Annotated in this window: 41 protein-coding genes and 1 pseudogene (1 of these 42 only partly in view); 19 read left to right on the top strand and 23 right to left on the bottom strand. The window is 70.0% G+C overall.

Translation table 11 applies throughout. The features are described 5' to 3' along the window. Together purB and AB0230_RS15280 are read left to right on the top strand one after the other, a co-directional pair. Positions 1 to 398, top strand: partial view of an adenylosuccinate lyase gene (gene purB, locus AB0230_RS15275; RefSeq protein ID WP_366376643.1) — the 3' end only. 982 nt of this gene lie to the left of the window's left edge; 398 of the gene's 1,380 nt are visible here — the last part of the coding sequence; its start codon lies beyond the left edge, outside the window; it ends in the stop codon at positions 396 to 398. 103 nt (positions 399 to 501) lie between these two features. Further along, the gene (locus tag AB0230_RS15280; protein ID WP_366376645.1) at positions 502 to 1,542 is read left to right on the top strand and encodes a zinc-dependent alcohol dehydrogenase family protein; all 1,041 of its coding nucleotides are present in this window, start codon (positions 502 to 504) and stop codon (positions 1,540 to 1,542) included. 237 nt (positions 1,543 to 1,779) lie between these two features. Here the strand turns inward: AB0230_RS15280 and AB0230_RS15285 are convergent, their stop codons facing one another. The 5 genes from AB0230_RS15285 to AB0230_RS15305 all read right to left on the bottom strand — a co-directional run bounded on the left by AB0230_RS15285 (position 1,780) and on the right by AB0230_RS15305 (position 7,363). Beyond that, complete coding sequence (locus AB0230_RS15285) at positions 1,780 to 2,199, bottom strand: amino acid transporter (protein ID WP_315994206.1); 420 nt, start codon at positions 2,197 to 2,199, stop codon at positions 1,780 to 1,782. Next, on the bottom strand, positions 2,196 to 2,828 hold the full coding sequence (locus AB0230_RS15290) for an acyl-CoA synthetase (protein WP_366376647.1): 633 nt from the start codon (positions 2,826 to 2,828) through the stop codon (positions 2,196 to 2,198). Before AB0230_RS15290 ends, AB0230_RS15285 begins: the two co-directional genes overlap by 4 nt. A gap of 94 nt (positions 2,829 to 2,922) precedes the next feature. Beyond that, positions 2,923 to 3,981: a DUF916 domain-containing protein gene (locus AB0230_RS15295; protein WP_366376649.1), complete on the bottom strand. Its 1,059-nt coding sequence runs from the start codon at positions 3,979 to 3,981 to the stop codon at positions 2,923 to 2,925. Between the two features lie 59 nt (positions 3,982 to 4,040). Beyond that, complete coding sequence (locus tag AB0230_RS15300) at positions 4,041 to 6,032, bottom strand: metallophosphoesterase family protein (protein ID WP_366376651.1); 1,992 nt, start codon at positions 6,030 to 6,032, stop codon at positions 4,041 to 4,043. 119 nt (positions 6,033 to 6,151) lie between these two features. After that, positions 6,152 to 7,363 carry a HupE/UreJ family protein gene (locus AB0230_RS15305; RefSeq protein ID WP_366376653.1) on the bottom strand — a complete coding sequence of 404 codons (1,212 nt, stop codon included), beginning with the start codon at positions 7,361 to 7,363 and terminating at the stop codon, positions 6,152 to 6,154. A gap of 124 nt (positions 7,364 to 7,487) precedes the next feature. On the opposite strand from AB0230_RS15305, the gene AB0230_RS15310 reads away from it, so the two are divergent. Then, on the top strand, positions 7,488 to 8,141 hold the full coding sequence (locus AB0230_RS15310; protein WP_366376655.1) for a hypothetical protein: 654 nt from the start codon (positions 7,488 to 7,490) through the stop codon (positions 8,139 to 8,141). 179 nt (positions 8,142 to 8,320) lie between these two features. Here the strand turns inward: AB0230_RS15310 and AB0230_RS15315 are convergent, their stop codons facing one another. After that, positions 8,321 to 8,638 carry an LPXTG cell wall anchor domain-containing protein gene (locus AB0230_RS15315; protein WP_366376657.1) on the bottom strand — a complete coding sequence of 106 codons (318 nt, stop codon included), beginning with the start codon at positions 8,636 to 8,638 and terminating at the stop codon, positions 8,321 to 8,323. 208 nt (positions 8,639 to 8,846) lie between these two features. On the opposite strand from AB0230_RS15315, the gene AB0230_RS15320 reads away from it, so the two are divergent. From AB0230_RS15320 to AB0230_RS15335, 4 genes are all read left to right on the top strand, one after another. Continuing rightward, the gene (locus tag AB0230_RS15320) at positions 8,847 to 9,779 is read left to right on the top strand and encodes a pyruvate, water dikinase regulatory protein (protein ID WP_366376659.1); all 933 of its coding nucleotides are present in this window, start codon (positions 8,847 to 8,849) and stop codon (positions 9,777 to 9,779) included. Continuing rightward, positions 9,776 to 12,193, top strand: a complete 2,418-nt coding sequence (ppsA, locus tag AB0230_RS15325; RefSeq protein WP_366376661.1) for a phosphoenolpyruvate synthase — start codon at positions 9,776 to 9,778, stop codon at positions 12,191 to 12,193. Before AB0230_RS15320 ends, ppsA begins: the two co-directional genes overlap by 4 nt. A 114-nt stretch (positions 12,194 to 12,307) precedes the next feature. Further along, positions 12,308 to 13,027: an ABC transporter ATP-binding protein gene (locus AB0230_RS15330; RefSeq protein WP_366376663.1), complete on the top strand. Its 720-nt coding sequence runs from the start codon at positions 12,308 to 12,310 to the stop codon at positions 13,025 to 13,027. After that, entirely contained in the window at positions 13,024 to 14,358 is a 1,335-nt protein-coding gene (locus AB0230_RS15335; RefSeq protein ID WP_366376665.1) for an FtsX-like permease family protein, read from the top strand. Before AB0230_RS15330 ends, AB0230_RS15335 begins: the two co-directional genes overlap by 4 nt. Positions 14,359 to 14,450: 92 nt before the next feature. Here AB0230_RS15335 and AB0230_RS15340 read toward each other — a convergent pair whose 3' ends face one another. Next, positions 14,451 to 16,595: an MMPL family transporter gene (locus AB0230_RS15340; RefSeq protein ID WP_366376667.1), complete on the bottom strand. Its 2,145-nt coding sequence runs from the start codon at positions 16,593 to 16,595 to the stop codon at positions 14,451 to 14,453. An 81-nt stretch (positions 16,596 to 16,676) separates the two neighbouring features. Here AB0230_RS15340 and AB0230_RS15345 point away from each other — a divergent pair, with 81 nt between their 5' ends. Both AB0230_RS15345 and AB0230_RS15350 read left to right on the top strand, forming a co-directional pair. Further along, positions 16,677 to 17,198, top strand: a complete 522-nt coding sequence (locus AB0230_RS15345) for a MarR family transcriptional regulator (RefSeq protein ID WP_315994194.1) — start codon at positions 16,677 to 16,679, stop codon at positions 17,196 to 17,198. A 259-nt stretch (positions 17,199 to 17,457) separates the two neighbouring features. Beyond that, positions 17,458 to 17,865, top strand: a complete 408-nt coding sequence (locus tag AB0230_RS15350; protein WP_366376670.1) for an NUDIX domain-containing protein — start codon at positions 17,458 to 17,460, stop codon at positions 17,863 to 17,865. Positions 17,866 to 17,981: 116 nt separating this feature from the next. Here AB0230_RS15350 and AB0230_RS15355 read toward each other — a convergent pair whose 3' ends face one another. The 3 genes from AB0230_RS15355 to AB0230_RS15365 form a co-directional block, all read right to left on the bottom strand. After that, positions 17,982 to 19,469: an SDR family NAD(P)-dependent oxidoreductase gene (locus AB0230_RS15355; RefSeq protein WP_366376672.1), complete on the bottom strand. Its 1,488-nt coding sequence runs from the start codon at positions 19,467 to 19,469 to the stop codon at positions 17,982 to 17,984. A 175-nt stretch (positions 19,470 to 19,644) separates the two neighbouring features. Further along, positions 19,645 to 19,803 carry a hypothetical protein gene (locus AB0230_RS15360; protein ID WP_366376674.1) on the bottom strand — a complete coding sequence of 53 codons (159 nt, stop codon included), beginning with the start codon at positions 19,801 to 19,803 and terminating at the stop codon, positions 19,645 to 19,647. A 9-nt stretch (positions 19,804 to 19,812) separates the two neighbouring features. Further along, complete coding sequence (locus tag AB0230_RS15365; RefSeq protein WP_366376676.1) at positions 19,813 to 20,982, bottom strand: acyltransferase; 1,170 nt, start codon at positions 20,980 to 20,982, stop codon at positions 19,813 to 19,815. Between the two features lie 353 nt (positions 20,983 to 21,335). Between AB0230_RS15365 and AB0230_RS15370 the strand changes: the two genes are divergently transcribed. After that, entirely contained in the window at positions 21,336 to 21,731 is a 396-nt protein-coding gene (locus AB0230_RS15370) for a hypothetical protein (RefSeq protein ID WP_366376678.1), read from the top strand. 6 nt (positions 21,732 to 21,737) lie between these two features. Here AB0230_RS15370 and AB0230_RS15375 read toward each other — a convergent pair whose 3' ends face one another. The 5 genes from AB0230_RS15375 to AB0230_RS15395 form a co-directional block, all read right to left on the bottom strand. Further along, on the bottom strand, positions 21,738 to 22,397 hold the full coding sequence (locus AB0230_RS15375) for a HEAT repeat domain-containing protein (RefSeq protein ID WP_366376680.1): 660 nt from the start codon (positions 22,395 to 22,397) through the stop codon (positions 21,738 to 21,740). 129 nt (positions 22,398 to 22,526) lie between these two features. Continuing rightward, positions 22,527 to 23,684: a GTPase gene (locus tag AB0230_RS15380; RefSeq protein WP_366376682.1), complete on the bottom strand. Its 1,158-nt coding sequence runs from the start codon at positions 23,682 to 23,684 to the stop codon at positions 22,527 to 22,529. A 222-nt stretch (positions 23,685 to 23,906) separates the two neighbouring features. Continuing rightward, on the bottom strand, positions 23,907 to 24,518 hold the full coding sequence (locus AB0230_RS15385) for a hypothetical protein (RefSeq protein WP_366376684.1): 612 nt from the start codon (positions 24,516 to 24,518) through the stop codon (positions 23,907 to 23,909). A gap of 53 nt (positions 24,519 to 24,571) precedes the next feature. After that, complete coding sequence (gene pdxH, locus AB0230_RS15390) at positions 24,572 to 25,213, bottom strand: pyridoxamine 5'-phosphate oxidase (protein ID WP_366376686.1); 642 nt, start codon at positions 25,211 to 25,213, stop codon at positions 24,572 to 24,574. A gap of 143 nt (positions 25,214 to 25,356) precedes the next feature. After that, on the bottom strand, positions 25,357 to 25,509 hold the full coding sequence (locus AB0230_RS15395; RefSeq protein ID WP_315994184.1) for a hypothetical protein: 153 nt from the start codon (positions 25,507 to 25,509) through the stop codon (positions 25,357 to 25,359). Positions 25,510 to 25,734: 225 nt separating this feature from the next. Here AB0230_RS15395 and AB0230_RS15400 point away from each other — a divergent pair, with 225 nt between their 5' ends. Next, on the top strand, positions 25,735 to 26,811 hold the full coding sequence (locus AB0230_RS15400; RefSeq protein ID WP_366376689.1) for an alkene reductase: 1,077 nt from the start codon (positions 25,735 to 25,737) through the stop codon (positions 26,809 to 26,811). 48 nt (positions 26,812 to 26,859) lie between these two features. Here AB0230_RS15400 and AB0230_RS15405 read toward each other — a convergent pair whose 3' ends face one another. From AB0230_RS15405 to AB0230_RS15415, 3 genes are all read right to left on the bottom strand, one after another. Next, positions 26,860 to 27,417, bottom strand: a complete 558-nt coding sequence (locus AB0230_RS15405; protein ID WP_366376691.1) for a dihydrofolate reductase family protein — start codon at positions 27,415 to 27,417, stop codon at positions 26,860 to 26,862. A 99-nt stretch (positions 27,418 to 27,516) separates the two neighbouring features. Beyond that, the gene (locus tag AB0230_RS15410; RefSeq protein WP_366376693.1) at positions 27,517 to 28,704 is read right to left on the bottom strand and encodes a hypothetical protein; all 1,188 of its coding nucleotides are present in this window, start codon (positions 28,702 to 28,704) and stop codon (positions 27,517 to 27,519) included. Continuing rightward, on the bottom strand, positions 28,701 to 30,863 hold the full coding sequence (locus tag AB0230_RS15415) for an AAA family ATPase (protein ID WP_363577264.1): 2,163 nt from the start codon (positions 30,861 to 30,863) through the stop codon (positions 28,701 to 28,703). The genes AB0230_RS15410 and AB0230_RS15415 overlap by 4 nt, the downstream gene beginning before the upstream one ends. A 298-nt stretch (positions 30,864 to 31,161) precedes the next feature. On the opposite strand from AB0230_RS15415, the gene AB0230_RS15420 reads away from it, so the two are divergent. From AB0230_RS15420 to AB0230_RS15430, 3 genes and pseudogenes are all read left to right on the top strand, one after another. After that, complete coding sequence (locus AB0230_RS15420) at positions 31,162 to 31,284, top strand: hypothetical protein (RefSeq protein WP_366376695.1); 123 nt, start codon at positions 31,162 to 31,164, stop codon at positions 31,282 to 31,284. A 5-nt stretch (positions 31,285 to 31,289) separates the two neighbouring features. Further along, positions 31,290 to 31,388 (top strand): annotated as a pseudogene (locus AB0230_RS15425) (VOC family protein); the annotation flags it as partial. 142 nt (positions 31,389 to 31,530) lie between these two features. Beyond that, positions 31,531 to 32,109: a hypothetical protein gene (locus AB0230_RS15430; protein ID WP_366376697.1), complete on the top strand. Its 579-nt coding sequence runs from the start codon at positions 31,531 to 31,533 to the stop codon at positions 32,107 to 32,109. Positions 32,110 to 32,128: 19 nt separating this feature from the next. Here the strand turns inward: AB0230_RS15430 and AB0230_RS15435 are convergent, their stop codons facing one another. From AB0230_RS15435 to AB0230_RS15445, 3 genes are all read right to left on the bottom strand, one after another. After that, positions 32,129 to 32,839 (bottom strand): hypothetical protein, encoded by a 711-nt coding sequence (locus AB0230_RS15435; RefSeq protein ID WP_366376699.1) that lies wholly within the window; start codon positions 32,837 to 32,839, stop codon positions 32,129 to 32,131. A gap of 83 nt (positions 32,840 to 32,922) precedes the next feature. Then, a complete protein-coding gene (locus tag AB0230_RS15440; RefSeq protein ID WP_366376701.1) occupies positions 32,923 to 33,075 on the bottom strand; it encodes a hypothetical protein in 153 nt (50 codons plus the stop codon). Between the two features lie 34 nt (positions 33,076 to 33,109). Continuing rightward, complete coding sequence (locus AB0230_RS15445) at positions 33,110 to 34,441, bottom strand: aspartate aminotransferase family protein (protein WP_366376703.1); 1,332 nt, start codon at positions 34,439 to 34,441, stop codon at positions 33,110 to 33,112. 137 nt (positions 34,442 to 34,578) lie between these two features. Between AB0230_RS15445 and AB0230_RS15450 the strand changes: the two genes are divergently transcribed. Continuing rightward, complete coding sequence (locus AB0230_RS15450) at positions 34,579 to 36,099, top strand: PucR family transcriptional regulator ligand-binding domain-containing protein (protein WP_366376705.1); 1,521 nt, start codon at positions 34,579 to 34,581, stop codon at positions 36,097 to 36,099. 112 nt (positions 36,100 to 36,211) lie between these two features. Here AB0230_RS15450 and AB0230_RS15455 read toward each other — a convergent pair whose 3' ends face one another. After that, positions 36,212 to 37,741, bottom strand: coding sequence for a CoA-acylating methylmalonate-semialdehyde dehydrogenase (locus tag AB0230_RS15455; RefSeq protein WP_363577288.1), 1,530 nt, complete (start codon positions 37,739 to 37,741; stop codon positions 36,212 to 36,214). A 336-nt stretch (positions 37,742 to 38,077) separates the two neighbouring features. On the opposite strand from AB0230_RS15455, the gene AB0230_RS15460 reads away from it, so the two are divergent. Together AB0230_RS15460 and AB0230_RS15465 are read left to right on the top strand one after the other, a co-directional pair. Next, positions 38,078 to 39,049, top strand: coding sequence for a DUF2599 domain-containing protein (locus AB0230_RS15460; protein ID WP_315994177.1), 972 nt, complete (start codon positions 38,078 to 38,080; stop codon positions 39,047 to 39,049). Positions 39,050 to 39,063: 14 nt separating this feature from the next. Next, the gene (locus tag AB0230_RS15465; protein ID WP_366376707.1) at positions 39,064 to 39,342 is read left to right on the top strand and encodes a hypothetical protein; all 279 of its coding nucleotides are present in this window, start codon (positions 39,064 to 39,066) and stop codon (positions 39,340 to 39,342) included. Positions 39,343 to 39,609: 267 nt separating this feature from the next. Here the strand turns inward: AB0230_RS15465 and dnaB are convergent, their stop codons facing one another. After that, positions 39,610 to 40,905: a replicative DNA helicase gene (gene dnaB, locus AB0230_RS15470; RefSeq protein ID WP_315994599.1), complete on the bottom strand. Its 1,296-nt coding sequence runs from the start codon at positions 40,903 to 40,905 to the stop codon at positions 39,610 to 39,612. Positions 40,906 to 41,568: 663 nt separating this feature from the next. Between dnaB and AB0230_RS15475 the strand changes: the two genes are divergently transcribed. Together AB0230_RS15475 and AB0230_RS15480 are read left to right on the top strand one after the other, a co-directional pair. After that, on the top strand, positions 41,569 to 42,669 hold the full coding sequence (locus tag AB0230_RS15475; protein ID WP_366376709.1) for a hypothetical protein: 1,101 nt from the start codon (positions 41,569 to 41,571) through the stop codon (positions 42,667 to 42,669). 78 nt (positions 42,670 to 42,747) lie between these two features. Further along, positions 42,748 to 43,363, top strand: a 616-nt coding sequence (locus AB0230_RS15480) for a chaplin family protein (protein WP_366376711.1), incomplete at its 3' end; no start/stop codon positions are given.

The raw sequence follows: 43,363 nt of genomic DNA on the forward strand, positions 1-43,363 counted from the left end.
CGAGCCGCATGCAGCGCGACCTCACCGACTCCACCACCCAGCGCAACATCGGCGTCGCCTTCGGGCACTCGCTGCTCGCGCTCGACAACCTGCAGCGCGGCCTCACCGAGATCTCGCTCGCGGAGGACGTGCTGCTCGCCGACCTCGACACGAACTGGGAAGTGCTCGCCGAGGCGATCCAGACGGTCGTGCGCGCCGAGATCGCCGCGGGTCGCTCGCAGATCACCGACCCCTACGCGCTGCTCAAGGACCTCACGCGCGGACGCCGCGTCGGCGGTCCCGAGCTCGCGGAGTTCGTCCGCGGACTCGACATCGGCGACGCCGCGAAGGAGCGCCTGCTCGCGCTCACCCCCGCCGCCTACGCGGGTCTCGCGTCGCAGGTGGTCGACTCGCTGTAAGCCGCACGGCGATTGCCCCGGGACCGTTCGACGGCGCCCGGGGCGATCGCGTGCCCGGCGTCGTCACGGGCCGCACCCGCGGTCGCTTGAGAAGATGGATGCCATGCGCGCGATGATCATGGACGCCCTGGCCGAACCCCTCGAGGTGCGCGAGGTGGCCGCGCCGTCGGCCCCCGCCGGGGGCGTGGTGGTCGAGGTGCACGCGACCGGTCTGTGCAAGAGCGACTGGCACGCCTGGGTGGGTCATGACGACGTCACCCTTCCCCACGTACCGGGACACGAGCTGGCCGGCGTCATCGTGGAGGTGGGCGAGGGCGTGCAGCGCTGGACCATCGGCGATCGCGTCACGGTGCCCTTCGTCATGGGCTGCGGCGCGTGCGAGTGGTGCCTCGGCGGGAACGCGCAGGTGTGCCCCGCCCAGCAGCAGCCGGGCTTCACGCAGTGGGGCAGCTTCGCCGAGCGCGTGGTGCTGCGCGCCGCCGACACCAACGTGGTGCGCATTCCCGACGGCGTCTCGTTCGAGGCGGCGGCGGCCCTCGGATGCCGCTTCGCCACCGCCTATCGCTCCCTCACCGGCCGCGCCCGCGTGCAGGCGGGCGAGTGGGTCACGGTCGTCGGCGCCGGCGGGGTGGGGCTGAGCGCCGTGATGATCGGCGTCGCCCTGGGGGCGCGCGTGATCGTCGTCGACCGCACGCCCGCCGCGCTCGACGCCGCCCGCCGGCTCGGCGCGGAGCACACGCTCGCCGCGGGAGACACCGACATCGCCGCGGCGGTGCACGAGATCACCGGCGGGGGCAGTCACGTGTCGGTCGACGCCGTGGGCAGCGCCCAGACCGCGCGCGACGCGGTGCTGAGCCTCCGACGCCGCGGCCGACACGTGCAGATCGGCCTGCTGCCCACCGACGACGGCATGACCGCCATGCCGATGGCCCGCGCGATCGCGTGGGAGCTCGACCTGCTCGGCAGCCACGGCATGGCCGCGGTCGACTACCCCGAGATGCTCTCGCTCATCGACAGCGGCGCCCTGCGTCCTCAGGAGCTCATCGAGCGCGTGATCGGCCTCGGCGAGGCGGCGACGCTGCTACCGGGGATGGATGCCGCCTCCCCGGCCGGCATGACGATGATCGACCCGCGGCGCGCCTGAGCGCGGCGAGACACCCCGGGACCTGACATCCATGTCCCACTTATGGCCGGTGGACGCCGCTCGAACCCACCACGAGTGGGACACGCACCGCCAGAAGTGGGACGAGGATGCGAGGGGGCAGCGACGTGCCCGCCGAGCGCAGCGGCGTCGCAGCGCCCACGCGCTGAGACGGCCCCGGCGGCAGCGCGATGAGACGGCGCCGCGTCAGCGCGAATGCCCGGGGGCGCCGCGAGAGCGTCAGGCGCGCGGAGCGGCGCCGTCGTCGTCGGGACGCGGGGGAACCGCACCCTCCGACCGTGTGGCACTGCCGGGCGCGGCGCCCTCGGCCCGCGTGGCCGGACGCTCGGCGGAGGCGCCCGGGGTGGCATCCGGAGCGTCCTTGGGGAGGAGCAGCGGACGGTCCACCGTCGCGGTGACCTTCGACGGGTCGACGGCGAGCAGCATGAGCGCGACGCTCACGAGCACGATGATGAAGGTCGCTCCGGCCGCCACGAGGGCCACGATGAGAGCCCGCTGGATCTGGTCGGCGGGGCGCGTCTGGAAGAACCCCATCGACATGAGCGTGACGAAGCCGGCGAAGAGGGCGGCGACGAACGCCAGCCCGAGCAGCTGAACGGGCTTCATGAGGTCTTTGCGGGTGGTGGGCTTGTCGGTCATGACGCGGCCTCCTCGGAGGGTACGGCCGGAACGGGCTCGGTGCGGCGGGGCGAGAAGCCCGCGATCGCGAGGAACACGGCGACGACCGCCGCGTATCCACCGAAGAGGCCCACGGCGATGGTGATCCCGGTGAGGGTGAACGACCCCGCGCCGGTGATGCTGTAGTCGAGCGCGTACTGCATCGGGGTGAGCAGCAGGACGGCTCCCAGGACGATGCCCAGGATGCCGATGAGCATGCCGTCGCGCACGCCGGCGGTGCGACCCGCCGAGCGGTCGCGGAGCGCGCCGACGAGCTCGATGACGCCCGACACGATCGCCCACGTGATGACCAGGCCGAAGAACATGCCGGTGGTGCGCCACACCCCGACGCTCGCGACGAGACCCGCGGCGAACGACACGGCCGCGAGCGTCACCGGGACGGCGCGCTGCCCGGCCGGGAAGACGAGCCACGCCGACAGCGCCAGCGTGAGTCCGCTCGCCAGCACGAAGCCGCTGAAGACGCTCAGGCCGAGCACAGCGGAGTGGTCCGACGAGAACGTGATCATCGCGGCAGCGAGGGCGGCGAAGAGGGCGCGCGCGAGCTGCAGATGGCGCAGGTCGAAGGCGCGTTCAGCAGGAGGAGTGGTCACGGAGGGTTCCCGACGGGCGAAAGACGTTGGCATCCAGTCTATTCCTCGGGGGCTGAGCGGCCTCCGTGTGCGCCGACGTCGAGATATCGACCGCTCACCCCGCGTGCGACAGGGCGTCGTCCTTCTCCGCCAGCGAGCGTGCGACGGCCTCGGCGACACGGGCGTCCTCGGCCTCCTGGCGGCGCCGACGACGCGCGCGCAGCCAGCGCGGCGCGAAGACCGCCGCCAGCACGACCAGCGCCAGCAGGACGAGCAGAGGCCAGGGCACGGCCACGCCGACCGCGGAGGCCTCGACGGGATCGAGGGCGGTGATCGAGCCCGACGCGTCGGTGACCGTGGGCGTCGCCGTCACCGAGGCCCACAGCAGGCCCATGGCCGCCACGCCGGACACGCGGACGTCGCGCGGCCACGTCTCCCCGGGCAGGATCACCGGGGCTGCGGCATCCGGTGCCGCCTCGATGCGTCCGAGGTCGAAGGGCCCCGCGACGGCGGCGCCGTCGTCGGCGGTGAGCGACACGTTGCCGGTGTTGTGCAGGCCGTAATGCACCGTGGCGTCGCCGAACAGGAACGGGACGACGCCGCCGTCCCAGTCCACGCGCACGTCGTCGACCGAGAGCGCGGGCACGAGGTCGCCGCCCACCCGGATGCCGGCACGGATGCCGAGACGACGGTCGACGTTGACGTTCGCGGAGTGGTCGGTCACGGTCAGCGAGGTCACGACACCGCCGGCGTAGTCGCCCGGGGTCGCGTCGGCGGGCACGTCGACGGTGAAGGGCACCTCGACGGTCTGTCCGGCGGGCACGGTCACGTGCCGTTGGGGGACGACGATCCACTTGCCCACCCCGGTGGGCTGCTCCGCGGCGAGCCGGAGATCGACCGCTCCCGTCGACGTGGTGTATCCGTCGGCGGCGGAGACGTCGAGCTCGACCGCTTCGGTGCCGCGATTGGCGACCACGAGACCGTCGTCGAGGTGCGCGCCGGGGTTGAGCGCGTACGAGAAGTTCGTGCGATCGGCGCCCAGGGCGTTCGAGGCGGTGCGCACGGTCCAGCTGACGTCGTCGGTCGCGGCCGAGGCGGGAGACGCCCCGAGCAGCGCGGACGCGGTCGTCAGCGCTGCGAGGGTCAGGGCGAGCAGACGGGGGGACAGGTTCATGAGGGTCCTTCGGGAGAGGCCGGCGGGGAGGAGTGCTCCCCGCCGGCCCGGATCGCTGGTCAGCCGGCCAACGCGGTGAGGGTCAGGGTCGCGCGGTAGCTTCCCTTGTCGATGGTGTTCGGGATCTTCAGGTCGAGGTCGGCGCCCACGACGCCGGCGCCGCGGTCGTGACCCATCGGCGCGGAGCTGAGCACCTGCGAGGTCGACAGGCCGGCACCGCCGTCGTAGCCCGAGCCGACGGCCGCACCCGCGACCGCGCCCGCACCCGGGGTGACGACCTTCGGCGTCCATCCGAGGTACGTGCCCTGGAAGGTCTTGTCACCGTCGACGAAGTCACCCACGGACGCCGAGACCGACCACGCGGCCTTGCTCGCGCGGGTGTCGGTGACGGAGATCGGATTGATCTGACCGGTCGCCTCGAAGTACTGGAGGTTCTTCTCCTCGGCGGTGCCGAGGTCGACCAGTCCGTTGTGCCCGTTGATCGTCCAGCCGAACTCGCCGGGGGCGCCCGAGGGCACGTCGACCTGGATGTCCTGACCGTCGCCGTGGTTGGGGTGGATGGTCACCTCGTCCTGGATCGACCCCACGGCCTCGGCCGGCTTGGTGCCGTTCTCAGGACCGCACCACAGCACCTTGTTCAGCTCCACGGCCGCGTTCGGGGCCGAGCAGTCGCCGGAGCGGATGTTCTGCACGACGAGCTGGTCCTTCTTGACCTGGACCTTGACGTAGGTGCGGACGTGCTCCTGGTTCTGCACGGAGTTGTACCAGTAGTTCGCCGGGTTCAGCGGGTCGGCGCCGTTCCCGGCTCCGCTCGTGCCGCTGCTGTCGGGAGCGGTGATGTCGTAGTACTTCGATCCGGATGCCGAGTTCGCGGTGACGTAGACGACACCGCCGGGGCCCTCGAAGACCTCGTCCTGACCGGGCTTCTCGTCGGCGTTCGCCTTCGCACCGTTCTTGATCTCGTACGAGCGCGAGTAGCTGTGGTCATGACCCTGGAGCACGAGGTCGACGCCGAGCTTGGAGAAGGTGGTCGGGAAGTCCACGCGGCGCACCTTGTTGTCGGCATCCTTCGCGTGATCGGCCGGCGAGTAGATCGCGTGGTGGTAGACGAGCACGGTGTACTTCGCCTCGGCGCCGTGCTTGTTCACGACGTCGGTGACGTACGCCACGTGCGCGTCGTCGCCGCCGCCGCCCTGGGAGGTGGCGTAGCTGTTGCTGTTGAGGTCGATGAACAGCGTGTCCTTGTAGATGAACCAGTAGTCGCCGCCCGACTCGGTGCCGATGCTCGCGGCTCCCTTGCGGTAGTACGCGCCGGTGCGGTCGGTGTTGGGCGTGTAGAGGTGCTGCTCGTAGGCCTTGCCGCCCACGTCGTGGTTTCCGATCGTCGCGACCCACGGGATCTGTCGCAGCTGGTCGGGTGCAAGGAACGCGCTCCACTGGTCCTCGCGGTTGGCGGCGTCGACCTGGTCGCCGCCCGAGACGAGCATCTCGGCCTTCGGGTTGGCGTTGACGGCGACGTTCATCGTGTCCTGCCAGCCCGCTTGGTCCTTCGCGATGTCGCCCGACGAGCCGATCTGCGGGTCGCCGAAGAACAGGAAGTCGTAGTCCCCGTCGAACGACTGCGTCGAAAAGGCGGCGGTCGGCGACCAGTTGCCGTCCGAGCCGACACGGTACGAATACGCGGTGTTCTCGGCGAGACCCGTGATCGTCGCGTGGCGGTTGTAGCCGCCGCTGCCGGCGATGTTGGCGGTACCGGATGCCGAGAAGGTCGTGGCCGACGCCGGGAACCGGCCGTTCACCAGCGACGAGGTCGGCGCGACCTGCACCGACTGCGCGGTGTCGGCCGAGGAGTACCAGGTGACGATGCGCTGCGCTTCGTCGGCCCCGACGCCCAGGATGACGCCGGAGAGCGTCGCCGTGGTGTCGGCGAGGGCGGCCGGTGCCGTCGTCGCGCCCGAGAGCACGAGCGAGACGCCGACGGCGGCCGTTGCGATCCACGCGGCGCGGCGACGCGTGCGCGTCCCGTGCGACGTCGATGCGGAAAGGAGCATGATGATCCGTTTCTCTCTGTGGGGACCCGCGATCGGGCGGGTGTTCCCACGCTCCGCCCGCTCGGTGACGAGCGCGTGAATGGCGGACGCAGCACAGCCATCGAGTCGAGCAACGCCCATCACTCGACGCCGAGGATGCGTTGGACGAACCACACGAGACCGGCGACGGTGACGACCACCGCGAGAAGGCCGCTCGCCCACATCCCGACGCGGGGGAACCGCCGGCGCAGCAGCACGAGCACCGGGAAGACGACGACGATGAGGCCGATCTGCACCGCCTCGATGCCGATGTTGAACACCAGCAGCGACCACAGCAGCGTCCACGACCACGGTTCGTCGATCCCGAGCGCCGACGCGAAGCCGAGTCCGTGCACGAGTCCGAACAGGAAGACCACGCCGACGCGCAGCCACCCCGCGCGATCGAGACGCAGGAAGCCGTGGGCGCGCGACAGATCCTGATCGACCTCACCCCGGCGCCAGAGGCGCCAGAGGTACCAGGCGCCGACCACCGCGATCGACAGGGCGATCGTGGGCTCCACGATCGCAGGAGGAGCGGCGACGACGCCCGTCGCCGCGAGGATGAACGTGACCGAGTGCGCCACGGTGAAGGTGGTCGCGGCGACGACCACCTCGCGCAGACGTCGTGACCCGACGATGAGCGCGAGCAGGAACAGGATGTGGTCGATCCCCGTCAGCAGATGCTCGGCGCCGAGGCGGAAGAACTCCCAGAAGCGCTCGAGCGGCGACTGCGCCGTCGAGAACGACGGATGCTCGGCATCCAGCACCGTGCTGCCCTCGTGCAGGTCGAGCGCGTAGGTGAGGATCGTCTTCGTGTCGGTGACGAAGCCCTCGTCGTCGGGGAAGAGCGACGAGACGACCTCGTGCCCGTTCTCGGACGGCGGGCAGGCGTAGTCGACCTCGAGCACGGCGTAGGGCACGCCCTCCTGCTGCGTCATGGCGATGTCGTCGGCAATGGTCGGGGTGCACGCCGCCGCTCCGGCGACGCGGAACCTCCCGTCCACGTACGACGACACGTCATCGCGGTGCGCCTGGAGGGCGGCGACCTGCGCGTCGGCATCCCGGGCGTCGAAGGCGTCGGTCCCCGCCCGGAACAGGGCGTCGTCCTTCGCGGCATCGGCCGCGGACACGACGAGCAGGTCGTACTCGACCTGCAGCTGGGCGTGCACGACGCCCGGTCCGCCGCTCGACAGGTCGGCGTAGACCACCGACCGGATGCCGTGCGCCGATGCCGGAGCAGCGACGGCGAGGAGGGCGACGGCGGTCGCTGCGACGAACAGGGGGCGGAGCACGCGGCGGATCGTTTCTGACATGGGGTCCCTTCCGTCGCCGAGGATGTCCCGCCGGCGTGAACGGTCGGACGCGGCGGGGCGAACGGAAACGGAACGTGCGCCCGGTGTTCGCCCGCGGGTCACCCGCGTCACGCAGGGTGTCACCGTGAAGCGAAGGATGACGGCCGCGGCGGCGCTCGTGCTGCTGGCGATACTGACCGGCTGCAGCTCGGAGCCCGGGTGGAGCGAGATGCGAGCGGCACCCGCGCCGATCGGCACCCCCGCGGAGGGCTTCTTCCCCCTCACCCCTCCGGCGCCCGAATCGACGCTGAACCCCGAGCCCGGGTCGTGGGACGGCGTGCGCTCGCCCGCGGGGTACCGCGTCGTGCTGCTGACCGTCGGCGACGACGCCCCCACCGCCGTCCTGGTCGACGCGGTGAGGGAGTGGGCCGACGAGACCCGCGCCGACCTGGAGATCGTGCACGCCGACGACGACATGATCGACGGGGCGGTGGCGGCCATGCGGATGAACCCCGATCTCATCATCAGCGCGGGCGATGCCCTGGTCGACCCGCTGGCCACGGTGACGGCGAACCATCTCGACCGGCAGTTCCTCATCGTCGGCGCGGAGCTCGCCGAACCCACCGAGAACGTCACCGCGGCCGACTGGACCGGAGCCGCGTATCGCGGAGAAGGCCTGGGCACGGCGGCGGCCTACGATCCCGCGTCGTTCACCCCGGAGCGCGCGGCCGCGGCGGTGCGCGCCGGGGTGGCGTCGGTGCTCACGGGGCAGCGCGGCATCGTGCTCTGGATGCAGTGACGGCCCGGGCGCTCCCCCGCACGAGACGCGGGTCGGGCGCGAGGCGCGGGCGCGGCTAGGGCGCGAGGCAGCAGCGCGAGGCGAGGGCGCGAGGCGGCGGCGCGACGCCCGGGGGCGCGACGCCCGGGGGCGAGGCCCCGGCGCGAGGCTCGGGCGGCGCGCAGCTCCCGCTCGACACCTCAGCGCGCGCGACGACGCGAACGGGAGATCAGGATGCCGGCGGCCAGCGCCCCGGAGCCGATGACGGCCGCGGCGGCGAGACCCGCGGCATCCCATCCGGTCGCGGGAAGGGACCCGTCGGGCGTCGCGGAAGGCGACGGGCGCCCGGGAGGGGGCGAGGTCGGCGCATCGGTCGGCCCGCCCGTCGGTGTCGCGCGGGCGGCGTCGGGGACCTCGACGACGATGATCTGGGAGTCCCCCGGCGCGCCGCTCTCGGGGGCCGGGGTGGGCGCGCCGGCGCCGGCGAGGGTCAGCGCGATCGCGAACGTGACGACCATGGTGGTGTCCTTTCCGTCTGTCACGGTGGCGGGTCGACGTGGACGCCGGTCCCTTCCCGACCGACCGGCCGGAGAACGCCGGGCGAAAAGGGTTCCAGGCCGAAAGGTGGTCAGCCCACAACCGGTCCCTTAGCGCAGCAGCAAGAAAGCGTCTTCTTTCGTTCATAACGGTCGCAAAAGTGCGCGCGGCCACCCCTAGCGTCATCGCATGGTCCCCCCTTTCGACGCGACGGCCGCGCCCTCCGCCGCGATGACGCCGCCCGCGACTTCACCCGGCGAGCGCACCGAGCCCGGCCTCGTCGCCGGCACGCGCGCCGTGTTCTTCGTGTCGGACAGCACGGGTATCACCGCCGAGACGCTCGGCAGCGCCCTGCTCGCGAACTTCCCGGGGGCGCGCTTCGAGAGGCACACCATCCCCTTCCTCGGCAGCGTCACCGCCGTCGACGCGGTCGTCGCGCGGCTCGTTCGCTCCGCGGCGCAGGGGACGGGCGATGCGCCGATCGTCTTCGCGACGGTGAAGGATGCCGGCATCCGGGGACGTCTCGCCGATGCGGGCGCCGTGGTCATCGACCTGCTGGCCGGGCACCTCAGCGAGCTCGAGGCGGAGCTCGGTGCGACCGCTGAGACCCGCGCGGGGCAGTATCACGGCCTGGGAGATCTCGAGCAGTATTTCCGCCGCATGCGGGCCGTGGAGTTCGCGATCGAGCACGACGACGGACAGAGCGGGCGCGACCTCGCGAGCGCCGACGTGATCATCGTCGCCCCCTCGCGGTGCGGGAAGACCCCCACCACGATGTACCTCGCCCTGCACTACGGGCTGCTCGTGGCGAACTACCCGCTGACCGACGACGACTTCCCGACCGACGGGCTGCCCCGCATCGTCGCGCCCCACGCCGAGCGCTGCTTCGGGCTGACCACGACCGCCCTGCGCCTCAGCCAGGTGCGGCACGAACGCCGCCCGCACTCGACCTACGCCAGCCTCGCCCAGTGCACCCTCGAGATCCGCCGCGCCGAAGACCTCTACCGCCGCACCCACATCCCGTTCCTCAGCTCCGCGACCCGGAGCGTCGAGGAGATGTCCGCCGTGATCCTGCAGTCCATGAACCTGCGGGACCGACCCCGAGAAAGGCCCACCCCATGACCAACATCCTGCGCTTCGACGAGATCGGCATGAGCGACCTCGCCCAGGTCGGCGGCAAGAACGCCTCGCTCGGCGAGATGGTGTCGCACCTGGCATCCGCCGGCATCCGTGTTCCCCCGGGGTTCGCGACCACCTCCGACGCCTTCGCACGGTTCCTCGCGGAGGGCGGGCTCGACGCCCGCATCCGCGCCGCCGTCGAGGGCATCGATGTCGACGATGTAGCAGCCCTCGCCCAACTCGGCGCCCGCGTGCGCGCGTGGATCGAGGAGCAGCCCTTCCCCGACGACCTCGACGCCGACATCCGCGCCGCCTACGCCGCTCTCATCGCGAACGAGACCGACCCGGATGCCGTGACCTGGGCGGTCCGCTCCAGCGCCACCGCGGAGGATCTGCCCGACGCGTCGTTCGCGGGGCAGCAGGAGACCTTCCTCAACATCGGCGGGATCGAGAACATGCTTCAGGCGATCCGCCGGGTCTTCGCCTCGCTCTACAACGACCGCGCGATCGCGTACCGCGCGCACCACGGCTTCGACCACCACGAGGTCGCCCTCTCGGCCGGGGTGCAGCGCATGGTGCGCTCCGATGTCGGCGCCTCGGGCGTGATGTTCACCCTCGACACCGAGTCGGGCTTCGACGACGCGGTCTTCGTGACCAGCTCCTACGGCCTCGGCGAAGCGGTCGTGCAGGGCGCGGTGAACCCCGACGAGTTCTACGTCTACAAGCCGGGCCTGGCCGCCGGCCGCCCCGCGATCCTCAAGCGCAGCGTGGGGGAGAAGGCGATCGCGATGCGGTACTCCGACGGACAGCACGTCGACGGCAGCACGGCCTTCGTCGAGGTGGATGCCGATGACCGCACGCGCTTCTCGATCACCGACGCGGAGGTCGAGGAGCTCGGCCGCATCGCCCTCGTCATCGAGGAGCACTACGGCCGCCCGATGGACATCGAGTGGGGCAGGGACGGAATCGACGGACAGGTGTACGTGCTGCAGGCCCGACCGGAGACCGTGGTGTCGCGGCGGTCGGCGAACGTCCTGAGCCGTTTCGTGCTGGCCGAGCGCAGCGCGGTGCTCGTCGAGGGTCGCGCGATCGGCCAGCGCATCGGCGCAGGCCGCGTGCGTGTGCTCAGCTCGATCGATCAGATGGCCGACTTCGCGCACGGCGACGTGCTCGTGGCCGACATGACCGACCCGGACTGGGAGCCGATCATGAAGCGCGCCTCGGCGATCGTCACCGACCGCGGCGGACGCACCTGCCACGCGGCGATCATCGCGCGTGAGCTCGGCATCCCCGCCGTCGTCGGCACGGGCGTCGCCACGCACGCACTGACGGACGGCCAGGAGGTCACCGTCTCGTGCGCCGAGGGCGACGACGGCCTCGTGTACGACGGCATCCTGGACTTCGCCGAGGAGCAGACCGAGCTCGATCGGATGCCGGCCGCCCCCGTGAAGATGATGATGAACGTCGGCACCCCCGACCAGGCCTTCGCGTTCTCGCGGCTGCCGCACGCGGGCGTCGGGCTCGCGCGGCTCGAGTTCATCATCAACCGTCAGATCGGGATCCACCCGCGGGCGCTGCTCGAGCTCGACCGCCTCGACGGGGCCCTCGCCGACGAGATCCGCGCGCGCATCGCTGCCTACCCCTCGCCCGAGGAGTACTTCATCCGGCGGGTCGCCGAGGGCGTCTCGATGATCGCCGCGGCCTTCGCTCCCGAGCCCGTGATCGTGCGTCTGTCGGACTTCAAGTCGAACGAGTACGCCAACCTGCTCGGCGGCACGCTGTACGAACCCGACGAGGAGAACCCCATGCTCGGCTACCGCGGGGCGGCGCGGTACGTCTCGCCGGAGTTCCGGGCGTGCTTCGACATGGAGTGCGAGGCGCTGCGACGCGTGCGCGACGAGATGGGCCTGACCAATGTGCAGATCATGGTGCCTTTCGTCCGCACGGTCGGCGAAGCGAAGGCCGTCGTCGACCTCCTCGCGCAGAACGGTCTGCGCCGCGGCGAGAACGGCCTGAAGGTCGTCATGATGTGCGAGCTGCCGGCCAACGCGATCCTCGCGGAGCGCTTCCTCGAGCACTTCGACGGCTTCTCGATCGGCTCGAACGACATGACCCAGCTGACCCTGGGCCTCGACCGCGACTCGGCGCTCATGGCATCCGCCTTCGACGAGCGCGACCCGGCGGTGCTGCACCTGCTGGGACTGGCGATCGACGCGTGTCGGCGGCAGGGCAAGTACGTCGGCATCTGCGGGCAGGGACCGAGCGACCACCCCGACTTCGCGCAGTGGCTCGTGGCGCGCGGCATCCAGTCGCTGTCGCTGAACCCCGACACGGTCGTCGAGACCTGGCTCGCCCTCGCGGCGAACGAGCGGCCCAAGGCCGAGATCCTGGCGCAGGCGCACCTGTCGCGGTTGTGAGGGAGGCGGGCCGGGGCGCGTGGGACGTCCCGGCCCGGGGAATCGTCCGCTCGGACGACGGGGATACCTCCCCCGGCCGACGACGCGCGGGGCGCCGCTCGCTGTGATGGAGGTATGACTTCTTCTGCTGTGCTCACCGCCCACGGGCTCGTCAAGAGCTACGGAGACCTGCGTGCCCTCGACGACGTCTCGCTGACCATCCACGCCGGTGAGTCCGTCGCCGTGATGGGTCCGTCGGGATCGGGCAAGACGACGCTGTTGCACTGTCTCGCGGCGGTCATCGCCCCCGACTCCGGCTCGATCGTGCTGTCCGCCCCCGGCGCGGCTTCGCGCGAGCTGGTCGGGCTGTCGGAGGGCGAGCGCGCCCGCGTGCGCCGCGAGGCCCTGGGCTTCGTGTTCCAGCAGCACCTGCTGCTGCCCGAACTGACCGCGGTCGAGAACGCGGCCCTGCCGCTGCTGCTGACGGGCTCGAAACGACAGGATGCCGAACGACACGCCGCCGTGTGGCTGGCCGCGCTCGGACTGGCCGGGCTCGAGGAGCGCCGTATCGGCCAGCTGTCGGGCGGTCAGGCGCAGCGCGTCGCGATCGCCCGCGCCCAGGTGACGGGAGCGCCGGTCGTCTTCGCCGACGAACCGACCGGGGCTCTCGACTCGGCGACCTCGGCCGAGGTTCTCGATGCCCTGCTGCACGCCACGACGGGTCAGGGGCGCACGCTCGTCGTCGTCACGCACGACGCCGACGTCGCCCGCCGGTGCTCGCGCACGGTGCGGGTGAGCGACGGGCGCGTCGTCAGCGACACCGGCGCGGTCGCCTCGGCCGGGGGCGCGCGATGAGCGTCGTCCTGCCCCTGGCACGGCAGCTCACGCGTCCCGCGCGGCAGGGTCGAGCCGCCGTCGCGCTGCCGATCGTCGCGTTCGCCGTCACGACCGCACTGCTGCTCGTGGTCGCCGGAGGAGCGCGGATGTTCCTCGTCGACCCGCGCACCGCGGCCGGGAACGGCCTCTACGGCATCCTCGCGGTGCTCGCCCTGCTGCTGCTCGCCGTCCCGCTCGTCACGCTCGGCGCCGCGGCCGCCCGCCTCACGAGCCGGCGCCGCAACGACCGCCTCGCGACCCTGCGGCTGCTGGGCGCGAGCACGCGCGAGCTGTGGGCGCTCACCGTGCTCGAGGCGACGGCCGTGGCCGCCGTCGGCGCCGTCGCCGGGGTCGCGATCTATGCGGCGCTCCTTCCGCTCGTGGGGCTCCTGCCGTTCTTCGGCGCTCCCGTCGGCGTCGCCGCCGTGGCGATCGACCCACTGCTCGGCCTCGGTGTGCTCGGCGGTGTCATCGTGGTCGGCGCGGCGAGCGCCGCCGCGAGCCTGCGCCGGGTCGCCGTCACCCCGCTCGGGGTGCGGACCCGCAGCGCCGCTCCCCCGTCGCGCACGGCCGCCCTGGTGGTCGGTGGGGTGCTGATCGTCGCCGTCGTGCTGCTGGTGTCGAACTTCTCGGTCGTCGCGCAGCTGCTCGGCCCGGCTGTGGGGATCGCCCTGCTGCTGGGCGTCTTCGCGGGCGCGCTCGCCCTGCTCAATCTCATCGGCGCGCCGATCGTCGCCGCGCGGGGCCGATCGCTGGCGCGTCGCGCGCGCACCGCGTCCGAGCTCATCGCGGGGCGGGAGCTCGCCGCGCACGCGGGCCCGGCCTGGCGGCGCGTGTCGGGGATGGCCATCGTCGCCTTCATCGCGGTCGTGGCCGGGTGCGGACTGTCGATCGTCGACGTCGCGGGCGACGCCGGACCGACCACCCTGATGACCGACATCCGCACGGGAGTCCTGGTCACGCTCGGCATCGCGTTCCTCCTGCTCGCCTGCGCCGTGGGGGTGACGCAGGCGGCGTCGGTGCTCGAGGAGCGCGAGCTGATCGTCGGGCTCGACCGTCTCGGCATCCCGGATGCCGAGCTGCGGCGCGCACGTCGACTCACGGTCATGGTGCCGTTGCGGTGGGCGGCGGGAGGCGGTGCCGCGCTCGGGCTGATGATGGCGTTCCCGATCGTGGGGATCAGCCTGCTCGTCGCGCCCCTGTCGGTGCTGACCATCGTCGCGACCTTCGCCGGCGGCTTCGCGCTGGTGCGCGCGGCGCTGGCCTCGACCCGGCCGATCGTCGACGGCATCCGCCGCGAGACGGTCTGAGCCCGAAGACCCCCGCCCGCCGCACACGCGAGCGGGCGGGCGAGGCCGCGGACCGGGAGGGTATGTTGGGGGCTCCTCCCGGCCCGCGGGTCTCATCGAACGCCGACGCCCTTCCGGCGTTCGGCGCGGGTCACGGGTGCGGCGACCTTCTCGGTCACCTCCGTGGTCTGCACGCCCGCGGCTTCGGCATCCGTCACCTTCGGCTTGCGGGGCCACCAGAACCGGTCGCCGGCGATGAACGCCATGGCCGGCACGATGACCGTGCGCACGAGCAGCGTGTCGATCAACACGCCGATGCAGACGATGATGCCGATCTGCGTGAGCGTGATGAGCGGCAGTACGCCCAGCACCGCGAACACCGCGGCGAGCAGGATGCCGGCGCTCGTGATCACCGCGCCGGTCGCGGCGAGCGCGCGGATCATGCCCTGCGTGGTGCCGAGCGTGCGGCTCTCCTCCTGCGCGCGGGTGACGAGGAAGATGCTGTAGTCGACGCCGAGGGCGACCAGGAACAGGAAGCTGAACAGCAGCACGTTCGTGTCGATCGCGGGGAAGCCGAACAGCGGCGTCTGGAACAGCCACCACGCCGCCCCCACCGCCGAGAAGAAGCTGGCGACGACGGCGAGGAGCAGCAGGATCGGCGCCAGGAGGGCGCGCAGCAGGATCACCAGCACGATGAAGACCAACACGAGGATCAGCGGGATGATCAGGTCTTGATCGCGCTGCTGGGCTCCGGCGACATCGAGGGCCTGGGCGTCGAGCCCGCCGACGAGCGCCTCGCCGGAGCCGACCGTGTCGAGGTCGGCGCGCAGTCGTTCGATGGTCGCGAAGGCCTCGGGGGTCTCGGCGGACGACGAGAGCGTGACGTCGACGCGAGCCCAGTCGCCGTTCTCCTCGGCGAGGCGGGCGGAGTCGACGCCCTCGATCCCGCTCGCCGCCGCCACGACCGCGTCGGCGTCGGCCACGGGCGCGACCACGGTCGCCGGGGAGGTGGCGCCGGCCGAGAACGCCTCCGCGAGCACCTCCTGGCCCGTCACGGCGTCGGGCTTCTGCAGGAAGCGGTCGTTCTGCGACAGACCCGTCTGCACGAAGAACAGTCCGCTCGCGAGCGCTCCGAGCACGACCGCCCCGCTCAGCGCGACCACGACAGGGCGACGCGAGACCCCGCGACCGAGCTTCCCCCACGGGCTGCGCGAGATGGCATCCGGCGAGCCGAAGCGCGGGACGTAGGGCCAGAACAACCAGCGACCGAACAGCACGAGAGCGGCCGGCAGCACGAGGAGGGCGAACGCCATCGCCACGATGATGCCGACCGCGCACGCCAGTCCGAGCGCGCGGTTGCCCGACAGCTCGCCGAGCAGCAGCGTTGCGAGGGCCAGCGCCACCGTGGAACCGCTGGCGATGATCGCCGGGCCGGCGCCGCGGACGGCGCGACGCATGGCCTCGCGCCGGTCTTCGGCCGATCGCAGCTCGTCACGGTAGCGGGCGATGAGCAGAAGGGCGTAGTTGGTGCCCGCGCCGAACACGAGCACCGACAGGATGCCGGTGATCGACGCGTCGAGCTGCACCCCCACCGCGGCCGCGACGCGGCGCGCGACGATGCCGGCCGACGCGTCGGCGGTGCCGATGACGATGAGCGGAACGAGCCAGAGCCACGGGCTGCGGTAGGTGATGAGCAGCAGCACGGCGACGACGATGACGGTGGTCAGCAGGAGGGTGAAGTCGGCGCCGTCGAACACGGCGGCGATGTCGACCTCGAAGCCCTCGGGGCCGGTGAGGTACGTGCGCACCCCGTCGAGGCCGTCGGCGGCGAGCGTGCGGATCTCAGCGGCGCGCTCGGCCTGGGCCTCGACGTCGGCCTCGGGAGCGAGGGGCACGACCAGCAGGGCGACGGTGCCGTCTTCCGACACCTGCGGCGGCGGGATGAAACCCTCGGGCGTCAGGTCGACGAGGTCTCCGAACGCCTTCTGCTGGATGGCGGCGACCGTCTCGGCGGGGAGAGCCTCGCCGTCGTCGGAGGCGAACACGACCAGCGCCGAGGTGGTGTCGGCGTCGGGGAAGGTGTCGAGCACCTTCTGCACCTGCACGGACTCGGCCGTGTCGGGCAGACCCGTGGCCGGAGCCGTGTCGCTCGTCGCGCCCGAGCCGAGGGCGAACAGCGCCGCGACGCCCGCGAACGCCACGACGAGCACGATCCACGACGTGCGGGCCGAGGTGAGGAAACGGAGGAAGCCGGTCATGGGGGGCCTTCGCTAGATTTTGGAGAATCTCGATTATCGAGATACGAGAAAGGTAGCCCAATCACGCGTAGAGTGCCAGTCATGGAAGAGCCGAACCCTTCCTCCCCACCCCCCGTCGTCGGCGGCGTCGCCGTGCCGCCCACGCGGCGCCCGACCGCGCTCGTGCGCGACCTCTTCACCGCCGGATCGCTCTTCGAGAAAGCGCTGCAGCGTGAACTCGCCGTCAATCCGACGGGCCTGGATGCCATGGGCCACCTCGTCATGTCGGGCCCCCTCTCTCCGGGGGAGCTCTCGCGACGCCTCGACCTCACGACGGCCGCCACCACCGCCGCGATCGACCGCCTCGTCGACCTCGGACACGTCACGCGCACCCCGCACCCCACCGACCGCCGGAGCGTCCTCGTGGTGCCCACCGACACCTCGATGGCCCGCGCGATGGGGCACCTGATGCCGATGATCGCGAGCGTCGACGCCGTGCTCGACGAGTTCAGCGACGAGGAGCAGGACGTCATCACCCGCTACCTCGAGCGCGTGATCGCCTCGTACGGCATCCCCGACGACGGAGCGATCCCGTCGATGGCGGTCCCGCGCTCGACGCACTGACCCGAGCCGCGCGCCTCCCGCCGCCGCGCGCCCGCGCGTTGGGGTCGCCGCCCGCCGCGCGTGCGTCGCCGCCCGCCGCGGGCGCTTCTGCCGCGCCGGCAACGAGCCCCGGCATCCCGCCGAGTGTCCACGACACCCGGGCGGGATTCTCCGGCGTCCGGGTTTCGTGGACACTCGCTGCGCCCGCGCGGCCGCGGCCGCGCCGGTTCGACGCCCGACCCCACCGAGGAACCCCCGGCGCGACTGCTACCGTGCGGGAGTGCTTCCGGATGCCCCCGCCCCACGCCGTATCCGCGTCTCGGCCGCGGTGATCACCGACGCCGACGGTCGCCTGCTCGTCGTGCGCAAGGCCGGCACGACCGCATTCATGCAGCCCGGCGGCAAGCCCGAGCCGGGCGAGAACCCGGCCGAAACGCTCGTGCGCGAGCTCGCCGAGGAGATCGGCGTGCGCGTCGCCCCCGACGCCCTCGAGTCGCTCGGAGAGTTCAGCGCCTCCGCGGCCAACGAGCCCGGCTTCGAGGTGGTCGCCGACGTGTTCCGCGTCGACATCGGCTCCCAGCAGCCGACCCCGGATGCCGAGATCGCTGAGCTCCGCTGGGTCACCGCCGCGACGGCATCCGGGATCGAGATCGCCCCGCTCGCGCGGGAGTACTTCCTGCCGGCCTGACGCCGCGGGCGTACCGGACCCTTCGACAGGCTCAGGGACCTGACGATGCAGCTCGGCGGGCCCCCGGACCCGTCGACAGGCCCAGGGTCCTCACGCCGCGGCGTTCGCCCGGCGACTCACCAGCTGCTCTTGCGGTAGTCCTTCAAGAAGATGCCGAACAGGTCTTCGCCGGCCTCGCCGCGCACGATCGGGTCGTACACGCGCGCAGCGCCGTCGACGAGGTCGAGCGGGGCGTGGAAGCCCTCCTCGGCCAGGCGCACCTTGGTGAAGTGCGGGCGCTCGTCGGTGATCCAGCCGGTGTCGACGGCGGTCATCAGGATGCGGTCGTTCTCGAACATCTCGCGGGCGCTCGTGCGCGTGAGCATGTTCAGCGCGGCCTTGGCCATGTTCGTGTGCGGGTGGCCGGGGCCCTTGTAGCCGCGACCGAACACGCCCTCCATCGCCGAGACGTTGACGATGTATTTGCGGTCGAACGTGGATGCCGCCATCGCGGGCCGCAGGCGACTGACCAGCAGGAACGGCGCGGTCATGTTCGCCAGCTGCACCTCGAGCATCTCGAGGGGCTCGACCTGGTCGACGTGCTGCGTCCAGCTGTTGATGCGGTCCTCGTCGGGGATGAGGCCGCCCGCGTCGATCGCCGTCCCGGTCATCAGCCGCTCGAGCGACGACGAGCCCGCCGCCATCGCCTCGGCGGTCAGCTCGTCGGCCGTGCGGGCGGCAGACGCGAGGATCGGGTGCGCCGACACCGACTGCGCGAGCGCGAGCGGGTGGGCGTCGTTCGTGTGGCCGAAGGTGACGAGCTCGGGCAGCGGTCCGTCGGGGAGCGGTGCCAGTTCGGCATCCACCAGGGGTTTGTAGGCTCCCGGCGAGCGCCGCACGGTTTGAGCTGCGTTGTTGATGAGGATGTCGAGCGGACCATCGGATGCCACCGACTCGGCGAGCCCGATCACCTGCGCCGGGTCGCGCAGGTCGATGCCGACCACCTTGAGGCGGTGCAGCCAGTCCGCGCTGTCGGGCAGCGACGAGAACCGGCGCACCGCATCGCGCGGGAAGCGCGTGGTGATGGTCGTGTGCGCGCCGTCGCGCAGCAAGCGCAGGGCGATGTACATGCCGATCTTGGCGCGACCGCCGGTCAGCAGGGCCCGGCGCCCGGTGAGGTCGGTGCGGGCGTCGCGCTTCTCGTGGCTCATCGACGCGCAGTCGGGGCAGAGCTGGTGATAGAACGCGTCGACGAGGGTGTAGTCCTCTTTGCAGATGTAGCAGGCGCGCGCCTTGATCAGCTCGCCCGCGAACGGCATCTCGGTGCGCGCCTGCAGCGGGATGCCACGGGTCTCGTCGTCGATGCGATCGGGAGCGCCGGTGGCGGTGGCGGCCACGACCGCGCGGTCGGCGTCGGCGATGCGCTGGCGCTTCTCCTTGCGCGACTGCCGCTTGACGTCCTTGTAGAGCTTGCCGGTCCGACGGCGCAGGGCGATGTAGGCGGGGTCGTCGTGGTCGAGCGAGGAGGCGGCGTCGATGACGCGCAGCGCGATCTCGAGCTCGTACGGGTCGATGGTGGTCGACCGCGCGACATCGCGGTCGGGGTTCAGCAGTGTTTCGGGCACGGGGCAGTGTATCGAGGCCTTGCTGAACGACCGGTGGGCCCGGGCGTGTCGCGGACCGGGCGCGGCTGGCCCCGCGCGACCCCGCGCCTCTCGAGAACAGGCGATCGTGCGAGGACAGGACGGTCCGGCCCCGTTCCACCGCGATCCCCTGTCCGGGCGTGTGCACGCAGACGCGCTACAGCTTCCCCCCGTCGACCCACCGCGTGTGCGCCTTCAGCGCGTGCAGCACGGCAAGGCGCACGACGAAATACAGGGCCGCCCCGATGACGACGAGGCCGACGCCCCACACGAGCAGAAGGATCAGGGCGTGGGCACCGGTGAGCGCGGAGAACATCCGGCGAGCCTAGCGAGCAGCCTCGACCCGGGCCATGGTCGCTGCGCGTTCCGTCCGCGTCTTCCGTGACGTGTCGTACCGCAGCAGCCACCGCTGCGCGGGCACCTCGACCACCTTGTGCATCACGAACGCCAGGGCGAGCGCGATCCCGAACGCGGCGAGCGCGAGCAGAACCGCACGGCGCCACGGCAGCTGCGGGTGCCCGTCGGGCCACGCAGACGACACCGACGCGATCACCAGCAGATGCACGAGGTAGAAGGCGAACGACACGCGCCCGAGTTCCTGCCAGAGCGGACGGGCGAGGAACGTCGACGAGCGGTGCGCATCGGCCGAGGCCAGCGAGGCCACGAGCAGAGCGAAGGCCCCGACGGTCACCGCGAGACCGGGGTGCACGTCGGTGCCGGGCAGCGTCGGCGCCTCCGACAGGGCGTAGCCGACGACCGCGAGCGGCAGCACGAAGCGCACCCGAGGTGGCATCCACGCCCCGCGCTTCACGAGCAGCGCGAGGGTGACGCCGACGACGAACTCCGGCAGCCGCAGGAGGGGAGTGGATGCCGCCGACATCGGCACCGGCGAGAGCGCGGCGATCTGCGGGGCCAGCGCGACGAGCGCGAGCGCGACGCCGACGGTGATCGTCTGGGAACGGGCGGAGAGCCGCACGAGCGGGCGGATGAGGAACGGGAAGCTGAGGTAGAAGAACGCCTCGCACACGAGCGACCAGCTGGCGGGGTTGCCGGCCTGCCACCAGTCGGGCACCCACCCGTTGATCAGCAGCACATTCGCCGCGAGGGGGGCGGCGCCGTCGGTGCGGATCTCGGGCACGAGGGTCGCGGCGGCGGCGAGCGCGAGACCGACGCCCACGAGGTGCAGCGGGTAGATGCGCGCGAAGCGGTGCCACCAGAACGAGCCCGCGCTCTGCTGCGGCTTGAAGCCCCAGGCCAGCACGAACCCCGAGAGGATGAAGAAGAGCGTGACGCCGGTCTTCCCGGCCTCGAAGACGAAGGCCCACACGTCGCCGGCCGTTCCGCCGAAGTACTCGACCGCCATGAGGTGGTGACCGAAGATGAGCATCGCGGTCGCCCAGCGAAGGCCCGTGAGCGAGGGAAGGTGGCGCGCCGCCGTCGGAGCTGCGGATGCCGACGGCACGGCCTGGACGCGAGGGGTCGCCATCGTGGTCATGCCGTCGCCTCCCGTCTCGTCGTCGTTCGTCCGGCGCGCGATACGGGCGCTCGTCGACGACGTCGTTGGGTCGACCTGAGCACGTGGAGTCGCGCAGACCGGGTGAGACGGTACTGGACCGGGTTGTGGAGATCCCTGAGAGGGGTGGGGGCTTGACGGAAGGTCTCGCGGCGGGTTTCCGCGGAATCACGGGACGGAACGGCCGCCCTCCCCGGCGGGCGGGGGCCGATCGTTCGCCCGCGAGGACCGGCGCGCGCCCCCTCCCCCGGCATCCGATGCGGGCCGGCACCGCCCTTCCCCGCCCCGCACCCGTCCCGGTAGCCTGGCGCTTCCATGACGATCGGGAGACACGGATGACGACAGGCTCCCTGCGGAACCTCCCACCCGAGACCCGCGTGCGGCGCGCCCGGATCTTCGCGTACGTGGTGGGCGTTCTGTTCGTGGTCGGCGGCGCCGGCTTCCTCGCGATCAGCGGCGGATCCCCGCTCTTCCTCGTCGCCGCGGCGACGATGTTCGCCCTGGCGATCCTGATGATCGTCGCCGTCCACCGCGCCTCCCCCGCGACGCGCGCGATCGCTCTCGCCGTGGCCGCGCTCGGCGTGGTCGTGGGCTTCGTCGTGGCGTTCGCGACGTCGTCGACCGACACCGGGTCACCGCTGGTGTCGATGATCGGTGTCGCGCCGGTCCTGCTGATCGGGGCGTTCCTCGTGCACCTGCTCTCGCGGGCCGTCGAGGTGCACCGGGGCTGACCCGGGTCAGTCCTCGTCGGGCATCGCCCGCTGCGCCACCACGCGCCGCGCCTCGACCACCGCTTCGGCGAACTCGGTGTCGGGGTCGTCCATCACGATCGCCGTCGCCCGCGCGTGCGCGCTCACGACGTCGTAGGGCGAGGCGGCCGCGCGCTCGACGGCGGCTTCGGCGCGGTACCCGATGGCCGCGAACGCGCGGCTCAGGCTCCGCTGGGTGTCGTGGTCGCCCCGGCCGAACTGGGTCGCGAGCTCGTCGGCGAGCGACTCGTGGGCGTCGTCGGGAACGAGCCCGGATGCCGTGCGCCACGCTGCCCGCGCCACCTCGGGATGCCGATCGCGCAGCACCACCGGCGTGATCACGGCGAACGCAGCGGGGTCGCCGATCTTCGACAGCGTGTGCAGGGCCTGGCTCCGCGCCTGCGGGACCTCGGATGCCACCTCGGGCAGCAGCTCCGCGACGGTCCGGGTCGCGTCGTGACGCGTGAGCGCCCACGTGAGCATGTCGCGCACGAAGAAGTCGGGCTCCACCGCGCACCGGGCAACGAGCTCGGCGATGTAGCTGTCGTCGGGCCGCGTCCCCGCGGCGAGCGCCGCTTGCAGCCGCGCGGAGGCGTCGGAGTGCGCGAGCGCCGCGCGCAGGCGGTCGGCGGGGGTGGTGTCGGTCATCGTGGTTCCAGGGTTTCACGTCCCGTGGCGGCGAGGGTCGTCAGACGGATGCCGTGACCGACCGGGATGCGCGCAACGGCGGCCTACCGGCATCCACTCGCTGCGTGCTCGGCGTGCCGCCCCGGTGATCTACTTCCGCCCCACCCGCCGCTCGACGAGCTTGCGCGCGACGTCCATGAAGCTCGGCGCGTACTTCGCCCACTCCTGGTCGAGCTTGCGCACGTCGATCTTGCCGGTGTGCAGCAGCTCGCAGATCTTGAGCCAGCTCTCGCCCGTCGCTGCCGTCAGCGCCGCGGCCACGGCCGCGTTCACGACGATCCCCGCGCCCGGGATGAGCTTGAGGAAGCTCGTCGCGAGCGCTCGCCCGGCCACCTGCACGCCGAACTGCGCGAGGGCCCCCGCCGAGAGCATCGTCTTGACCTCGAGGTCGTAGATGGCGGCGATGCGTCCCATCATCGTCAGCTGGATCGGCGCCAGCGTGACAGCATCCGACACAGGAAGCGGAACGGATGCCGCCCCCGCGGCCGCTGCGGACGCCGCGGCGATGATCGGCCGCGCCATCTCCCTCTTCCACGGGAGGTTGAGTCGCTGTGCGATGCGAAAGGCGTCCTTGTCGCGGTCGGGGGCGAGTTCGAGGGTCTCCGTGACAAGGTCACCGAGGCCGTGCCCCTTCCCCTTCCCGTGCCGGTCGCGGGTGGAGGTGAGGATGACCTGTCGGTACGGGATGCGGATGCGCTCGCCCGTCGACGGGTCGATGGGGTCGTTGAGCCAGTCGACGAACGCCTGCAGGTCCTTCGCGACGCCCTGGTGCCCGGTGATCGGGTTCTTGATCCAGTCGACCTTCGTCAGCACGAGGATCACCGGCAGCCCTCGCGCGTCGAGCTCGCGGATCATGGCGATGTCGGCCGGAGTGAGACGGTCGTCGGCGGCCCGCACGCAGTACCAGACGACGGGGATCTGATGGTTGCCGGGGTGGGCGGCGATGGCATCCAGGTGGTTGCGCAGCTGCTGATCCGGCGGAACGGGCGAGCCGATCTCGAACCCCTCGACGTCCCAGATGCCGAGCGAGTCGTCGCTGTAGAAGTGCACGCCCCGCGTGACGGGGAGCCCCCGCCCGACCTTCGCCCAGTCGCGCCCGAACACCGCGTTGACCAGCGACGACTTGCCGACGCCCGAGGCACCGACGATCGCGAGGTTGAACCGGCCGTACCGCGACTTCGCCTCCGACGTCGCCTCGACGAAGGCTTTCTCGTCGAGCTGACGCGCGTCGGTGTTCTTCTTCGCCATGGTCTCGCCTCCCCGAACGTCGGCCTCAGGATGCCGCGACTCGCGCCGCGGGTGAGGTTGTGTCGAATCTACGGGGCGTCGGCACAGCGAAGAGTTTTCTTGGTACCCGTTGCGTGGAGCGCCAGTTCGCCTATCGGCGCGACCGCCGCCGGTCCTCGAGTACCTAGCCAAGGCGCTGCTACCACGCCACATCCACCCGGTTTGACTAGTCGCGCGCATTTACTAAGAGAAAGCCCGGTGCGGCGCCGAAAGCTCTGCCGCAGTGTTCTTGATCACCTCCGCGGTAAGTTTCGTCAGGTCACGGAGGCGCTGCAGCAGCGCCCGTGCATCCTGGACATCCACGAACGTCGGGTGCGACTGCCAGGTGAACTGGCCCTCGCCTGCGACAACGAAGTTCTGGTAGCTGCCTTTCCCAGTCGGATGAGCGCGAGCGCTCAGCTCGTCGTACATCGCCTTAAACCCGGGCAGATGCTTTTCGGCCTGCGAGATGATGCGACCCACTTTGATTGAGTGCCTCGCACCAGGTTGCAATTTGTCGATGTCTTGCGGATGCGCCTGGATATAGAAGACGACAGCCAGATTTTCCGCGAACGAACGAAGCAGAGTGGCCGCGGCGAGAGGATTTCCCGATTCGATCATCGTGGCGGCACCCAACGAGAAGGCTTGCGATCGCTCGATGAAGCTCAAGAACGGCAGGTGCGCCATCGTCAGTTGACCGCTCGGGCCGAATATCCCGGTGAGCCCCCTGACCATCGCTCGCGATTCAGACCGGGCTAGCGCGATTTCGTCAGCTATCGGAGCGGGATCGAACAAACCGCTTCCGGACTTCGCCATCCCGAGATAATAGCCCGCTGTCCATGTCGACGCCTCGCGACACACAGCTTGCGTCACGGCTGCCGTCGCACCCCCACCCACCCGTCCCCCTCCCGCACGAACACGATCCGGTCGTGCAACCGCGACGGACGCCCCTGCCAGAATTCGATCTCGCGCGGCTCCACCCGATACCCGCCCCAGTGCGGCGGACGCGGCACGGGCTGGTCGTCGCCGAAGCGGGCCGACACCTCGGCCATCTGCTCCTCGAGCGCGGCACGGGATGCCACGGGCTCCGACTGGTGGCTCGCCCAGGCCGACAGCTGAGATCCGCGCGGCCGCGACGCGAAATAGGCGTCGTCCCGCTCGGCGGGCAGCGGCGTGGCCGTGCCGAGCACGATCACCTGCCGCTGCAGCGCGTACCAGGGGAACAGGATCGACACCGCCGGGTTCCCCGCCAGCGCCTGCCCCTTCCGCGATTCCCGGTTCGTGAAGAACCACAGCGCACCGTCGTCGTCGACCCCGCGCAGCAGTACGGTCCGCGAGGTCGGCCGGTGCTCGGCATCCACCGTCGAGACGACCATCGCGTTCGGTTCGGGGAGGTCCGCGGCATCCTGCAGCCACCGCTTGAAGAGCGCGAGGGGGGATGCCGTCAGCGCGGCGTCGTTGAGCTCGTCGAGCGTGTAGTCGAGGCGGTGGGCGAGGGGGTTCTCGGTCATCGCGCGGTCCTCCGAAGCGTCGCTGGGGGCACCATCGTATGCGCGCGGAGTCCGGCCGCGGACCGATCTCCGCGCGGGACGATTCGCGCTCGGATGCGTGCGCGAGTCGTTCCGCAAGAGACGGCTGTGCGAGGTCGTCGGAATCAGAGCCCGGCGATCCCCGCCGACCGCACGACGAAGTACACGAGCGTCGCCACCACGGCCGCCACGAGCACCACCGCTGTCCAGAACATCGCGATGCGCAGGCGGCGGGTCTGGGCGGATTCGCCCGGACGGTTCCAGGGCGCGCGCGCCATCACTGTCCTGCTCCGACTGGTGCGATCCCGGTCGACATCAGCATCCGTTCCCCCCGCGCTGCTCCATGGACGAAAGGCCACGCTAGCCAGCCCCACGTGTGGATGCCAGCACCTGGCGGCAGCCGACGTCAACCCGCCGCTGCACAGATGTGCATCCCGTGGAATAGGTCGTCGCCGCGCTCCGTTACGTTCGCGTGGCCCTGTGACCCCCACGAAAGGACTCCCGTGAGCCTGTTCAGCCCCACCACCGTCGGCAGCATCGGCGTGCGCAACCGCGTGTCGCTCGCCCCCATGACGCGCCTGCGCGCGAGCGCCGACGGCGTTCCCGGACCGATCGTCGCGAAGTACTACGAGCAGCGCGCCGGCATCGGACTCCTCGTCACCGAGGGTGTGTTCCCGAGCGCCGAGTCGAAGGCGTACCCCGGCCAGCCCGGAATCGTCACCGACGAGCAGGCCGCCGGCTGGGCGAGGGTCGCGGATGCCGTGCACGCCGAAGGCGGAGTGGTGTTCATGCAGCTCATGAACGGCGGACGCGTCACCCACACCGACATCACCGGCACCGACCGCATCGTCGCCCCCTCGGCGATCGCGATCGAGGGCGACACCCGCCTCGCCGACGGGTCGAAGGTCGCCTACCCCGTGCCCCACGCCCTCGAGACCGAGGAGCTCGCCACCGTCCGCGACGAGTTCGTGAAGGCCGCCCGTCGGGCCGTGGATGCCGGCATCGACGGCGTCGAGCTGCACTCGGCCAACGGCTACCTGCTGCACGAGTTCCTCTCCCCCGCCTCCAACCAGCGCACCGACGGCTACGGCGGATCGCCCGAGGCCCGCGCCCGCTTCGTCATCGAGGTCGCCCAGGCCGTCGTCGCCGAGGTCGGCGCCGACCGCGTCGGCATCCGCATCTCCCCCGCCCACAACATCCAGGACGTCTGGGAGAAGGACGACGCCGAAACCCGCGCCACCTACGAGGCCCTCATCGGCGGCCTCGCCCCGCTGGGCCTCGCCTACCTGAGCGTGCTGCACGCCGACCCCGCGAGCGACCTCATCCAGGACCTCCGCCGCGCCTTCGGTGGCACCTTCATCGTGAACTCCGGCTTCTCGAAGATGACCACGCGCGACGAGGCCATCACCGCCGTCGACGACGGCATCGCCGACCTGATCGCCGTCGGCCGCCCCGCCATCGCCAACCCCGACCTGGTGACGCGCTGGGAGCAGAACGCCGACGAGAACGAGGTCGACCAGGCCTCTGTCTACGGGCCGGATGAGCGCGGGTACACGGACTACCCGTTCCTTCAGGCGTAATCCGTCTGTGGTGGGGCCTCGCGCGGTTCGCTCGCGCGGGGCCCTTTCCTATAGGGCGGGCCGGTAGCGCTGCAAGACAGCACCCGAGCGGAACTCCCGCCGCTCCACCACCTCGAGCTTGAGGTCGACGCCGTCGAGCAGCCGCGGCCCTCGCCCCGCGACCACGGGGTGCACGACGAACGTGTACTCGTCGATGAGCCCGTGCGCCGCGAGCGTCGCCGGGAGTTGTACGCCGCCGAGCGAGATCCCCCTTCCCTGTTGCTCCTTGAGCCACCGGACCGCGTCAACGACGTCGCCCCGTACGAGTTCGGCGTTCCAGTCGACTGCGCCGACGGTTCCGGATGCCACGACCTTGCGCATCGGATCCATCACCTCCGCGAACGCGACCTCACTGGCATCCATCCAGTCCGGCCACTCCCCCGACCCCGGTCGACGCCACGCCCCCTCCATCAGCTCATAGGTGACGCGGCCGTAGAGGAGGGTGTCGGAACGGCGGAGCTCGTCGGTCCAGAACGCCATGGACTCGGTGTCCGGCGGCAGGCCCGCCTCGTGTGAGCAGCAGCCGTCCAGGGTGACGTTGATCGCGTAACGCAGCGGCTGAGTCATGTCGGATCCTCTCAACGAGACGCGCTCCCTCGCACTTCTGCCTTCATCGTCTCCGCACCGACGACATCCGTCCACCGCTTCCCTGCTGAGATCCGCCACCTACTCAGGCGCAGCGATAACTTTCGCCAGCCGAGCCATCTCGGCCTCAAGATCGTCGAGGCCTCCGGCGAGGCTCACCGCATGCACGTGAACGTCGACTCGTGCCGAGGGAATGCGAATGATCTGAGAGACCACGTCGCCCGAAACGTAGATGAGGTGCGCGGTTCGCACGTTCAGAGCGAGCGCGTAAGCGACCATCTGGTAGACGTCACCGCTGGGCGGACCACCGCTCCCATCAGTGAGCACCTTGTACTTCGTGTCGGCCACGCTCGTCGGCATGTCGGTCTCGACGACCATGTCCGGGCGAAGAGCCACCACGCGCTGCGTGTCCAGCCACCATCTTCTGTCCTGCGGGGTGACCCGCAGACCTTTCAGCTCGAGGAGGGCGCGCAAACGTTCAGCCACGAACGACTCGAACACGGTCGCCATATTTAGCAGGAATGTCCCGCCCCGCCGAACGCCTTCACGATGCGTCCATGAGACCGCCTCGAGGATCAGCCGGGCGAGCATGAGAGCGGGCCCGAGGTGCTCATTCAGTCTCGTGATCACGACAGTCGGCAGCGGCATTCCGCGCGGCACGAGACCCGTCTCCAAGAAGTTCATTTCAAGCTGCAAGCGAATCGACTCGACGCCGCGCGAGAGATCCACTGCTCGAAGCGCACGAATGGCGGTATGCAGGATGCGATTGGCTGGCACATCGTCACTGAAATGGTCGTAGTCGATCTCGAGAGGTAGTGGCAGCCCCGGACGGACGGCTAGTTGTCGCGACACATCCCACCGACCCCGCATGACCGAGGCGGACTCGTGCGTCTCTTCGTAACCCTTCACCAGACCTCGACGCGTGGCACGTTGCACCTCCAAAAGGAATGCGCGGGCGAGAGCCGCGGGGAAGGCTCGCTCCCCGTCGTGATCCACGAGGTGTTGTCCGACGCTAATGTGCCGACGCCCTGAGGACGCCATGTAGACGAGATTCTCGAGGGGCGTTTTGGGCACGACGTGCAGCACCGTTTCACCCACCACCGCGGTGCCAACCCGCGTCACGTCCGAGACGCGCCAAAGTCCGGCCTGCGTTGTCGGGCTCACACGACAGAACCGCATCTCCTGCAGTTCCATCGCCTCGCCGAGCGTGAGCTCGACGAGGCTCTCACCCTTCTCGGTGATGAAGGCGCGCGGACGTGATTCGCTCACCTACCCGAGGACTCCTGGACGCCGCTTTCCTGCTCGGGTGGTTGCGCCACCGGGGGAGTGACCTTCTCAAGCAGAACCTCCAGCGAGAACGTCGCGTGTACATCGACAGCACTCCCGAGATGACGCTCCTCGAGCAACGGCATCAGGTTCTCCGTCCAAATCGCATCGAGGGCCTGCCGACTCAGATCTTCGGTGCGCAGCAGGTGACTGGGGCCGATGCGGTCCTCCCGGTCGCGAATGCGCGAATTGAGCTCGGCGAAAAGGGCGGAGATATCAACGGACTGCGGGTGCGCGGCCGTCCACCGATCCAGAATGCCGGCCACCGGCGGAACGTCTGGGTGGAGCTCGAAGAACGAGAAGCGCCGACGCATCGCCGAGTCCAGGAGCGCAATCGAACGATCGGCCGTGTTCATCGTGCCGATGATCACGACGTTCGGCGGAAGCGAGAACGTGTCTCCGCCGTCCGTCCCCGATCCGGCGTAGAGCAAATCGATCGGTTCGTCCCGGTACTCGAGGAGGTAGTAGAGCTCGCCGAAGACTTTCGAAAGGTTCGCGCGATTGATCTCGTCAATCATCAGGACGTGCGTCACATCGGGATCACGCCGAGCTGCATCTGAGATGCGGCGCAGAGGCCCCTGCGTCAGTTCGAAAACCAGCTGACCGTCTTTCTCGCGCGGCCGGTAGCCGGCGAAGAAGTCTTCGTACGTGTATGAGGGATGGAACTGAATTCGTCGAGCCGCATCGGGTTTGGTGGTGAGCGCCTCCGTGATCGCTTTGGCGACGAAGGTCTTACCCGTTCCCGGCGGCCCGTAGAGGATGATTTGGCCCCGTCGATACAAGGCATCGATCACGCGAGCAATCCAACCCTCGTCGAGCTTGAGACGTTCGCTCAACGCTGCGGTGTCGATATCGGCTGGGCGGAAGCCGCGTGGGTCGACCTCCTCTACGACTGGTTCTACGGGGACCGGATCGATCACCGGGTCCGGCACATCCAGCCACTGCTCCCGCAGTGGCGTCCGATAGAAATCGATCGGCTTCTGTTTCTTCACCTGAAGTGCGATGGCGATGCGCTGGAGGTCCGCATCGGCGTCGGAGGAGAAGCTCCCCCCGATCTCGCCGATGAATGCTTCGCGAACGCGCCGGCGGTGATCAGCCGAGACAATGGGGCCAAAGAAGCCGGGATGGACGAGATAGAGCAACGACCACCGCTGGGTCGGGAAACCGTCGCCGTCCAGCCCCAAGACGAATTCCCGCCAGCGGAGCGGATCCGCCAGCGTCGATTCTTGTTCATCAGCGTCGAGCTCGACCCACGCTTTCGCCAGGTTGATGATGATCGTGACCGCGTGATTGACATTGGTGAGCATGCCGGATCCGGGGTGGAATGACCCACCGCCGAACGCCTCGTCGAAAAGCGTCGGGATCGACACCTTATGCTGCATGAGCGCGAGAACTGCCTCGACCTTGGCCGTCTTCTTGGCGTGGCCGATGGCCGTTGAAATGGGGAGAATTTGCAGCGCCACCACCTCCGCCATCAGCAATTTGACGTCGTCGCTCTCGTCAGCGAGCTGTAGCGCGACGTTCTCGACGAAGTTCTTGCCCTCGACCTTTTCGCTCGTCGTCCACACCGTGTGCAGGCGCTGAACCGTCTCCAGCGACCACACCTCGCGGCCCGGACTGAAGACGGATTCGCCGGCCTGCAGCGACCTTTCTACCCACACGCGCGCAGCCTCGAGCAGCTTGCGCTGAGCATTGTCGGTCGACACCCACGTCGTCGGGAGGGCCGCGGTGACCGCCGACTGCAACTCAATGCGCCCTGCCGCGTATCGTCGCGTCGCCTCCGCGTGCAACTCGTCGCCCGCGAACCCACGCAGCGCCTGTCTGCCGGCGTCAGTGATTGCCCACTGCCCCGACCCGTCGGGGTGCTTGCGCAGCCACCCGGCGGCAGCGAGATCCGCGCTGGACCACCGCCAATCGCTCTCCCCGCGGGGGCGGCCCTTTCGCACAAGCTCGGCCTCGTGATCTGAGAACGGAACGCGCTCCTGCGTTGCGGCCCACACCTCGGCGAGAGGCAGGAATTGCTCGCCGACGGTGTTCTCATCGAGGTACTCCAGCGACGCTCGAGCACGAGCCGCTCGTCGGACATTCTGATCTGCGGCCACGCTGCTCCCTTGCCTGAACGATGAACGATCCCATTCATCGTGGGCGGTATCCCCCGCCCCAGCCTTTCACGAGCCCGCCGTTTCGAGCGAGCACGACAGCTCAGCGCAGGATCGAGCGCACCCGCTTCGTCATCAAGGTCACCAGGCCGTCGTCGCCGAGGTCAGCGCCGACCGCGTCGGCATCCACATCTCCCCCGCCCACAACATCCAGGACGTCTGGGAGAAGAACGACGCCGAAACCCGCGCCACCTACGAGGCCCTACTCGGGCTTTCGAAGGTCACCACACGCGAAGAAGCGGTGTCGATCGTGGAGGACGACATCGCCGACATGATCGCCGTCGGCCGCCCCGCGACCGCCAACCCCGACCTGGTCACGCGCTGGGAGCAGGGCGCCGAGGAGAACGAGGTCGACCAGGCCTAGGTTTATTGGTCGAGCCGCTCGCGGCTTCGGCGTGGAGTGCGGGGTTCGGGATGTTGACGGATTGGTTTGGGGTGACTTGGAGTGTGTCGAACGTTGGCATTTGACGCCGGTCCTGGGCAGAGCGACGCAATCCCCGGTAAGGCTGAACTCCTACCCCCAGCGCGGATAGGGGAAACGAACCCCGTCGAGCTATCGATACACCTTTGCGTCTGGCCCCTCCCGCACCCCCGGAGTACCCTCCCCACCATGAGCCCAGCCACCCTCTTTCTCCACGCCGATGCCGCGCTGCGCGGGGTCATCGACCAGCTCGATCCCGCTGACCTCTCCGCCCCCGTGCCGAAGGAGTGGAGCCAGCTCGAGTCGCCCACACTGCTCGGCATCCTCGGGCGACATGCGTACGACGAAGCCTGGATCCCCGACGTCATCGCCGGTCGCGCGGCAGTCGACGGCGACCCGTACGCCGACGTCGATCGGCTCGGCGATGATCCGATCGCGTCCTACGACGCGCTCAACGACACGGCGACGGCAGCCGTGCGGTCGGGCGACATCGCCGAGACCTTCCGTTTCACCTACGGCGACTACCCGGCGGCGGAAGGTTTCGCGCACCTCGCGACCTACCGCGCGTTCCAGGCCTACTCGATCGCGAAGCATTTCGGCATCCCGTTCCACCTCTCCCCCGAGCTGATCTCCGGATTCAATGAGGACGTCACCCCGCACGCCGACGAGTGGCGGCAGTGGGGCGTCTTCCCGCCGGCCATCGAGTCGCCCGCGGATTCCGACGATGAGACGCGGCTGCTCTGCACGCTGGGGTTCTGGGTGAACTGAGCGCCGCCACGACGACGGTTCAGCTGCGCGGACGACGTAGCCGCGACCGCACGTAGGCGACATGGGCCGGCGTCAGCGGATCCCACGACGTGTGGCGAACATGGTCGGGAAAGCCTCGCCGGAGGGTGCGTCGAATCGCCCTACCCCCGTCGTCACGACCGAGTTCTCCACTCAGCGCGGCGATCGTCGTCGGGCCCCCGACGTCACTCTCGACGGGCTGCTCGACAGCTGCCGGGGCGGATGCGGGCGTCCGGATCGTACGGTTGGCGACACGATTCCAGATGCCATGCGTGCGCAGCAACGCGACGACCGCGGTTTCCACTGCCAACGCTGACGCCGCGGTCTCGCACGGAGTCCAACGAACCTCGACGTCCAGTCGCCGAATCGCGTCAATCGCCCAGCTCGATGCCCTCGCGGGCTGACCGTCCCTGACGTTCGCGAGACGCTCCTCGATGAACTCGGCATCCGCCAGTGCCTGATTGAGCGCCGCCTCGCCGAAACCGCTCACCGCGCCTTTGCCGCGTCGGTAGATCGAGAGCCGCCCCCGGATACCCTTGCCGCGACGCTCCCCCGCCATTCCGACGTAGACGACCAGACCGTCCCGAAGGCGCATCTGATAGACGCCCGGAGCGGTGGGGGCGCCCGCCGCCACCTCGAAGAAGGGCCGCCAATCCGACCACTGGGCGAGCTCGTCGACAACGGCGTACGCGGCGTCCCGCTCAGTACTCACCGCTTCATCCTGATTCAGCGAGGCCAACCGGCGCGATTGGACCCACCCATGAATTCACGCTGGTGCCAGAACCTGAGGGAAGGTCAGTCCACGTGCGAAGGCGCAGGGTTCTCGGTCAGGTTCAACTGCGGGCCGTCGATGTCAATCAGGTTTCCGATCCGCAGACCCGACGGCTGCGTCGCCACGAGGTGAATGCCGAGCGCCATATCGGCGAACCTGCCGGCTGAAGAGTCCAACTGCCGGAAGGCTCAGCCCAGCCTGACTTCCACCTCACGCACGCTCAACCTCCGCAAGCACCGCATCAATGACCTCGAGCCCCCGCCGCGCCTCGTCGTCGGTCACCACGCACGGCGGCACCACGTGGATGCGGTTGTCGGCGATGAAGGGCAGCAGGCCGCGGCTCAGCAGGGCGGCTTTGATGGCGCCCATCGTCGCGGGCGTGACGGGGGTGCGGGTCTCGCGGTCGGAGACGAGTTCGATCGCCCAGAACACGCCGCTGCCGCGCACTTCACCGACGATCTCGTGGCGCTCGGCGAGCTCGGCGAGACGCGGGCCGATGACCTCGGCGCCGATGCGCTTGGCGTTGTCGACGATGCCCTCCTCGCGCATCGCGCCGAGGGCGGCGACGATGCTCGCCGCGGCGAGCGGGTGACCCGAGTACGTCAGACCCCCGGGGAACACCGTGTCGTCGAAGTGGTGGGCGATGGCATCCGAGATGATCACGCCGCCCACCGGCACGTACCCGGAGTTGACGCCCTTGGCGAAGGTGATGAGGTCGGGCGTGACGTCGTGCGCGTGGAATGCGAACCACTCCCCCGTGCGGCCGAAGCCGGCCATGACCTCGTCGAGGATCATGACGATGCCGTACCGGTCGCAGATCTCGCGCACGCCGGCGAGGTAGCCCTTCGGCGGCGTCATGATGCCCGCCGTGCCGGGCACGGTCTCGAGCAGGATCGCCGCGATCGTCGAGGCACCCTCGGCCTGGATGACGCGCTCGAGGTGGTGCAGCGCGCGGGCGCACTCCTCCTCTTCAGTGGTCGCCCAGAACTCCGAGCGGTAGAGGTAGGGGCCGAACACGTGCACGTGACCGCGCGCGTACTCGTTGGGGATGCGGCGCCAGTCGCCCGTCGCGACGATCGCCGCTCCGGTGTTGCCGTGGTACGAGCGGTAGCGCGAGATGACCTTGTCGCGACCGGTGACCAGGCGCGCCATGCGGATCGCGTTCTCGTTGGCATCCGCCCCGCCGTTGGTGAAGAAGACCTTCTCGAAGCCCTCGGGCGCGAGCTCGCAGATCATCTCCGCCGCGCGGGCGCGCGTCGCGTTGGCGTGCGCGGGGGCCACGGTGGTGAGCAGCTCGGCCTGCTCGCGGATCGCCGCGACGACCTTGGGGTGCTGATGACCGATGTTGACGTTCACGAGCTGGCTCGAGAAGTCGAGGTACTCGTTGCCCTCGGCGTCCCACACGACCGACCCGGACCCCGAGACGATCGGCATCGGCGCGAGCGCCCCTTGCGCCGACCACGAGTGGAAGACGCGGCTGCGGTCGGCCTGCGAGATGTCGGCGTTACTGCGAGAGGTGAGGGGGTCGGCGACGAACGTCATGGGTCCTCCGGTGATCGGATGCGGTTGCCTCCATCATCGCGACGCGAGTGCGAACATGGGATGCCGGTATGTCGTTCGCAGGACCGCTTCTTCGACCATCCGGCATCCCGAACCGCATCCCGAGAGGAAGGCCCCGCGTGCCCGCCGACCTGCGTTCCCTCATGGCCGAGCCGTCGTTCCGGCTGACGCCCCTGGCCGCCGCCGACGACGCCGCCCTCGACGCGCCCCTGCGGTGGGCGCACAACTCCGACCTCCCCGACCCCACCCCCTGGCTCGAACCCGGCGGTCTGCTGCTCACCGACGGCGCCCCGTTCCTCCCGCCGCACAATGCCCCGGTCGACGACTACGTCGAGCGCCTCGTCGCCCTCGGCGTGCGCGCCCTGGGCGTCTCGGTCGGCATCCTTCTCGAGCGGGTGCCGCCCGAGCTGGTCACCGCGTGCGATCGGCTCGGGATGCCGCTGATCGAGGTCTCGCGCCAGACGCCCTTCATGGGCCTGATCAAGGCCGTCTCCGACGCGACCGCGGCCGACGAGCGGGCACGCCTGGAACGCTCGCTGCTCGCGCAACGCCGGGTCGCGCGCGCCGCGCTCCGACCCGACGGGCTCAGCGCCATCCTGCGCGAACTCGAACGCGCCCTGGAGACCTGGGTCGCCCTCTTCGACGCCTCCGGTGCCCTCGTGCTCGTCCCCGAGACCACGGGGATCCCCGCCGCGCTCGACGAGCCGGTGCGCGAAGCGGTCGCCGCCGCCCTCGCCGGACGACGCGCCGCCGCCGCCCGCGTGAGCCTCGGCGGAGTGGGCGAGGTCACCCTGCAGACCCTCGGGCAGCACGGCACCCTCCGCGGCGTGCTGGCCGTCGGCATCTCGAACGGCCCCTTCGATCGCGCCCGCCAAGATCTCGTCGACAGCGTCATCGCGCTCGCGAGCATCTCGCTCGAGCAGAGCAGCACCCTCGACAGCGCGCGTCGACGCCTGCGCAGCGGCATCCTGGAGCTCCTCGCCGCCGGCGACACCGACGTCGCCGGCGACACGGTCAAGCACCTCTGGGGTCGGCTCCCTCCGGCCCCGCTCCGCGTCGCCCGGCTCGACGTGCGCGATTCGGAGCAGACCCTCGACTCCCACCCGCTGATTCCCGCCCTCGAGGTGCTCGCCGAGAAGCGGCCCGGAGCGCTCTTCTTCGCGCAGCAGGGCGACCACGTCGTCGCGGTGTACACCGACGGCGACGACGCGGGACTGTTCGCCGCCGCGGCCCCTCATCGCCCGACGGGAGGCGTGTCGTCGCGCGTGGGCTGGGACCAGATCGCCGCGGCGCTCGGCGAAGCACGGCGGGCGCAGGAGCGGGCGTCGGCCCGACAGCCCATCGTCTTCTTCGACGAGCTCGCCGGATCGGGCATCCTCGGCCACCTCGAGCAGACGCGCGCCCACGACGTCGCGCGCCGCATGCTGCTCCCCCTCGACGACGACCCCGAGCTGCGGCGCATGCTGGAGGTCTGGCTCGAGCACAACGGCTCGTGGGGAACGGCGGCGGGGGCCCTCGGCATCCATCGCCACACCCTGCGGCACCGCGTCGACGGGGCGGCGCACCGCCTCGGTCTCGACCTCGACACCTTCGGGGGACGCTCCGAGCTCTGGAACGCCCTGCGCCTCACGGCGGAGTGACGGATGCCGCGGCCGTTCACTCGGACACCCTCGCGCGTGAGGGGTCAAGATCTGTCGCTCTGGCGCGTCCCAGGCGACGAATTCTGACCCCTCACCCGGGAGGAGAGGGAGCTCAGCTGTTCTGCGGGAAGCCCAGGTTGATGCCGCCGTGGGTGGCGGGGTCGAGCCAGCGGCTCGTGACGGCCTTCTCGCGCGTGAAGAAGTCGAAGCCGTGCACGCCGTAGGCCTTCGCGTCGCCGAAGAGCGACTTCTTCCACCCACCGAACGAGTGGTAGGCCACGGGGACGGGGATGGGCACGTTGATGCCGATCATGCCGACCTGCACTTCGCTCTGGAACCGCCGCGCGGCTCCCCCGTCGTTGGTGAAGATCGCGGTGCCGTTGCCGAATTCACCGCTGTTGATGAGGTCGAGACCCTCTTCGTACGACGAGACGCGCACGATCGAGAGGACGGGTCCGAAGATCTCCTCCGTGTAGGCGCGCGAGGTCGTGGGCATGCCGTCGATGAGGGTCGGTCCGAAGAAGAAGCCGTCCTCGTGCCCGTCGACCGTGAAGCCGCGGCCGTCGACGACGATCTTCGCCCCGTCGGCCTCGGCGATGTCGACGTACGACGACACTTTGTCGCGGTGCACGTCGGTGATGAGCGGACCCATGTCGGGCTCCGCGCCGTCGGTCCCGGCGCCGTTGCCGATGCGGAGCTTCGCGATGCGCTCGCTGATCTTCGCGACGAGGTCGTCGGCGACGGGCTCGACGGCGAGCACGACGCTGATGGCCATGCAGCGCTCGCCCGCCGCTCCGTACCCGGCGTTGACGGCCGAGTCGGCCACGAGGTCGAGGTCGGCATCCGGAAGGACGAGCATGTGGTTCTTCGCGCCACCCAGCGCCTGCACGCGCTTGCCGTGTTTCGAGGCGGTCTCGTAGATGTACTGCGCGATGGGCGTCGAGCCCACGAACGAGATGGACTGCACGACGGGGCTGGTCAGCAGACCGTCGACGGCGAGCTTGTCGCCCTGCAGCACGGTGAAGGCACCGTCGGGGAGACCGGCTTCCTTCCAGAGCTTCGCGATCCACAGCGCCGCGGACGGGTCCTTCTCGCTCGGCTTGAGCACGACCGCGTTGCCGGCGGCCAGCGCGATCGGGACGAACCACAGCGGCACCATCACGGGGAAGTTGAACGGCGAGATGACCCCGACCACGCCGAGCGGCTGCTTGAGGGAGTAGACGTCGACACCGGTGGAGGCGTTCTCGCTGTACGCGCCCTTGATGAGGTGCGGGAAACCGGTCGCGAGCTCGACGACCTCTTGGCCGCGCAGGATCTCGCCCATCGCGTCGGAGACGACCTTGCCGTGCTCGCTGGTGACGAGGCGGGCGAGCTCGGGTTTGCGGGCGTTCAGCAGCTCACGGAACGCGAACAGCACCGACTGCCGCTTCGCGATCGAGTACTGCGACCACTCGCGGAAGCCGCGCTCCGCCGAGGCGATGGCCTCGTCGATCTCGGCCTGGTCGGCCAGAGCGACCTCCGCTTGGACGGCGCCGGTGGCGGGGTTGTACACGGGCGCGGTGCGTCCCGAGGTCGAGGGGCGCTCCGCGCCATCGATCCAGTGCGAAACCACCGCGACGTCGACGAGCGACTCACTGACCATGCTGTTCTCCTCCGTTCGGCGCCGGCGGGCGCAAGGGAGACAGTACGTCGGCGTCGCATGCGGGTGGTCTGCCGAGAGGTCGATTCGTCGTGGTGCGGATCGACAGATCGGCAGGATCCGGCCGATTGGCCGCCCATTCGCGGAAGGCCGCAGCCACGCCAGAGGCGGATGCAGTTCTGACGCCCGCGCAGGTCGCCTCGGTATTGGGGGTGAAAACCTTGCTCTGCAGGTGGCGCGGGGTCCTCCGAAGAGGGGACAGACCGCGCGGAGCCACAGCCGATAGCGTGACGCCCGGGGAGAGCCGAACGAGAGTCACACCAAGGAAGGGTTTGACACGTGAAGGCTCCACAAAGGGCACGCCGCCTTGCGATCGTCGGCGCGTTGGGCATCGCAACGATCATCCTGGCAACGGTTGCACCGCTACCTGCAGTAGCCGACGACAGAACGGATTCAGCGTTCGATCTCATCCGAGACGCGGCCCCCGATGTCGCCTCGGGCGCCCATGATGACGCCGTCCAGACTCCCGACGGCCTCGTTTATGACGTCGATTCTGGCGCCGTAACTACCCCTCTCGAGCCGTCCGAGCCCGTGAAGATGACCATTGACGGAGTGGACTACGCGGTTGCACTGCCGGTGAGCGCCGACGCGGTTCTGGCCTCAGATGACCCGCTGGCGCCGACCTTCGACAACAACAATGGGTCGTCGACCTCTGTGGTCGTCAAGGATGACCACCTCACGTTCGCATCCATCCTTGAGGACGTGAGTGCACCGAGCCACTACTCCTACGACTACTCGCAGATGGGGGAACTCCGACAGGACCTCGTAGACGGCGCAGTGTCGGTCTGGCGGGACGGCGTCATGATCAGTTCGCTCTACGACCCTTGGGCGGTCGACGCGACTGGAACCTCCGTTCCTACTCACTACGTGGTCGATGGCTCGACTCTCACGCAGGTCGTCGACCACACCGCGCGAGAGTACGTGTACCCCATCGTTGCGGACCCGACTCAGACCCTCCCGGGCAGCAACTCCTACTACTCGAAGATCGTCCTGAATATCAATTCAGGCGCGGGGACGACGACCGTGTCGGTCTACCCGAAATCGGGAGTCAACTGGCAGCGAGTGCCGCGATCCACAGGGATCCAGGCATACGACGACATCGTTCCCTCAACCTACGAGGCTCGGAAGTACCACGATCAGCTCGTCTGTCACTGGATGAACGCGGGAAACCAGAAGACCCCGTGGAACCTCGACTCTTGGCGTCCGGACGTCGGGTACGACGCAACAGTCGCCGCGAAATGCAACCCCTGAGGCGGGAGAGTCACGTGCTGAGCAAACCGATCTTCGCCGGCGTCGCTCTGATCGTCGGTGTCGTCCTGGTTTGGTGGGGCGGCTCGACCATCTACGCGGATGCGGTCGCAGCAGACCTCCAAGGCACACGAGGCGAACTGACGCCGCCACCGCTCCTCGCACTGGCGGTGGGTATCTGCGCTGTCGTGTGGGGCGTATGTGCTCTGGCGTGGCGTCTGGCCAAGGCACTGCACGGCGGCGATCCGTCGACCGAAGAAAGCGTGAACGCGCCCACGCTTCCTGACACTCGCTGACCCCAGGTGCTCCCGGCCTGCGATGAGTCCGGGAGCACCTCAATGCGCGAGAAAGAAGCGCGCGCGACCGACGACGCCCTCCTACGAGTCCGCGTTGCCTGCCTTGACGTCCTCGTCAATCGCTTGATCGGCGTACCAGGTGAACTTGTCAGCGCACCGGCAACAGGCAGATCTCATTCATCGAAGTGCCCTCCTGGGCACCGCGTGGACAATCCCCCGCGAAAGGGGCATTTCAGATGAATCCCTAGAGAGGCCGTGAGCCCCGAGTCACATCCCCGGCGCCATGTCGGCGAAGCGTGAGTAGTGACCCTGGAACGCCACCGTGATCGTGTCGGTCGGACCGTTACGGTGCTTCGCGACGATCAGGTCGGCCTCGCCGGCGCGCGGGGAGTCCTTCTCGTAGGCCGCCTCGCGGTGCAGCAGCACCACCATGTCGGCATCCTGCTCGATCGAGCCCGACTCGCGGAGGTCGGACAGGGCCGGCTTCTTGTCGGCGCGCTGCTCGGCACCACGGTTCAGCTGCGAGAGGGCGATGACGGGAACCTGCAGCTCCTTCGCCATCAGCTTCAGGGCACGCGAGAACTCACTGACCTCCTGCTGGCGCGACTCGACGCGCTTACCGCTCGTGAGCAGCTGCAGGTAGTCGATGACGACCATCTTGAGACCCTCGCGCTGCTTCAGGCGACGGCACTTCGCACGGATCTCGACCAGCGTCATGTTCGGGCTGTCGTCGATGTAGAGGGGAGCGTCGTTGATGCGACCACGGGTGGCGGCGACGGTCGTCCAGTCGCGGGAGTCGAGGGTTCCCTTGCGCATGCTCTGCAGCGGGATGGCCCCCTCGGCGCTCAGCAGACGCATGGCGATCTCGCTGCGCCCCATCTCGAGCGAAAAGAAGATGCACGGGGCGTTCGACTTGATCGCGGCGGCGCGGGCGAAGTCGAGCGCGAGCGTCGACTTACCCATCGCGGGACGCGCGGCGAGCACGATCATCTGACCGGGGTGCAGGCCGTTGGTGAGCTGGTCGAGACCGGCGAAGCCGGTGGGGATGCCGGTCATCGACCCGTCGCGGCCGCGAGCGGCCTCGATCTCGTCGACCGCGGCATCCACCGCCACCGTCAGGGGGATGTAGTCCTCGGCGCTGTCGTCGCCCGAGACGTTGTAGATCTCGGCCTGCGCGCTGTTCACGAGCTCGACCGGGTCGCCCTCGCCGGCGTAACCCATCTGCACGATGCGCGTGCCGGCCTCGACGAGGCGGCGCAGCATGGCGCGCTCCGACACGATCGAGGCGTAGTAGCCGGCGTTGGCCGCCGTGGGCACGATCGAAGTGAGCGTGTGGAGGTAGTCCGCACCCCCGGCGCGCTGCAGCTCGCCGGTCTTGATGAGCTCGTCGGTCACGGCGACGACGTCGGTGGGCTCGCCGTGCGAGTAGAGCGTGAGGATGGCCTCGAAGATCAGCTCGTGCTTCGGCACGTAGAAGTCGGGGCCGCGGAGGGTCTCGATCACATCGGCGACAGCGTCTTTCGACAGCAGCATGCCGCCCAGTGCGCTCTGCTCGGCCAGCATGTCGTGCGGCGGCGTGCGCTCGGGACGCGGTGCTTTTCCGAGACGGTCTTCGGCGATGTCGGCGATGGCCACGTGCTCTCCTTCTGTGCTCGGACGCCCCGTCACCGCCCCACGCGCGCGCGTGAGGGGGATCGGAAACACTGCGGGTGGGACGACCTCGTCAGCATGGAATCAGGGAGTTCCGACATCGACGCGCGCGGCTGGTGAGCGGGATGCCCGACGGGCTGGACCCACGCTAGATACCACGGTCCCCACATGCAAACAGGCCTGTGGATAACTCTGTGGAGAGTTTGCGGGAAACGCCGCCACGTCTGTGCACAACTACTGTGGAGAACTCGGTGGATGGATGCCAATTTGGAGCCGAAAACTAACGTTGATCTGGAAAATCTCTGTCCACAGGTTTCCTGCGTAAAACCTGCGTGAACTTCGCCTTGAAGGTTCTGCGCTAGGGACTCCACATGTGCACAACTCGGGGGATAACTCGCCGGAGCACTACCGATCCGAGCCCCCCGCTGTCAAATCTTTTTTTCCATCCGGCGTGTCGCCCGTCACCGCGCGGCAACCCTCCGACTACTGGGATTTCACCCGGCCTCTTTCGGAGCCGCGACCGCAGGCGTACCGTGGCCCGCGCAGAATCGCCGACGATTCTCTGGGGGTGCATCGATGGATGCCATGGCGAAGCGAGGGGTGTCGCACACGCTGCGACTGCTCCTCCTCGGCGCCTGCGCGGCATTCGCCCTCGCGTTCCTCTCGCTCGCCCTGTCGGTGTCGTCGGCTTCCGCCGATGACGGCAGCGGATCAGGACTCCTCGGAGGCATCGCCTCGACGGTCGATGACGCGACCGACACGGTCGAGAAGGTCGCCCAGCCGATCACCGACGTCGTCGAACCGGTCACCGATCACGTCGCCGACACTGCGGCATCCGTCACCGACACCGTCTCAGAGGCTCTGCCCGAGCCCGTGGCGGCCCCGGTCGCCGAGATCACCGACACGGTGACCGACACCGTCACCGACACGGCCGGCTCCGTCGCCGACACCGTGGACGACGTGACCGGCGGGGCCCTCGACACGGTCGACACCGTCGTCGCCGACACGACGCAGGGCGTCTCCGACGTCATCGACTCCGGGGTCGTCGGCACGATCGTCGAGCCGATCGTCGACACCGTCGAATCGCTCCCGGTGGTCGGACCCGTCGTGGGCGACACGGGCCTCGGCGAGGTCGTCACCGACGTCGGAGACGCCGTCGACGGGACGGTCCCCGTCATCGTGGGCGAGCTGCCCTCGGTCGACCCCGTCGTCCCGGTCGTCCCCGCGCCGTCGTTCCCGGTCGAGCCGGTCGACCTCGGCGGAGACGTCGCTCCCCCGGCCGCGACTCCCGCCGCCGACACCGCGCCCCCGACGCCGGTGAGCGCGTCGGCAACGGCTTCCCCGGCCGCCCCCACCGGTGCGCTCACCGCGCAGGCGCGCGAGACCGCCGCGTTCTTCAGCGCGGCCGCGCACTCCGCACCGTCGGCGCAGGCCGCCGCGGCCCCGGCATCCCCCGTGACTCCCGCCGACGCACCCGCGCCTCTCGGCGCAGACGTCGTCTCGGGTGTTCCGGCCTCGTCATCGGCATCCGGGAGCACTCCGACGGCCGCCACACCCTTCGCAACGCCCGCCGACGCCGTACTCGGCGCCGGGCTGCTGCTGCTCGCTCTCCACCGCGGCGTCGACGACGACCTGCCGGGGAGCCCCGTCTTCGCCACCGACGTCTCTCCTGACTGAGGACGGTCGCGCCGTGCCCCGCACGGCAGACGACCCCGCGCGTTCGCGCACCCTCATTCACACACAGGAGAAACTCTCATGCGCAAGTTCTACTCGCGTGCCCTGCTGGGCGCGCTCGTCGGGGGCGGCTTGGCCGTCCTCGGATGCGGCATCGCCAATGCCGCGGAGACCTCGGGGGCAGACGGTCTGCTCTCGGGCGACCAGGCGGCGATCTCGGTCGACCTGCCCGTCACCGTCGGCGGCAACGCCGTCTCGCTCATCGGAGACAGCCACAGCGAGGATGCCGACACCTCGGCCCCCGCGCCGGATGCCGCCCCGGTGGCCACCACCGACGGCAGCGACGGAGTGGCCTCGGGAAACCAGGGCATCATCTCGATCGATGTGCCCGTCACCGTCGGAGGCAACGCCGTCTCGGTGATCGGCGACAGCCACAGCGAGGATGCCGACACCTCGACGCCCGCGCCCGAGGCGGCGCCGGAGCCCGCTCCGGAGGCCGCTCCCGAGCTGCACATCATGCCGGTGTACGTCGAGGAGACGCCGGGGGCGACCACGGACGGCAACGACAGCGTCGCGGGCGGCAACCAGGTCGTCGCGCCGGTCGAGGTTCCGGTCACGATCGGCGGAAACGCCGTCTCCGTCATCGGCGACAGCCACACCGAAGACGCCACCACCGCCGGCGGCACCACCGGCACCG

Origin of the sequence: Microbacterium sp. NPDC089190 (genome assembly GCF_040701795.1) — a bacterium.
GTDB lineage: Bacteria > Actinomycetota > Actinomycetes > Actinomycetales > Microbacteriaceae > Microbacterium > Microbacterium galbum.

Coding starts and splice junctions, on each gene's coding strand:
- AB0230_RS15300 (WP_366376651.1), bottom strand. CDS start 6,032: ATGCTCCTTTCCGCATCGACGTCGCACGGGACGCGCACGCGTCGCCGC.
- AB0230_RS15335 (WP_366376665.1), top strand. CDS start 13,024: ATGAGCGTCGTCCTGCCCCTGGCACGGCAGCTCACGCGTCCCGCGCGG.
- AB0230_RS15395 (WP_315994184.1), bottom strand. CDS start 25,509: ATGGCGCGCGCGCCCTGGAACCGTCCGGGCGAATCCGCCCAGACCCGC.
- AB0230_RS15295 (WP_366376649.1), bottom strand. CDS start 3,981: ATGAACCTGTCCCCCCGTCTGCTCGCCCTGACCCTCGCAGCGCTGACG.
- AB0230_RS15365 (WP_366376676.1), bottom strand. CDS start 20,982: ATGACCACGATGGCGACCCCTCGCGTCCAGGCCGTGCCGTCGGCATCC.
- AB0230_RS15320 (WP_366376659.1), top strand. CDS start 8,847: ATGGTCCCCCCTTTCGACGCGACGGCCGCGCCCTCCGCCGCGATGACG.
- AB0230_RS15370 (WP_366376678.1), top strand. CDS start 21,336: ATGACGACAGGCTCCCTGCGGAACCTCCCACCCGAGACCCGCGTGCGG.
- AB0230_RS15385 (WP_366376684.1), bottom strand. CDS start 24,518: ATGGCGAAGTCCGGAAGCGGTTTGTTCGATCCCGCTCCGATAGCTGAC.
- ppsA (WP_366376661.1), top strand. CDS start 9,776: ATGACCAACATCCTGCGCTTCGACGAGATCGGCATGAGCGACCTCGCC.
- AB0230_RS15330 (WP_366376663.1), top strand. CDS start 12,308: ATGACTTCTTCTGCTGTGCTCACCGCCCACGGGCTCGTCAAGAGCTAC.
- AB0230_RS15405 (WP_366376691.1), bottom strand. CDS start 27,417: ATGACTCAGCCGCTGCGTTACGCGATCAACGTCACCCTGGACGGCTGC.
- AB0230_RS15475 (WP_366376709.1), top strand. CDS start 41,569: ATGGATGCCATGGCGAAGCGAGGGGTGTCGCACACGCTGCGACTGCTC.
- AB0230_RS15340 (WP_366376667.1), bottom strand. CDS start 16,595: ATGACCGGCTTCCTCCGTTTCCTCACCTCGGCCCGCACGTCGTGGATC.
- AB0230_RS15315 (WP_366376657.1), bottom strand. CDS start 8,638: ATGGTCGTCACGTTCGCGATCGCGCTGACCCTCGCCGGCGCCGGCGCG.
- dnaB (WP_315994599.1), bottom strand. CDS start 40,905: ATGCTGGCCGAGCAGAGCGCACTGGGCGGCATGCTGCTGTCGAAAGAC.
- AB0230_RS15285 (WP_315994206.1), bottom strand. CDS start 2,199: ATGACCGACAAGCCCACCACCCGCAAAGACCTCATGAAGCCCGTTCAG.
- AB0230_RS15280 (WP_366376645.1), top strand. CDS start 502: ATGCGCGCGATGATCATGGACGCCCTGGCCGAACCCCTCGAGGTGCGC.
- AB0230_RS15305 (WP_366376653.1), bottom strand. CDS start 7,363: ATGTCAGAAACGATCCGCCGCGTGCTCCGCCCCCTGTTCGTCGCAGCG.
- AB0230_RS15380 (WP_366376682.1), bottom strand. CDS start 23,684: ATGGCGAAGAAGAACACCGACGCGCGTCAGCTCGACGAGAAAGCCTTC.
- AB0230_RS15345 (WP_315994194.1), top strand. CDS start 16,677: ATGGAAGAGCCGAACCCTTCCTCCCCACCCCCCGTCGTCGGCGGCGTC.
- AB0230_RS15455 (WP_363577288.1), bottom strand. CDS start 37,741: ATGGTCAGTGAGTCGCTCGTCGACGTCGCGGTGGTTTCGCACTGGATC.
- AB0230_RS15360 (WP_366376674.1), bottom strand. CDS start 19,803: ATGTTCTCCGCGCTCACCGGTGCCCACGCCCTGATCCTTCTGCTCGTG.
- AB0230_RS15375 (WP_366376680.1), bottom strand. CDS start 22,397: ATGACCGACACCACCCCCGCCGACCGCCTGCGCGCGGCGCTCGCGCAC.
- AB0230_RS15430 (WP_366376697.1), top strand. CDS start 31,531: ATGAGCCCAGCCACCCTCTTTCTCCACGCCGATGCCGCGCTGCGCGGG.
- pdxH (WP_366376686.1), bottom strand. CDS start 25,213: ATGACCGAGAACCCCCTCGCCCACCGCCTCGACTACACGCTCGACGAG.
- AB0230_RS15445 (WP_366376703.1), bottom strand. CDS start 34,441: ATGACGTTCGTCGCCGACCCCCTCACCTCTCGCAGTAACGCCGACATC.